At 36.8% G+C, this 51053-nt stretch carries 41 protein-coding genes (1 of these 41 only partly in view); 31 read left to right on the top strand and 10 right to left on the bottom strand.

Going from position 1 to position 51053, the window contains the following annotated elements; genetic code table 11:
- Nucleotides 1–408: 408 nt before the first annotated feature.
- Nucleotides 409–753 carry a MerR family transcriptional regulator gene (locus BW946_RS16035; protein WP_076597126.1) on the bottom strand — a complete coding sequence of 115 codons (345 nt, stop codon included), beginning with the start codon at nt 751–753 and terminating at the stop codon, nt 409–411.
- A gap of 209 nt (nt 754–962) precedes the next feature.
- Between BW946_RS16035 and BW946_RS16030 the strand changes: the two genes are divergently transcribed.
- Nucleotides 963–1844 carry an AraC family transcriptional regulator gene (locus BW946_RS16030; protein ID WP_076597125.1) on the top strand — a complete coding sequence of 294 codons (882 nt, stop codon included), beginning with the start codon at nt 963–965 and terminating at the stop codon, nt 1842–1844.
- A gap of 166 nt (nt 1845–2010) precedes the next feature.
- Here the strand turns inward: BW946_RS16030 and ccoG are convergent, their stop codons facing one another.
- Nucleotides 2011–3453, bottom strand: a complete 1443-nt coding sequence (ccoG, locus tag BW946_RS16025; RefSeq protein ID WP_076597124.1) for a cytochrome c oxidase accessory protein CcoG — start codon at nt 3451–3453, stop codon at nt 2011–2013.
- Between the two features lie 252 nt (nt 3454–3705).
- On the opposite strand from ccoG, the gene BW946_RS16020 reads away from it, so the two are divergent.
- On the top strand, nt 3706–4599 hold the full coding sequence (locus BW946_RS16020) for an SMP-30/gluconolactonase/LRE family protein (protein ID WP_076597123.1): 894 nt from the start codon (nt 3706–3708) through the stop codon (nt 4597–4599).
- A gap of 85 nt (nt 4600–4684) precedes the next feature.
- Here BW946_RS16020 and BW946_RS16015 read toward each other — a convergent pair whose 3' ends face one another.
- Complete coding sequence (locus BW946_RS16015) at nt 4685–5992, bottom strand: DEAD/DEAH box helicase (protein WP_076597122.1); 1308 nt, start codon at nt 5990–5992, stop codon at nt 4685–4687.
- A gap of 504 nt (nt 5993–6496) precedes the next feature.
- Here BW946_RS16015 and rpsA point away from each other — a divergent pair.
- The 4 genes from rpsA (at nt 6497) to BW946_RS15995 (ending at nt 13619) form a co-directional block, all read left to right on the top strand.
- A complete protein-coding gene (gene rpsA, locus BW946_RS16010) occupies nt 6497–8287 on the top strand; it encodes a 30S ribosomal protein S1 (protein ID WP_076597121.1) in 1791 nt (596 codons plus the stop codon).
- A gap of 516 nt (nt 8288–8803) precedes the next feature.
- The gene (locus BW946_RS16005) at nt 8804–11434 is read left to right on the top strand and encodes a T9SS-dependent M36 family metallopeptidase (RefSeq protein WP_228402618.1); all 2631 of its coding nucleotides are present in this window, start codon (nt 8804–8806) and stop codon (nt 11432–11434) included.
- Between the two features lie 125 nt (nt 11435–11559).
- Nucleotides 11560–12537 carry an EamA family transporter gene (locus BW946_RS16000; RefSeq protein WP_076597119.1) on the top strand — a complete coding sequence of 326 codons (978 nt, stop codon included), beginning with the start codon at nt 11560–11562 and terminating at the stop codon, nt 12535–12537.
- 110 nt (nt 12538–12647) lie between these two features.
- Nucleotides 12648–13619, top strand: a complete 972-nt coding sequence (locus BW946_RS15995) for an alpha/beta fold hydrolase (protein WP_410493463.1) — start codon at nt 12648–12650, stop codon at nt 13617–13619.
- 48 nt (nt 13620–13667) lie between these two features.
- Here BW946_RS15995 and BW946_RS15990 read toward each other — a convergent pair whose 3' ends face one another.
- Nucleotides 13668–14810: an MFS transporter gene (locus BW946_RS15990; RefSeq protein ID WP_076597129.1), complete on the bottom strand. Its 1143-nt coding sequence runs from the start codon at nt 14808–14810 to the stop codon at nt 13668–13670.
- Nucleotides 14811–14886: 76 nt separating this feature from the next.
- Between BW946_RS15990 and BW946_RS15985 the strand changes: the two genes are divergently transcribed.
- Nucleotides 14887–15669: an AraC family transcriptional regulator gene (locus tag BW946_RS15985; protein ID WP_076597117.1), complete on the top strand. Its 783-nt coding sequence runs from the start codon at nt 14887–14889 to the stop codon at nt 15667–15669.
- A gap of 148 nt (nt 15670–15817) precedes the next feature.
- A complete protein-coding gene (locus BW946_RS15980; RefSeq protein WP_076597116.1) occupies nt 15818–16285 on the top strand; it encodes an SRPBCC family protein in 468 nt (155 codons plus the stop codon).
- A 69-nt stretch (nt 16286–16354) separates the two neighbouring features.
- Here the strand turns inward: BW946_RS15980 and rplS are convergent, their stop codons facing one another.
- Nucleotides 16355–16711 carry a 50S ribosomal protein L19 gene (gene rplS / locus BW946_RS15975; protein ID WP_002980648.1) on the bottom strand — a complete coding sequence of 119 codons (357 nt, stop codon included), beginning with the start codon at nt 16709–16711 and terminating at the stop codon, nt 16355–16357.
- 294 nt (nt 16712–17005) lie between these two features.
- On the opposite strand from rplS, the gene BW946_RS15970 reads away from it, so the two are divergent.
- Complete coding sequence (locus tag BW946_RS15970; protein ID WP_076597115.1) at nt 17006–19744, top strand: fibronectin type III domain-containing protein; 2739 nt, start codon at nt 17006–17008, stop codon at nt 19742–19744.
- A 210-nt stretch (nt 19745–19954) separates the two neighbouring features.
- Nucleotides 19955–20656, top strand: a complete 702-nt coding sequence (locus BW946_RS15965; RefSeq protein WP_047376945.1) for a CoA transferase subunit A — start codon at nt 19955–19957, stop codon at nt 20654–20656.
- A gap of 48 nt (nt 20657–20704) precedes the next feature.
- On the opposite strand, the gene BW946_RS15960 is transcribed toward BW946_RS15965, so the two are convergent.
- A complete protein-coding gene (locus BW946_RS15960; RefSeq protein ID WP_076597114.1) occupies nt 20705–22507 on the bottom strand; it encodes an ABC transporter ATP-binding protein in 1803 nt (600 codons plus the stop codon).
- A gap of 124 nt (nt 22508–22631) precedes the next feature.
- On the opposite strand from BW946_RS15960, the gene BW946_RS15955 reads away from it, so the two are divergent.
- The gene (locus tag BW946_RS15955) at nt 22632–23285 is read left to right on the top strand and encodes a CoA transferase subunit B (RefSeq protein WP_076597113.1); all 654 of its coding nucleotides are present in this window, start codon (nt 22632–22634) and stop codon (nt 23283–23285) included.
- A 358-nt stretch (nt 23286–23643) separates the two neighbouring features.
- Here the strand turns inward: BW946_RS15955 and BW946_RS15950 are convergent, their stop codons facing one another.
- Nucleotides 23644–24459, bottom strand: coding sequence for a DUF4197 domain-containing protein (locus BW946_RS15950; protein ID WP_076597112.1), 816 nt, complete (start codon nt 24457–24459; stop codon nt 23644–23646).
- A gap of 231 nt (nt 24460–24690) precedes the next feature.
- On the opposite strand from BW946_RS15950, the gene BW946_RS15945 reads away from it, so the two are divergent.
- From BW946_RS15945 to gldG, 18 genes are all read left to right on the top strand, one after another.
- Nucleotides 24691–26955, top strand: coding sequence for a glycoside hydrolase family 20 protein (locus BW946_RS15945; protein WP_076597111.1), 2265 nt, complete (start codon nt 24691–24693; stop codon nt 26953–26955).
- Between the two features lie 9 nt (nt 26956–26964).
- Nucleotides 26965–27606 (top strand): Crp/Fnr family transcriptional regulator, encoded by a 642-nt coding sequence (locus BW946_RS15940; RefSeq protein ID WP_076597110.1) that lies wholly within the window; start codon nt 26965–26967, stop codon nt 27604–27606.
- Between the two features lie 191 nt (nt 27607–27797).
- Nucleotides 27798–28592 (top strand): sulfite exporter TauE/SafE family protein, encoded by a 795-nt coding sequence (locus tag BW946_RS15935; RefSeq protein ID WP_076597109.1) that lies wholly within the window; start codon nt 27798–27800, stop codon nt 28590–28592.
- Between the two features lie 91 nt (nt 28593–28683).
- On the top strand, nt 28684–30105 hold the full coding sequence (locus tag BW946_RS15930) for an MBL fold metallo-hydrolase (protein ID WP_076597108.1): 1422 nt from the start codon (nt 28684–28686) through the stop codon (nt 30103–30105).
- A gap of 4 nt (nt 30106–30109) precedes the next feature.
- On the top strand, nt 30110–30673 hold the full coding sequence (locus BW946_RS15925) for a YeeE/YedE family protein (RefSeq protein WP_076597107.1): 564 nt from the start codon (nt 30110–30112) through the stop codon (nt 30671–30673).
- Nucleotides 30674–30699: 26 nt separating this feature from the next.
- Nucleotides 30700–31188 (top strand): DUF6691 family protein, encoded by a 489-nt coding sequence (locus tag BW946_RS15920; RefSeq protein ID WP_076597106.1) that lies wholly within the window; start codon nt 30700–30702, stop codon nt 31186–31188.
- 194 nt (nt 31189–31382) lie between these two features.
- Entirely contained in the window at nt 31383–32378 is a 996-nt protein-coding gene (locus BW946_RS15915) for an isoaspartyl peptidase/L-asparaginase family protein (protein ID WP_076597105.1), read from the top strand.
- Between the two features lie 84 nt (nt 32379–32462).
- A complete protein-coding gene (locus BW946_RS15910) occupies nt 32463–33017 on the top strand; it encodes a hypothetical protein (RefSeq protein ID WP_076597104.1) in 555 nt (184 codons plus the stop codon).
- Nucleotides 33018–33035: 18 nt separating this feature from the next.
- Nucleotides 33036–33698 (top strand): copper homeostasis protein CutC, encoded by a 663-nt coding sequence (locus BW946_RS15905; RefSeq protein WP_076597103.1) that lies wholly within the window; start codon nt 33036–33038, stop codon nt 33696–33698.
- Nucleotides 33699–33821: 123 nt separating this feature from the next.
- Nucleotides 33822–36290: a beta-mannosidase gene (locus BW946_RS15900; protein WP_076597102.1), complete on the top strand. Its 2469-nt coding sequence runs from the start codon at nt 33822–33824 to the stop codon at nt 36288–36290.
- A 192-nt stretch (nt 36291–36482) separates the two neighbouring features.
- Complete coding sequence (locus BW946_RS15895) at nt 36483–37391, top strand: AEC family transporter (protein ID WP_076597101.1); 909 nt, start codon at nt 36483–36485, stop codon at nt 37389–37391.
- A 274-nt stretch (nt 37392–37665) separates the two neighbouring features.
- Nucleotides 37666–40113, top strand: a complete 2448-nt coding sequence (priA, locus tag BW946_RS15890) for a replication restart helicase PriA (protein WP_076597100.1) — start codon at nt 37666–37668, stop codon at nt 40111–40113.
- A gap of 161 nt (nt 40114–40274) precedes the next feature.
- Nucleotides 40275–41744 carry a D-alanyl-D-alanine carboxypeptidase/D-alanyl-D-alanine endopeptidase gene (gene dacB, locus BW946_RS15885; RefSeq protein WP_076597099.1) on the top strand — a complete coding sequence of 490 codons (1470 nt, stop codon included), beginning with the start codon at nt 40275–40277 and terminating at the stop codon, nt 41742–41744.
- 83 nt (nt 41745–41827) lie between these two features.
- Entirely contained in the window at nt 41828–43759 is a 1932-nt protein-coding gene (locus tag BW946_RS15880) for a M1 family metallopeptidase (protein ID WP_076597098.1), read from the top strand.
- A gap of 151 nt (nt 43760–43910) precedes the next feature.
- Nucleotides 43911–45107 (top strand): glycine C-acetyltransferase, encoded by a 1197-nt coding sequence (gene kbl, locus BW946_RS15875; protein WP_076597097.1) that lies wholly within the window; start codon nt 43911–43913, stop codon nt 45105–45107.
- A gap of 172 nt (nt 45108–45279) precedes the next feature.
- Nucleotides 45280–45831: a CopD family protein gene (locus tag BW946_RS15870; RefSeq protein WP_076597096.1), complete on the top strand. Its 552-nt coding sequence runs from the start codon at nt 45280–45282 to the stop codon at nt 45829–45831.
- 56 nt (nt 45832–45887) lie between these two features.
- Nucleotides 45888–46616 (top strand): ABC transporter permease, encoded by a 729-nt coding sequence (locus BW946_RS15865; RefSeq protein WP_076597095.1) that lies wholly within the window; start codon nt 45888–45890, stop codon nt 46614–46616.
- Nucleotides 46617–46620: 4 nt separating this feature from the next.
- A complete protein-coding gene (gene gldG / locus BW946_RS15860; RefSeq protein WP_076597094.1) occupies nt 46621–48291 on the top strand; it encodes a gliding motility-associated ABC transporter substrate-binding protein GldG in 1671 nt (556 codons plus the stop codon).
- Between the two features lie 65 nt (nt 48292–48356).
- Here gldG and BW946_RS15855 read toward each other — a convergent pair whose 3' ends face one another.
- The 3 genes from BW946_RS15855 to BW946_RS15845 all read right to left on the bottom strand — a co-directional run bounded on the left by BW946_RS15855 (nt 48357) and on the right by BW946_RS15845 (nt 50147).
- The gene (locus BW946_RS15855; protein ID WP_076597093.1) at nt 48357–48725 is read right to left on the bottom strand and encodes a helix-turn-helix domain-containing protein; all 369 of its coding nucleotides are present in this window, start codon (nt 48723–48725) and stop codon (nt 48357–48359) included.
- A gap of 245 nt (nt 48726–48970) precedes the next feature.
- A complete protein-coding gene (locus BW946_RS15850) occupies nt 48971–49609 on the bottom strand; it encodes a hypothetical protein (RefSeq protein WP_076597092.1) in 639 nt (212 codons plus the stop codon).
- A 109-nt stretch (nt 49610–49718) separates the two neighbouring features.
- Nucleotides 49719–50147: a DUF4268 domain-containing protein gene (locus tag BW946_RS15845; protein WP_076597091.1), complete on the bottom strand. Its 429-nt coding sequence runs from the start codon at nt 50145–50147 to the stop codon at nt 49719–49721.
- 152 nt (nt 50148–50299) lie between these two features.
- On the opposite strand from BW946_RS15845, the gene BW946_RS15840 reads away from it, so the two are divergent.
- Complete coding sequence (locus BW946_RS15840; protein ID WP_076597090.1) at nt 50300–50707, top strand: RrF2 family transcriptional regulator; 408 nt, start codon at nt 50300–50302, stop codon at nt 50705–50707.
- 221 nt (nt 50708–50928) lie between these two features.
- A protein-coding gene (locus tag BW946_RS15830) for a sulfite exporter TauE/SafE family protein (RefSeq protein WP_228402616.1) crosses the window boundary here: on the top strand, nt 50929–51053 show its beginning. The gene runs 823 nt beyond the window's last position; 125 of the gene's 948 nt are visible here — the first part of the coding sequence; it begins with the start codon at nt 50929–50931; its stop codon lies beyond the right edge, outside the window.

Raw genomic sequence — 51053 nt, 5'->3', positions numbered from 1 at the left:
CCTGTTATACCTGTTAAAGTGTCTGGAACTGGTGTATCAACTGTCTTCAGCAGCTTCGGAAGTGCTTTTGGCCACTATAGAAAGTGTCTGCAGCTGCTCATTAATTGGTTATAGCCATTTCGTAAACTGCCTGAAGCCATTTAAGAAATGCCTTCACACACTTTGGTAAGTATCTCCGGGCACTTTATCAAATAGGTATAACTATTTTACAACCGCCTCAAACGTTTTCATAACTTCCTACAGCCTTTTACTCAAGCAGCTGGAGACCGTTATGGAACGCCCTTCAGTCCCTTATATAACCGGGTATAGCCCCTTATCCAAGGGGGTAGAAGGAGTTGATGAAGGGGGATCGTATCTTATGAAAGTGGCTGATGATTGTATTTTCTGATAGATTTTACATAAAACCATTTATTCTTCCTCTCTTTCTCCTAGAGATTCTTTCAGCTTTATCAATTCAGCTTTTACAAACTCCAGGCGGTCAATCAGAGTGATGGTTTCTGAAATTTTACTGTTGGTGGTCAGAGCGATGCGGGCACCGTCCAGCGTGTATCCTTTTTCTTTTACCAGATGGTAGATCATCTGAAGATTTTTGATGTCTTCAGGAGTGAAATACCGGTTTCCTTTTCTGTTTTTTTTAGGCTTGATAATCGGGAATTCCTGTTCCCAGTAACGTATTAATGAAGTGTTTACATCGAATGCTTTCGCAACTTCTCCTATAGAATAATACAGTTTATCAGGTAAATTTATTTTCATTTTACAACTCCTAAACTTCAAAGATAAAAATTTTTTAAAGTTTAATCCAAAATATATTGTAAAAAGTGCGGTCATACTTTGTTTCAAAGGTATTTATGGGGTTAAATTTATCATTCAGAAACAATGTTTGTTGTCGCAGATATAAAGGATCATGATAAACTGGTTCTTTTTTGTCTAAATTTGTGAATGCTTACGATATATACATATAAATGAATCCGATTTCTGTTCTTCATATTGACCTTTTTCAGGCGGGTAAAAATACTTCAGATTTTTATTTTAACACAATGAAGAATCATTTGGTGGTGGGACATCGTCATATAGAAAAGCCTCACAGACATGATTTCTATGCTGCGGTTCTTTTTACCAAAGGAACAGGGGGGCATGAAATAGATTTTCAAAGGTATGAAGTTTCGGAAGGCAGCCTTTTCTTTCTGTCGCCGGGACAGATTCACAGCTGGGAGCTTTCGGAGGATATTGATGGGTATATTTTCTTTTGTTCCCAGGAGTTTTATGAAATGCATTATGTAAATCAGAAACTCAGAAATTTTCCCTTTTTCGGGTCTGTATCTTTTCCGAGAAAACTGCAGTTGGATGCTGGTGAGCTTAAGAAAAATATTAGCTTATTTCAGGAATTGGGGGAAGAACATCAGACTAAAAGTATCATGAAAGAAGGTCTGATTTTATCATTGATGTCTCAGATTTTCATCAATGCTGCCAGGTTGTTTTCAAGGGACTTTGATACAATGGATTCTGCTGCAGGACTTTCTTATTTTAAACATTATCAGGATTTTGAAAATCTGATTGAACAAAACTTCACAAAACATAAATCCATTACCTATTATGCTTCTTTATTAGGTATCTCATCCAAACATCTGAACAGGATTGTGCAAACTGTTGTTCAGAAAACGGCTACTGATATAATTACAGAAAGAGTAGTACTGGAAGCCAAAAGAATGCTCATGTATCTGGATGAAAGCCTCGTAGAAATTGCTTTTCGTTTAGGATATGAAGAATATTCCTACTTTGTAAGAGTATTCCGGAAAAGTTCCGGAATGACTCCTACGCAGTTTATGAGGAAATATAAGGCTTAATGAGTGTAAAATTTAAAGTGTAAGGTTTAAAGTTTGGGAGAGAGACTGTTGAAAACCACCCCGTCAAAAATTCTTTGAATTTTCGCCACCCCTCCAGCGGAGGGGAATTAGGGAAATATCAACTACCTTTTCTAATCCCTGCAACCTATCACCTATCACCTGCAGCCTAAAGAGCCAACTTAAACGGTCCTTCAAAAGTAGTTTCAAACGAATCTACCAGCTGTCCTTTTTCATCAAATACTCCGATAACCATGTTTTGTTTTGAGAATTTAATTTCGTCTTCAGGAAAGGAAATGTTGATGTTTCCTTTCAGGATCTGATCCCCTTTCAATATGATTTTTTCAGAACCGAAGTAGGTTATTTCTGCATTCGTGGGCGTGATCACTTTAATGGTAAGGGTCTTTTTCTCGTTGGATTTATTCAGAAGGGTATAAATAAAAGTGTTGGTGATTTTACCGTTTTTAACAAAGAATGTAGAACCTGCCGGTTTGATGAATTTGGCTTCCATAGAACCACGGTCGTACATTAAAAATCCCAGGAATCCAATTAACAACGCAAGGATAACGGTTGTTGCTTTCATTCTTGGCGTAAAGCGGAATTTATCCTGGTTTTCAATCTCAGCTTCTGTGGCATAACGTACCAGCCCTTTAGGTAAACCAACTTTCTCCATGATTTCATCACAGGCATCGATGCAGGCTGTACAGTTCACACATTCCAGCTGCTGTCCGTTTCTGATATCAATCCCTGTAGGGCATACCACAACGCATTGGTTACAGTCTATACAATCTCCTTTTCCTGCCGCTTTTCTGTCTTCGTTATTTCTCCATTTTGCGCGGCCTTCACCTCTTTTAAAATCATAATATACATTGATGGTCTGCTTATCAATCAATACTCCTTGCAGTCTTCCGTAAGGACAAACCAGCGTACAAACCTGCTCACGAAGCCATGCGAAAACAAAATAAAACGCCAGCGTAAAGAAGATCATAACTATAAACTTCAGTGAGTTGCCTTCAGGTCCTTCACTCATAATGCGGAAAACCTCTTCGTATCCTACAATATACATGAACATAAAGTGGGAAATAACCAATGAAATTAAAAGGAAAACAGACCATTTCGTCAGTCTTTTTCGTATTTTCTCTGCATCCCATTCCTGTCTGTCCAGCTTCATCTGCTTATTTCGGTCACCTTCAATCCAGTATTCGATTTTGCGGAAAACCATTTCCATAAAAAGAGTCTGAGGACACAGCCAGCCACAGAATATTCTTCCGAAAACGACCGTAAACAACATCACAAAAATAACAGAAGTTACAGCGCCTAAAGCTAGGATAAAAAAATCCTGCAGATAAAAGGGCTGTCCAAGGATAAAAAACTTTCTGTCGATCACGTTAATGAGAAGAAAAGGATTATTATTGATCTTTACAAAAGGCAGCCCAAAGAAAATAGCAAGAAGAAGATAGCTGGTGTAATTCCTGTAGTTGGTATACTTTCCTTTTGGTTTTCTTGGGAAAATCCATTTTCTTTTCCCGGTTTCATCCATGGTTCCTACGGAATTTCTGAAATCTTCATTTTCAATTTCCAAAGACTTGATATTGTTGGACTCTGCGCTCATTGTTTATGCTATAAAGTATTTTGGTACAATTTTCATCCTGACCGGTCTTATTTTCAGATTGATGTTTCTATGAAAAAATGATCGATTCTGTTATTGCAAAGCTCCGGATTATATCTTTTTATTACTAATATGATCTACTTCCAAAATAGGATAATTAGGACATTTTGTCTCTGTTGTTTTTATTGTATCAATATGGGAAAATATTTTGATACTTTTGGCCCATATCGTAAATTGCAGCATTAAAAATGAAGTATGAAGAATATCTTTAAAATAAATATGATTGGTTTGGTTTTCGCATTGGTAAACTGTCAATCAGTAAATTATAGTAAAATGTTTTATGAAGGAGTACAGCCGGAAAGGGTTTCCGACAAGTTCAGTTTCACAGAAGGACCATCAGCAGATAAAGAAGGGAATGTTTATTTCACCGATCAGCCTAATGATAAGATTTATTATTGGGATTGGAAAAGCAATAAGGTGATAGAGTTTTTAAATAAAACAGGAAGGGCCAACGGAACTCACTTTGATAAAGATGGATATTTGATTACCTGTTCAGACGATCAGGGAGAGATCTGGAAGATATCCAAAGATAAAAAAGTAGAAATTCTGCTAAAAGGTTTTGAAGGGAAAAGACTGAACGGTCCCAATGATGTATGGAATGATGAATTTGGAGGAATGTATTTTACAGACCCTTTGTATGAAAGAGACTACTGGATAGGCTTTAAACAGGAAATCCAGCATAAAAGCCTTTATTACAGGGATAGGACAGGAAAAGTCACCAAACTGGATACATTCACACAGCCCAATGGAATTGTAGGAAGTGAGAAATTAAAGAAATTATATATTTCTGATATTGACGCCGGACAAACCTATGTATATGATATACTGGGAGAAGGAAAATTGTCTGAGAAAAAACTGTTCTGTAAAATGGGTTCAGACGGAATGGAGCTGGATAAGCATGGAAATCTTTATCTGACAGGAGACGGTGTACATGTTTTCAGCCGTTTGGGAAAGAAAATCTATCATATTTCTATCCCTGAGAAATGGACATCCAACGTGGCTTTTGGAGGAAAAAACAATGATATTCTGTTCATTACTGCCTCAAAATCTGTATATACTTTCCCTACAAGGGTGAGGGGGATTAAATAGTTTTATGCCATAGCGACGAAGCAACCTCTTTTTATTACAGATGAGATTGCTTCACTTCGTTCGCAATGACAATTTAGGGGAAAGTCTAATAAGCAATCTCCATTTTCACTTTCTTACCTTTCAGTTTTTCATTCTGAAGTTTTCTTAAAAGAGCATTTACTTTATTTCTGGCAACGGCAACATAGGATGTAGTGTCCTTTACTTCAATAATTCCTACATCTTCTTTCTGAAGCTCTCCCTTCTTTAGCAAATATCCTACAATGTCTACTTTATTCACTTTGTCTTTTTTTCCTGCACTGATGTAAACAGTCTGGAAAGGTGTTTTTTGCGGAACTCTGGTAAATCCGGCAACACTTTCTTCAGGAGTATCATTTTTAATGAACGGGAAATTTTCCTCTTCAGTCATGATCAGGTAAACAAAACCTTTGGCGTTCATTCTTGCGGTACGCCCGTTTCTGTGGATGAAGGCATCTTCTTTTGGAGGAAGCTGGTAATGAACAATAGATTCTACCTCAGGAATATCAAGTCCGCGGGCCGCGAGATCTGTAGTAATAAGGATTCTCGCAGAATCATTACGGAATTTCAGCAATGCACGCTCTCTTTCATCCTGTTCCATCCCGCCATGGAAAGTTTCTCTGTCGATTCCCATCTGGTGAAGAAGTTCAGAAATACGGTCTACAGCATCACGGTGGTTGCAGAAGATCAAAGTTCTTTTATTTCCGATTTTACAAACCAGATTGAAAAGCGTATCCAGTTTCTCCTCAGGAATAGTCATCACTTTTCTCAGCTGCAGGTCTGGTTTTATATCATTTTCTTTAAGGAAGCTGATTACTTTTTCATCTTTTAAGCCTGTAAAAGCCGGAATTTCATCCATAGCTGTGGCAGATGTTAAAATTCTTTGAGAAAGTCCCTTTAGAGAATTGGAAATGAATTCCATATCATCATGAAAACCCAGTTCCAGAGCTTTGTCGAATTCATCAAGAACCAACGTTTTAATCGTTTTCGGATCAAAATTGTTATTTCTTAAGTGGTAAACAACTCTTCCCGGAGTTCCAATCAATACAGCAGGAGCTTCAATCAGATTATTAACCTCAATTTTTTTGTCATGCCCTCCATAGCAGACAGAAACTTTAAAATCTGTCCCCATGGATTTAAAAACCTGCTCAATCTGTAAGGCAAGTTCCCGGGCCGGAACCAATATCAATGCCTGAACACCCTGAACATTTTTTTTCAGATTCCTGAGAACAGGAAATAAAAAGGCTAGCGTTTTTCCGGATCCCGTAGGAGAGAGTAAAACAATGTCTGTATTGTTTTCAGAGGCTTTATAAGTAGATTTCTGCATTTGATTCATATCCTGAATCTGCAGTTTTTGATAGATCGGCTGTAATTCCATGCTGCAAAGGTAGTGAATTTTGGAGTTTGAGGGTTTGAGAGTGGTAGGGGTTTAGGGTAAGAGAGTTTGAGAGGGAGAGGAAAGTGTTGCTCTTCTTTAATTGTATGTCGCCGTCATTCTGAATGAAGCGAAGCGAAATGAAGAATCTCATTTTGTCTTTTACTTATTATATATACTCATGAACTACGTTCGTAAACTTTCAGTGTATGCTCAGCGTGACAGCGGATATTGCTTCATTCTGAATTTAAGACAGTTAATATTAGAATGTCATGCTGAGCTCATCCAAAGCGTTCTTTTAATCAAGATGTTGATTTTTAAATATATAAGTTAGATGTCAGCGTGCTGGAATCTATTGTTTATTTTAAATAAAATTCATATCTTTGCACCCACTTTTGTGGCGAAAAGGTTTGAAGGGTAAATTACTTACAATTAATTACTTCCGTATTTTTTAATCTGCATTTATTCAAACCGTTAAAAAAGAAGGAATACAAATTTTATTAGAAAATGTCAAAAGAGACAAATTCAGCAGAGGTTTTATTAAACCAAAACGTAGCACCAGAACAATTTGATTGGGATTCATTCGAATCAGGTCTTGATGCAGATGCGAGAAAAGAAAAAAGCGATTTAGAAGAAATCTACAACGGATCATTAAACAACCTGGACGATAATGACGTTTTAGTTGGTAAAGTTGTAAGATTAACTGATAAAGAAGCTATCGTAGACATCAACTTCAAATCTGAAGGTGTTATCTCTCTTAATGAATTCCGTTACAACCAAGGCCTTAAAGTAGGTGACGAGGTAGAAGTAATGGTTGACAAGAGAGAAGACAAAACCGGACAATTACAGTTATCTCACAGAAAAGCTAGAACGCTTAAAGCTTGGGATAAAGTAAACGAGCTTCACGAAACTGGAGAAATCGTTAACGGTTTTGTTAAATCAAGAACTAAAGGTGGTATGATCGTTGACGTTCATGGAATCGAAGCATTCTTACCTGGTTCTCAAATTGACGTTAAGCCAATTAAAGATTACGATCAGTTCGTAGGAAAAACTATGGAGTTCAAAGTTGTGAAAATCAACCCTGAGTTCAAAAACGTAGTAGTTTCTCACAAAGCATTGATCGAAGCAGATATCGAAGGTCAGAAAAAAGAAATCATCGCTCAGCTTGAAAAAGGTCAGGTTCTTGAAGGAACTGTTAAGAACATTACTTCTTACGGTGTATTCATTGACTTAGGAGGTGTAGATGGATTGATCCACATTACAGACCTTTCTTGGTCTAGAGTGAACCACCCATCTGAAATCCTAGAAGACGGACAAACTGTAAAAGTGGTTATCCTTGATTTCGATGATGAGAAAACAAGAATCCAGTTAGGTATGAAGCAATTAGAAGCTCATCCTTGGGATGCTCTTTCTGCTGACATGAAAGTAGGAGACAAAGTAAAAGGAAAAGTAGTAGTTCTTGCTGACTATGGTGCATTCGTAGAAATTGCTCCAGGTGTTGAAGGATTAATCCACGTTTCTGAAATGTCTTGGTCTACTCACTTAAGATCTGCCGGAGATTTCGTAAAAGTAGGTGATGAAGTAGAAGCTGAAGTATTAACTTTAGATAGAGAAGAAAGAAAAATTTCTCTTGGTATCAAGCAATTGTCTAAAGATCCATGGGAAAACATCGAAGCTAAGTATCCTGTAGGATCTCAGCATGTAGGAACTGTAAGAAACTTCACTAACTTTGGTGTATTCGTAGAGTTAGAAGAAGGTATCGACGGATTAATCTACATCTCTGATCTTTCTTGGACTAAGAAAATCAAGCACCCATCTGAGTTCTGCGCAGTAGGTGATAAATTAGACGTTGTAGTTCTTGAATTAGATATCCAGGCTAGAAGATTATCTCTAGGTCACAAGCAATTGACTGAAAACCCATGGGATAAATTCGAAACTAAATATGCTGAAGGAACTATCCACGCTGGTAAAGCTGTAGAAGTTCACGATAAAGGAGCTTCTGTTCAATTCGAAGATGCTGAAGTAGAAGCATTCTGCCCTTCAAGATTATTAGAGAAAGAAGATGGATCTAAAATCAAAAAAGGTGAAGATGCTCAATTCAAAGTAATCGAATTCAACAAAGAATTCAAGAGAGTAGTCGTATCTCACACAGGTATCTTCAGAGACGAAGAAAAGAAAAACGTTAAAGAATCTTCTTCTAGAAACGTAAGTTCTTCTTCTAACAACGAAGAAAGATCTACTCTTGGAGACATCGATGCATTAGCAGAGTTGAAAAGAAAAATGGAAGAAGGTAAATAATCTTTGAACCATTGATAAATAAGGAGCCGCTCAAATGAGCGGCTTTTTTTATGCGCATAGGGCAGGAGTGTAAAATGTAATATGACCTTCAAAAACAAAAACTATAAGGTAAAATAGAAAAAACTGATTTCTGTTGGTGTCGAAAATTTATAGAGGTTGTTTAAACTTTTATAATCATTATTTTAACTATAAAAGGCACAAAAGTTTTCTGCGGTATCATATTAAACTTACTTAAGTGAACTCAAGTGTTTTAAAATGAAACCTTTTGTGACTATTGTGGTTTTGTATTATTTGTTAAACTAACTTATAGAGAGTAAATGTTTGTATAAAAAATAAATAATATGGCAAGCATAAGGTGGCAGGCATAAATATAATTCAAAGCTATCGTAATTAAGAAATATGTAAATTAATTTTATAGTTGTATTTTTTATTTTATAGATTTATTTTTTAATTTTTACTATAAAAATTATTAAAGTAATGTGAATTATTTGTAGATTAGCGGCTTTAATAATGGATATGAAAAATAAAGCTCTACCTATTTTATTTGCGGTATTTTCTGTATTTCCGGCAATATTGTTCGGGCAGGATAATGAAAAACTGATTAAAGATTATATTTCTCAAAATAAGATAAGGGAATATAAAAAATCTGATCTGAATAATATTATTGTTGATAATGTAGATCCTTCAAAATCATTGAATGGTAATGTTGTTAAATTTTTACAGACTTATAACGGTTTGCCGGTATACAGTTCTGTAGGAACAGCATTGATTCAGGACAATAAAATTGTTTACTACACAGATAATTTTGTAAAAGATTATACTGCATCTACATCAGGTACAGCTGCTATCAGTAAAAGTACAGCACTTCAAAAGATTGCTGAAGATCTGAAGAATCCTGATATTGCGAATTTCACTATTCTTGAGTATCTTGAAAAAACTCAGAAAAAAGCTACTTCAGCGAATCAAAGACTGGTATATGCAACTGATGAGAACGGAAACCTGCGTTTGGCATATGAATATACCTTAATGGAGCCAAAATCGCCTAATTACTGGAATATTGTAGTAGATGCGAATAATGGAAATATTCTGTTGAAAAATAATCTTACATTATCTTGTAATTTTCATCACGATGCTTATTCATCCGATGCAGAATATACCCACGCCGATCATTTTGAAAATACCTTGGCGGGGCCTCAGAATAATATAGCTCAGAATAATAATATTCCGTTGCTTTTACCTGATAATGCTTCATATAATGTGTTTCCATTGCCTATTGAGGCACCCACTTTTGGTTCAAGATCAATTATTACCAACCCTTGGATACTGAGTGCTTCTCCTGAAGGATGGCATTCTGACGGAACCAATCATTACACTATTACAAGAGGAAATAATGTTTTTGCCTATGAAGATTCGGCTGGAACAGCTTTAACAGCACCTGATTATCTTACAGGAACTCCGGCAGACGGAGGGGCAACAAGAAATTTTGATTTCCCTTTTAACATCAATGAAACTCCGTTAAACAACAGGAACGCTGCCATTACAAATTTATTTTATCTGAATAACAGAATTCATGACATTTTCTATAAATTTGGATTTACAGAATCTGCCAGAAATTTCCAGCAGAACAATTTTGGTAACGGACCTGTTGGAGGAGATGATGATTCTGTATATGCAGAGGCGCAGGATGGAAGCGGATTAAATAATGCGAACTTCTCTTCAGGGCAGGATGGTTATAATGGAAGAATGCAGATGTATCTTTGGTCTCCGGTTGGAAGAGTCTTTTTCTATAATGCACCAAGTGCGGCTGTAACTCGTACACCGGGAGCCGGAACTGCACAGTTCGGTAATCCATTACCTATGAACGGATTAACAGGAGATGTAGCACTTTCATCAGTTTTAGATGGATGTACGGCTTTACCTGCAAGTTCATTGACTAATAAAATAGGACTGGTTGAAAGAGGAACATGTTCCTTTGCTATTAAAGTAAAAAATCTTCAGGATGCAGGAGCTAAAGCGGCTATTGTATATAATAACGTTGCAAATGGTGCTACTATAGGAAATATGGCCGGTAATGATCCGACAATTACGATTCCTTCGGTACTTATTAACAATGCAGAAGGAGAATATATCAAAACTCAGCTTGCGGCAAGTACCACAGTAAATGTTACCTTAAAAGGAAATATGACTCCTGACGGAAGCTTTGATAACGGAATCGTAACCCATGAATATGGTCATGGAATATCCAACAGAATGACAGGTACCGGATACAACTGTCTGAATTCAGGAGTAAGTAAAGAGCAGATGGGAGAAGGATGGTCTGACTTCTTTGCTTTAATGCTGACTAACAAAGCTGGAGACGATGCAACAGTAGCGAGAGGTACTGGTACTTATGCAATAGGACAGCCTATTACAGGTGGCGGTATCAGACCTGCAAAATATTCTACAAATTTAACGGTTAACGGATTTACATACGGAAATACCAACGGAATGGAATACAATAACGGATCAGCAATTGTTCCGGATGTACACTCAATCGGTTTTGTCTGGGCAACAATGTTATGGGATCTTCACTGGAAATATGTTGAAAAATATGGTTATGCTTCAGATGTATTATCTGCGACACCAAACGGAAGCACAAAAGTATTACAGTTAGTAACAGATGCTCTTAAACTTCAGGGCTGTAATCCTAGCTTTATTGATGGAAGAAATGCAATATTGGCAGCTGAGATGGCAACTACTCAGGGACAGGATAAATGTATGATCTGGGGAGTTTTTGCAAGAAGAGGTTTAGGAGTGAATGCATCAGCAGGCGCTAAAAATAATATCAATGACCAGGTTCAGGACTTTAACGTTCCGGAAGCATGTTTATTGGCTACCAATGATGTAAAGGCAGATAAGAACAATAACATTTCTATCTATCCAAACCCTGCCAAGGATGAATTCTATATTAAATTCCCAAGCAATACTTTAGGGAAAATAAGCGTAGAACTGTATGATATGTCTGGAAAGCTGGTTTCTTCTGAAGATAAAATTTCACCGGATGCTAAGAAAGCAATTTCTACAAGTGATCTTGTCAACGGAACTTATATGGTTAAAATCAAAGGACTTGGTTTTGAAGCTTCTTCAAAAGTAATGGTTAAAAAATAATTTACTTTTATAAACAATCTCAAAATCGCCACAAGCTTGCTTGTGGCGATTTTATTTATCTATCACCATAACACTTCAGATAGGTTTAATTTATATGTTGTACCTTTGCAGGCTGTTAAAAAATTATGAAGAAGAAAAATATACTAAAAGGTGTTTTATTTGTAGGAATTGGAGCTAGTATATACGGTATGTTGGCCACTTTTGTAAAAATGGCTTATCACGATGGTTTTACAACCTCAGAAGTAACTACTTCCCAATTCGTATTAGGTTTGACAGGACTTTTGATCCTCAACTTTATTCAGACCCTAACCTCAAAGCAGAAATTATCGCTGCCAAGTTCTAAAGAAGTAAGATTGCTCTTGCTTGCAGGAACTTCCTTGGGGGGAACAAGTTTATTCTACTATATTGCGGTACAATATATCAATGTTTCTATTGCTATTGTATTACTGATGCAGTCGGTATGGTTCAGTGTAGTGGTAGAAAGTATCCTTACTAAAAAATTACCCAACGCAAGAAAAGTGGTTTCTGTGGTTATCGTTTTGTTGGGAACAGTTCTGGCAACCAATCTTATTAATATGGAAATAGAACTAGACTGGCACGGAGTATTCTGGGGGCTTATGGCAGCCGCTTCATATACTTTGACGATGTTCACCTCTAATACGCTGGCTACTCATCTTCCGGTTTTCAGGAAGAGTATTATTATGCTGGCAGGAGGCTCAGTAGTGGTATTTGCATTTTTATTCTTTGCTCAGATAGGACCCATGTATTTTGATGGTTTAAAATCCTTATACCTGAATTTTACAGATAATACAGAACATATTCATCCCTTTAATTATTCAATATTCCTTACATATGGCTTTGTATTAGCCCTTTTTGGAACGATTATTCCACCCATCTTATTCAATGTTGGATTTCCCAATGCAGGATTGGGACTTGGAAGTATTGTTTCATCACTGGAACTTCCTGTTTCCGTTACCATGGCTTTTGTTTTGCTGGGAGAGAAAGTATTTTTCATCCAGTGGGTAGGAATTGTCCTGATTCTTTTTGCAATTGTTTTGATGAATTTACCTTCAAAAAAAGAAAAAGATGTTTCAATGGCATAATTATATAAAAAATATTTAACTAAAAATAACAGTTGAAACCGCTCCAAAAGGAACGGTTTTTTTAATTTTAATCCCTAAAATAAAGTCTCATGAAACATATCAGAAATATAATGACCGCATTTGCTTTGTCGGTCTCTGGTTTTATATTTTCACAGATAAAGCCTCTGGATGCAATGCTTTCTGATTATCAATATCCTTATGAAGTACATTTTCTTAGTTTCAGGTCTCAGGGTGAAAATTTGAAAATGGCCTATATGGATATACAGCCACAAAAATCCAATGGAAGAACTATTATGCTTCTCCACGGCAAAAACTTTAACGGAGCTTATTGGGAAAGAACGGCTAAAGATCTTTCTGCTAAAGGATTCAGAGTAGTGATTCCTGATCAGATAGGATTTGGAAAATCTTCAAAACCTCATGCGTACCAGTTTTCATTTTCGCAGCTGGCAGAAAATACAAAAGCAGTTCTGGATGAGCTGAAAATAGATAAAGCCATAGTACTGGGACATTCAATGGGAGGAATGATAGCGACCAGATTTACATTATTATACCCTGAAAAAGTACAGAAACTGATTCTGGAAAACCCGATCGGATTGGAAGACTATAAGACTTTTGCAGCCTACCAGACCATAGATCAGGCCTATCAGTCTGAACTTAAAAATACAGCGGAAACCTATAAAAATTATCAGCTGAAATTCTATTACGACAACAAATGGAAGGAAGAATACCAACCCTGGCTTGACTTAATTGCCGGATGGACACTTCATAAAGAGTATCCTCAGGTAGCCTGGGATGCAGCACTTACCTCAGATATGATTTACAATCAGCCGGTATGTTATGAATTTAAAAATATTAAAGTTCCCACATTGCTTATTATCGGAACAAGAGACAGGACAGCAATAGGAAAGGACCGGGCACCTAAAGAACTTCAGCCGAAAATGGGTCAATATCAGGAATTGGGAAAGAAAACCCAACGTGAAATTGCAGGTTCAAAGCTGGTAGAGATTGATAATGTAGGTCATCTTCCTCATATAGAAGTATACCCGAAATTTTTTGAAGCACTGTACAGTTTTATACAGTAAAAGAATAAAAATATTTGAAACATTAAGTTTAATAAAAAATAGTTAAACTTAATGTTTCTTATTTTCAAAGAAGAATAAAGTACAAACTCCAATTCCTGAAAACAGCACACAGGAAATTCCCAGATTCTGTATAAATCCGATACTTACCAATCCTAAGCCTATCAGAACATAATAAATTAATCCTAATAAAGCACCGGCACTCCCTGTTTCGTTCTTATAATGAATCAATGCAGTACTTAAAATATTGGGAATCGCAATGCTGAATGCCGTAATAATGAAGAAATAGGGAATAATAAAATAAATTCCTTTACCTGCCAGAATCCAGATAAAAACAGAAGCAGCTAATGTGGAAAATGTACTCATTTTAATTAAATATTCAGGATGTATATTCTTCAGTAACAGAAATCTATTTAGCTTTGCTCCTGCAAAGGTGCCACAAGCCAGTATTATACTGCTGTATCCAAAAACATAAGAGGAATAATGATTTTCTTTAAAGATAAATGGAGCGAGTGAATAGTATGAAAATAACAGAACATTAAAGCTCATGATCAGCAGGCAGCACCTGATGATTTCCTGGTCCCGAAACATTCGCATAAGTAAGCTCACCAAAACCTTCAGGTTAATTTCCTTTGTGAAATGATGAGTTTCTAAAATTTTTTTTCTGGAAAGTATTAAAAAAAGTATACTTATGATAAACAATGTAATAAATACACCTTGATGTCCGCCGGAGGAAGCCAGTATTGAACCTGTAATCATTCCTATTACTGGACTTATGGATAACCCGATTCCGATCCAGGAAAATACTTTATTGAGATTATCTTTGTCAAAAGTGTCTCTTAAAATGGTCTGCGTCACAATGGAACCTACAGAAATTCCAAATGCAGAAATAATTCTCGCTCCAAGAAGGATTATAAAATCAGGAGAAAAAACAGCAGTCAAAGTTCCGATTCCATAGGTGATGAGGCCGTATTCCAATGATTTTTTCCTTCCGATCCTGTCACATTGCACTCCCCAGAATGCCACACCCAGTGCAAATGCTATAAAATATAAACTGATTGTTAAGGTAACTGCTTCTTCATGTACTCGAAACTGTTCCTGTACCATGGGCAAAACAGGGCTGTAGATGGTTTCCACAAACTGCGGAAGCATCACAAGAACCGTCAGCAGCCAGATAGGATTTGTCTTTTTCATTTTTTTTCCTGCAAAGTTTCCAAAAAATACTGTATATTTATAATGATATAAAAACAAAAAATATCAGAAATAGGACATGGCTGTGCTGAAACAAAATCAATACTTTGATGCAGATTCAATACCGGAAAAAGTAATTGGAATAGCTTCTGACATGGTGATGCATGACTCTGGTTTTCATTTTCATACAACAAAAGCCCAATTGTTATATGCGCCATCCGGCTGTATGACGGTTACAACTTCTGACAGACAGCTGGTTCTTCCTCCGTTCAGGATGCTTTGGATTCCTGCCCGTGAAGTTCATCGAGTGAATTTCAGAAATATTGTGCCCTACAGATCCATTTATTTTGATGAAGATTATTCCAAAAAGTATATAAAACCGGATCTGAAAGTTCTTCATGTCAATACCTTGTTAAAAGAAATTATAGAAAGGATTTGTTGTTGGGAATGGTCAGCTCTCAAAAATGATCAAACCAATCTTTTAAAAGTATTCTGGGATGAAATGCAAAGGGCTCCGGAAGAAAAACTGACACTTACAATGCCACAGGACAGACGTTTTAAAAAAACAGTTGAAGAATGGACACAACGTTATTCCATGCCTCCAATGCTGAAAGATCTTGCAGCAAAAACCGGAGCAGTGGAGAAAACAATCAGTCGTATTTTTAAAAAAGAAACCGGACTGTCTTACCAGGATTGGAGACAGCAATGGCGGTTACAAAGGTCTATTGAGCTTTTGGTGGAAGAAAATTCAATAGGAGAGGTGTCGCATATCCTGGACTTTTCATCAGACAGTGCTTTTATTGAGTTTTTCAAAAAACAGACAGGCTCAACCCCTTTGCAGTATCTTATGAAGAATGAATAGTCTTTGTGCAGCTTATAAAAAGTACGATTGTGAACCGTGTCAACGTTTACAACCTTGACACGGTTGGTGTCATACAATATTTCTTGTCCTATGAAAAGCATGATTCATAGTAAATTTCATAAAATTGTACTACCAATACAATAATTTTATGAAAACGATTAATACAAATAGTGTTGAGAATTACGTGCATATACTTGAGGTCAACACTACTGCAGATAAAGTACATTATGCTTTGACTTATGAAATTCCTCTTTGGTGGACTGAATTGTTTGAAGGTTCCTTTTCCGAGGTGGGAAATCTTTTCACTATAAGATTTGGAGATCAGATTCACAAAACAATGCGGGTAGAGGAATTAACTCACAATGCAAAAATTGTGTGGCTGGTTGAAGACTCATTAATTGCTCTTCCCGAATTAAACAACCAGACAGAATGGATCGGGACAACAATTGTCTGGGAAATAAAGGAAAAGAAAGAAATTATTCAGATAAAACTTACTCATATCGGCCTGAATCCGGATATTGAGTGCTATGAGATCTGCTCGGGTGGCTGGCTGCAATTTCTTGGCAGTCTGAAAAAGTTTCTGGAAACCGGAAAAGGAACTCCCTATAAAAAGTAAAAAAATTGAAACAAAAAAAGAGACTGTTTATAAGTAAACAGCCTCTTTTTGTATGTATTGTTGTCTGAATTATTTCTTCTTGTAAGCAGCGTCTTTGATTCTTGCTTTCTTACCTCTAAGATCTCTGAAGTAGTAAATTCTAGCTCTTCTAACTCTACCTCTTCTATCAACTTCGATTTTTTGAAGTGCAGGCATGTTAATAGGGAATACTCTTTCTACACCTACATCACCACTCATTTTTCTGATAGTGAAAGTTTTTGTAGAACCAGTACCTCTTAATTGGATAACTGTTCCTTTGAAGAACTGAGTTCTGGTTTTTTGTCCTTCCTTAATTTCGTAATACACAGTAATTGTATCACCTGCTTTGAATTCAGGGAATTCTTTTTTCGCAATGTACTTGTCTTGTACGTACTTTAATAAATCCATTATTAATAAAATAAAATGTTAAAGCTAAGCAACTTACACGTTCTTCGTCAGAGGTTGAATAACAGGTTGCAAATGTACAAAATAGTTTTTGAATATTCCAAATATTTAATGTACTAAAAACTATAATTTTTTCATTCCGGTTTCGCTAAAAAATTAACGGTTTCTTTAAAGTACCATCAGACAGAGTTTATATGGGAATTCTACTTTTGCCCGAAGTAAAAAATCCGGATAACAGTTTTTTAAATTCCTGATTCACAACTTAAAACTATATGTTATTTTAAAATTAAAGCTATTATGAAACATTATTTTTTCTTTTTTTGTTTCGCGGTCCAGATGGCTTTCGGGCAGGCTTTGTATCCTTATTTACAAAACCCGACTTCGAATTCTATGATCGTCAATTGGAAAACAGCTTCCAATAATGAAACAACCGTAATCTACGGAGATTCTCCGGCAAATCTGAACGTGACAGTAACCGGAACTACCAATGTCTTCTCGGATACCGGATACAACAACAATTATTATTATCACACCGCAAAGATTACCAACCTTCAGCCGAATACCAAATATTATTATAAGATCAAAACCGGAACCAGTGAGTCGGCCGTTTATAATTTCAGAACACTTCCTTTACCAGGACAGGCTGTAACTGCCAATGGAAAGATCCGTTTCCTTATTATGGGAGACAACCAGATCAAAGCAGAACCGAGGTATGATACACTTACTTTGAATGCCTATAAAAAACTAAAGGAAAAATTCGGGGCTACATCAGATCCTTCCGATAATATTGCGCTTACTTTTATGGTAGGTGACCAGGTAGACGTAGGTACATTGGACCACTATGAAAATGTTCACTTTAAAAAGAATATCAAATTATCACCTTATCTGCCTATTCAGACAACGGTAGGAAACCATGAAACCTACGGAACGATGGGAATGAATTCTTACTATGCCCATTTTTATATTGATGAAATCAGTTATAAAGGGATAAGTTCTGGAAATGAGAATTATTATGCCCAGCAGGCAGGAAATGTATTGTTTGTAAGTTTAAGTTCCGAACATACCGGATCAGCACAGCAGACATGGCTTCAGCAGATCTTAACGGCAGCCAACAATGATTCTACAGTAGACTGGATTATTTCTTTGAGCCACAGACCATATCAGGCTGAGCAGTATGTAGGCGATATTTCTACTTGGGTAAGAGAAAATGCTGTACCGCTTCTGGTAACTTCTGACAAATATCTAATGCATGTAGGAGCACATCACCATCTGTATCATAGAGGACAGCTTAAAAATACACCAAATTATCAGATTATTTCCGGAGGAACAGCCTGGGATCAATACTGGGGAATGTCTAATGAACAGGATTTTGATGATGTTCAGAAAACTTTGACAGACTGGACCTATCAGATAGTGGAAGTAGATGTCCCAACCGGAAAAGTAGATGTTGAATGTTATTCAATAGGCGGAGTTTACAACAAGAAAAACAATGTATTGGTAGATTCTTTTCACAGGTATAAAAATCAGCCTAAACCGGCAAAACCCTCCATTACAAATACATTCTCAGGTCCAATTACATTACCTTTAACATTGAATGGAAGTGCGTTTTCATCTTCTAACGGAGAACTTTTAAATACAACACAGTTCCAGATCAGTAAAGCCTCAAATTTTTCTGTGATTGAAAAAGAATTTTACCGCGATTTTGAAAACTGGTTCGGAAAAGACGGAAACGGAACTCCGGATAAAACCAAAAACCTGAATGATGGAGTAGACATCACAAAAGCAACACTGGCTGCGAATTCTATTCCCAACGGAATCTATTACGTAAAAACACGCTACAGAGACAGAAACCTGGAATGGAGTGACTGGAGTGATGTGAAGCAGTTTGAAATTACAGGAAGTGTGGTTTCAAATCCTACATTTACTTTAAACAAAACAGAATATGCCCAAAATGAAGCAATTACCGCTACATTTACAGGCGGTCCGGGAAATCAGCAGGATTGGGTAGGAATCTATAAAAAGGGACAAACACCGGCATCTGCCACTTCACAAGGATATATTTATACAAATGGACAGACTGCAGGAACAGTAACGTTCAATAATGGTCTGGCTAATAAAGGTCAGTATTTTGCAGGATTCTTTGCCAATGGAGGATATACGGAAATCACCCCTAGGAAAAACTTTTATGTAGGACCCAAAGTACAGTTACAGACTACCGCTGATACGTATCCCGTAGGAGGAACGGTTGTCATCAATTTTACAGATGGTCCCAATTTACAAAAAGACTGGATCGGAATTTATAAAATGGGACAGACTCCGGGAACGACTGCCTCTATCAAATGGAGTTATGTAACAACTGCAGCCGGAACATTGAATTTTACAGGACTTCCAAAAGGATATTATTACGCTCAGTACTTATTGGAAGACGGATATAACGGAATCGGAGAGAAGGTATTCTTCAAAGTAGGAGATATTGTTACAGATCTTTGGATCAACAAACCGGTATATACTTTGGGTGAAAATATTACAGCTTCATGGACGGATTCTCCGGGAATCATCAAAGACTGGCTGGGAATCTATCCTCAAAGTGTTCAGATACCCGATGATAATTTTGTTTCTTATACCTATTTTGATGGGGTAACTCAGGGAACAAAAACCATTCAGGGAACAGCGGTACCAGCAACACCAGGAAATTACTACATGGTAATGTTTACCAATGATTCCTATACAGAAGTTTCAAACAGAGTACAGTTCCAAGTGGCTTCACCTACTTTGGGAACTGAAGAAACAAGAAGTACAGAGAAAAATGTAGTGTTGTATCCAAACCCAACCAAACCGGGACAACCTACTTTTATTAAAAGTGATTACCCGATTGAAAAAATTGAGTTGGTTTCAGCTTCGGGAGAATTATTGTATGTATCAAAAAATATCAATAACCAACGTTTCTCTTTGGTGAATGAAAATCTTCCGGCAGGCGTTTATTATGTAAAAGTACACGGAAGAAAACTGTTTACTTTAAAGCTGATTATTCAGTAAAGGAACACTTAATACAATTGTAATAGAGAGACTATCAGAAATGATGGTCTCTTTTTTATTTGTTGTGTTTTGAATGTAGTTTCATGATTGTTAGATGTTTAAATACATGAGGGTGGTGTTTTGAAAAAAAGTAAAATTCACTACTATTTCCGTTCACCGGATATCCCGGAAAATTTATTAAATTTAGCCAACAGAAAAATCTAATATTTCATGATAGATAAAAGAGTAAAAAATGCAAAGGAAGCCATCGAAGGAATTAATGATGGAATGACACTGATGCTTGGAGGATTCGGACTTTGCGGAATTCCTGAAAACTCAATCAATGCTTTGGTAGAAAGTGATGTGAAAGATCTTACCTGTATTTCAAATAATGCAGGAGTGGATGATTTCGGATTAGGATTACTGCTTCACAAAAGACAGATCAAGAAAATGATCTCTTCATATGTAGGAGAAAATGCTGAGTTTGAAAGACAGATGCTTTCAGGGGAACTGGATGTAGAACTTACTCCGCAGGGAACTTTAGCTGAAAAATGCAGAGCTGCCCAGGCCGGAATTCCGGCATTTTACACACCGGCAGGTTACGGAACTGAAGTAGCGGAAGGTAAAGAGGTAAAAGAATTCAAAGGAAAACCTCATATTCTGGAGCATGCTTACGATGCAGACTTTTCTATCGTAAAAGCCTGGAAAGGTGATCATGCAGGAAATCTTATCTTCAAGGGATCTGCAAGAAACTTCAACCATCCAATGGCGGGTGCTGCAAAGATTACCATTGCTGAAGTAGAAGAATTGGTAGAACCGGGACAATTAGATCCAAACGAAATTCATATTCCGGGAATTATGATTCAGAGAATCTTCCAGGGAGAAAAATTTGAAAAAAGAATTGAGCAGAGAACCGTAAGAACTAAAGAATAAGCTCAAACAATAAAAATAAAAGCGCTGAATATTTCATCAGCGCTTTTTTTATGCTTGAGGAGTAAGTGTTTTTCTTTCTCCGATCTGTTGCCTCCACATGGCGTAATAAAGTCCTTTTTCGTCAATAAGACTGGCGTGAGAACCGGTTTCTACAACCTGCCCGCGTTCAAGAACATAGATTTTATCCGCATGCATAATCGTACTCAAACGATGCGCAATAAGGACAGTGATCTGCTCCTTTTCTTTTGAAATATCCTTAATGGTTGTGGTAATTTCTTCTTCTGTAATACTGTCCAGAGCAGAAGTAGCTTCATCAAAAATTAACAGATGAGGTTTTCTTAAAAGAGCTCTGGCAATGGCAATTCTTTGTTTTTCACCGCCGCTCAGTTTCAGACCACCTTCACCGATAACGGTTTCAATTCCTTTTTCGGCTCTTTCCAGCAATGCGGTACAGCTTGATTTTTGAAGAGCAATTGCCAGTTCCTCCTCAGTAGCTGAAGGATTAACGAAAAGCAGGTTTTCTTTAATAGTTCCCGCAAATAGCTGGGTATCCTGCGTTACAAAACCAATCTGGTTTCTCAGTTCATCAAAATCAAATTCCTTTCCATTGATTCCATTATAAAAAATATTCCCTTCCTGGGGTCTGTACAATCCCACCAGCAATTTCACCAGGGTACTTTTTCCGGAACCGCTCGGTCCTACAAAAGCAATGGTCTCACCGTTTTTAAGGTCAAAAGAAATGTTATTTAAAGCTTTGTACTGAGCAGACTGATGCTTGAAAGAAACATGTTTGAATTCCAGTTCCTCAATAGCTCCGATTTGTTTCGGATGAATAGGTTTTTCTTCTACTTCTTTTTTCATCAAACGGTCAAAATTCTGAAGAGAAGCTTCTGCCTCACGATAAGAAATAATAATATTTCCAATTTCCTGCATAGGCCCGAAAATAAAGAAACCGTAAAACATCAGAGATAAATACTGACCTGGCGTGACAATATTTTTAAAAATTAAAAATAAAAGGGTCAGTGTAATCAACTGCTGAAGAAAATTGACCATGGTTCCCTGAATAAAACTCAGAGAACGGATGCTTTTCACCTTTCTCAGTTCAAGGCCAAGAATCTTATACGTATTGTTATTTAAACGGATCACTTCCTGATTGGTTAATCCTAAACTTTTAACAATCTCAATGTTTCGTAGGCTTTCAGTAGTGCTTCCGGCTAAAGCTGTGGTTTCAGTCACAATATTTTTCTGAATCACTTTTATTCTCTTGCTCAATAAATTGGTGACAATGGCAATAAAGAAAATACCACAGATATAAACCGGCATAATAGACCAGTGTAAGCGGATCGCATACACGGAAACGAAAATAATACTTACCAGAATTCCAAAGAATATATTGATGAAATTTGTGATGAATTTGACCGTATCTTCTCTTACCTTCGTCAAAATAGATAAGGTTTCACCACTTCTCTGATCTTCAAATTCCTGATATGGCAGCGCCATAGAGTGCTTTAAACCGTCTGTAAATATTTTCGCTCCAAACTTTTGAGTGATCACACTTACTACATAATCCTGAAAGGCTTTGGCAATTCTGCTCACCATTGCTGTTCCGATAAGCAGTCCCAAAAAATAAAAAGCTCCGTGATATACAGAACTTCCGTATAAATATTCATTCAGATTTCGGGGCAATAGCTTTTCTTTATCAAAAAAGTTGGGATGAGTAACCAGCTGATCAAGGATATTTCCTGTGATCGCCGGAGCAAATAAAGAAAAAACCTGGTTGATAGTAGCCAAAAATAAAGAGATGATTATCAGCCACTGATAGGGTTTAAGATATCTAAAAAGTATTTTCATTCTGTTAAAAAATAATGAAACAAATTTACAGATATTATTTTAACTAACAGTGTTAATTGTTGAATACAACAAACCCCTTTTGTATTCAAGTGAAAATAATTAAATTGCAGTCTAAGTTTTTATTATGCTTACAAAAGAACAAATTGCCAAAAGAATTTCAAAAGAACTGAAAGATCGTTATTATGTAAACCTGGGAATTGGGATTCCTACTTTGGTTGCCAACTATGTTCCGGAAGGTATTTCCGTAGAATTCCAGAGTGAGAATGGAGTTTTGGGGATGGGACCTTTCCCTTTCGAAGGAGAAGAAGATGCTGATATTATCAATGCCGGAAAACAGACTATTACTATTCTGGAAGGAGGTTCATTCTTTGATTCAGCCTTCAGTTTCGGGATGATCCGTAGTCAGAAAGTAGACCTTACCATTCTTGGTGCCATGGAAGTTTCAGAAAACGGAGATATTGCCAACTGGAAGATTCCCGGGAAAATGGTAAAAGGAATGGGTGGCGCTATGGACCTTGTAGCTTCTGCTGAGAATATTATCGTTGCCATGATGCACGTAAATAAAGCAGGCGAAAGCAAAATCCTTAAAAAATGTACACTTCCCTTAACTGGCGTAAACTGTGTGAAAAAAGTAGTTACTGAATTAGCTGTTCTGGATGTAACTCCGGAAGGATTCAAGCTGGTAGAAAGAGCACCGGGTGTTTCAGTAGAAGATATTATTAAAGCAACAGAAGCTGATTTGATTATCGAAGGAGAAATTCCTGAAATGCAATTTTAATCTGATACAATATAAAAGTTCCGGCCTCACTTTGTGAGGCCGGAACTTTTATATAAGTGACATCGGAACTCGCCGCGTTAAAAAACTAATTCCTGTGAACGGTAAGAAAATTCTTTTGTCCGAAGCGCGAGGCAAAATCAGAACCGATAAAGAAATAATGATTCGCGAAAGTTGAGAATTTTTAGAGAACAGGACTTATTTTTAGCGAAGAGATCCAGGTCTTGAACTTTTTTTTTCTTTTGTTTGACTACGTCGAATCTTCGATTTCAAGACAAAAGAAATTAGAGTAAAAAAAGCTGTTTCATCATTGAAACAGCTTTTATATCTAAATGGTTGGTATGCAAATCTAACATCTCATTTATTTCCCATCCTGAGCACCAAATACCTTCTGCAAAATACTTGTAGTTCTCATGGCAGGTGTATTTCTGATTCCGCTCTCTTTGTCTGCCACCATTTTAAAAACTCCGTTTATGGTTTCTGTAGTAACATATTCATTAAGGTCTGTTGTTACAGCCTGCCCTGTAAAAGTATTATATTTTGAAATCAGATTTTTCCAAAGTGTATCAGCACCTACTTTACCTAAAGAAGCTTTTACTTTAGGTTGAAAGGCATTGAATAGTTGAGTCTGGGTTTTTCCCTGGAGATAGTTGGTTGCTGCATTATTACTTCCTAATAAAATGTTTTTAGCATCTGTAATAGTCATAGAAGTAATAGCGTTTGTAAAAATAGGTGCAGCTTCTGTTACGGCATCTTCAGCCGCTCTGTTTAATAATTTTATTCCTTCATCAGCAAGGCTTCCCATTCCGATTGAACGTAGAGTTGTATCAATTTTTCTTAATTTTTCAGGCATTAAAATCTTTACCGCTTCATTTTTGAAAAAACCATCTGTTACGGCCAGTTTTTTTACTCCATCCGTTACACCCATGCTTAAAGCCTCTTTTAATCCTGAAGAAATCTGACCGGAAGTAAGGTTTCCAAGGTTGGAAGATGAAGGGTTGGAACCAGAAGTTGTAGTGGTAGTTTTAGCAGGAACTGCTGTGGCATTATTTTTTACCGGAACATTCAGATCTACACCGGTTTTATCTTTAACAGCAGATTTTATGATATCAAAAATTTGTGCCTGAGCTGAGAAAGAAAATAATAAAGCGGTTGCCAGAAAAATGTTTTTTTTCATCCTGTTTTTTTACAAATTTAACCCTTTAATTTTTTTAAGGCGACTAAATTGATCAAAAAACACACCATAATACACTGTATTGAATAGAATAATTTCTAGACAGAATGGTGAACAACTGTAAATTATTCATTTTATATGAATCTAAACAATTGAAAGTATTTAATTTGTTTTTAAAAAGGTTCAAAGAGTTTTTAAAAATAATTATCTTAGCTCAAACCTTAACCACATCAAATGATACGGACTTTTTTAGTGTTTTTTGTATTGATTTCAAACGTGATTTTTGCTCAAAATAAATTAAATGTAATTCCTTACCCTCAAAAAGTTCAACTTTTACAGGGAGAATTTTTAATTCCCAAATCCTTCGTATTAAATGGGAATCTTCCGAAAGAAGAAACGGATTATTTCAAAAAAAGAATAGGCTCAAAGTTAAAATTTCAATATGCTCAGAAGGGTGATGATATTCATTTAACGAATTCTATAATTCCTCCTGTTTCGGGAGGAGAAGCTGAACAGAAGAAAGAATACTATTCGATAGAAATTTCTCCAAAACAAATTCATATTAAGTCTTATACTAAACAAGGGTATTTTCTGGCGCTACAGACATTGGCTCAGATTTTCGAACAATATAAAGAGGTAGGGAAAATTCCTGCTATGAAGATCGAGGACCAGCCTAAATTTGCATGGAGAGGAATGCATCTGGATGTCTCCCGTCACTTTTTCACAGTAGACGAAGTGAAACAATATATTGACTATCTGGCAATGTACAAGCTTAATACCTTTCACTGGCATTTAACGGATGATCAGGGATGGAGAATTGAAATCAAAAAATATCCAAAGCTTACTCAGATCGGCTCAAAACGTAAAGAATCCATGATTGGAGCTTATGTAGATAATACTTTTGACGGAAAACCTTACGGACCTTATTTTTATACACAGGAACAAATAAAAGATGTAGTAAAATACGCTCAGGACAGACACATTACTGTTGTTCCGGAAATTGAAATGCCGGGACATGCATTGGCAGCTTTATCAGCATATCCTGAACTGGCATGTACCAAAGGACCTTTTGAACCTGCTACGAAATGGGGCGTTTTTGATGATGTTTTCTGCCCTAAAGATGAAACCTTTGCCTTTCTTGAAAATGTTTTGGATGAGGTCATCAAATTATTCCCTTCACGATATATTCATATTGGCGGTGATGAATGCCCGAAAACAAGATGGAAGGAATGTGCACACTGCCAGGAACTGATTAAGAAAAATAATTTAAAAGATGAACATGGTTTGCAAAGCTATTTCATTCATCGGATTGAAAAATATGTTAACAGCAAAGGCCGAAAAATCATTGGCTGGGACGAAATTTTAGAAGGTGGATTAGCTCCTAATGCAGCAGTAATGAGCTGGACAGGTGTGAATGGAGGTATTGAAGCTGCAAAATCAAAACACTTTGCCGTAATGACTCCTGGTGCCTACTGTTATTTTGATCACTATCAGGGAGATCCGCAGTCTGAGCCTAATGCTTTTGGAGGATTTACTCCTTTGGAAAAAGTCTATTCCTACAATCCTGTCCCTTCCGAACTGAATGCAGAACAGGCACAATATATTATGGGAGTTCAGGCTAATCTGTGGACGGAATATATTTTAGATTTTAAACAGGTACAGTATATGATTTTCCCAAGATTAATGGCGCTTTCTGAAGTGGGATGGGGAACATCGGATCCTAAAAATTATAAAGAATTTGAAAACAGAGTGATCAGCCGGTTTAAAGTTCTGGATGATATGAAGGTAAATTATGCGAGAAGCATTTATAATATTACAGGAAAAGTAATTCCTTCCAATAACGGAATTGCTTATGAGCTTTCAACTTCGCAAAATCCGAACGGTATCCGATATACGCTGGACGGAACAAACCCTTCTATCCATTCTGAGAAGTATCAGAACGCAGTTCAGATTCCTAATTCTTTAACAGTTAAATCAGCCTATTTTCAAGACGGACAATTAAAGAGTGCTGTTTCTTCGCAGCAATTTATAATTTCAAAAACCACAGGAAAAAACATAACCCTAGAGCAGCAACCGAGTGAAAACTATTCTTTTGGAGGAGCTTTCACCTTAGTAGACGGAATTATAGGAAATGTAAAACAGCTGGGTAAAACATGGCTGGGCTTTCAGGGGAAAGATGTGGTGGCAACCATAGATTTCGGCCAGAAAACAGCTTTTTCAGAAGTGTATTTCAATACCCTTGAGAATAAAGGAAGCTGGATTCATCTGGCTAAATCTGCTAAAATTTTTGTTTCTGACGATAATAAGAATTTTAAACTGATCAAAGAAATCGAAACCTCTGAAATTCAGAAAGCCAATGGAAAAATTAAAGTGAATGTAGGAACGCAAAATGCGAAATACCTGAAAGTAACTATTGAAAATGCTGGTATTATTCCGGCAGGAAATCCCGGAGCAGATTCCAAAGCATGGTTGTTTGTTGATGAAATTGGTGTAAATTAGAATAAAAAAATGCAGGACGACACTATACTTTCTTCCGAATTCTCATCGTCGCCAGACCTGGTAGAAAAGCTGTATCAGTATGGTACAACCAAAAATTACCATGAAGGAGACATTATTTTAGATGAAAATGCTTCCATTCGTTCCATTCCTATCGTGATGAAAGGAATGCTGAAAGTGATCAGAACAGAAGAAGACGGACGTGAAATTTTATTGTACTATATCAAAGCCGGAGAAAGCTGCATCATGTCTTTTCTGGGGGGCATGCACAATGAAAAAAGTATCGTAAAAGCGGAAATTGAAGAAGACGCGGAAATACTGTTCTTACCTATAGATAAAGTATCTTTATTCATCAGGGAACATCCGGAATGGCTGGACTACATTTTCAGATTGTACCATAAAAGATTTGAAGAACTACTGGATATTATCAATGCCATTGCTTTCAAAAAAGTAGACGAAAGACTTCTCAATCTGCTGCAGAAAAAATCTGGACTTACAGGTTCTGAAACCATTAATACCACTCATGAGCAGCTGGCTAACGAGCTGGGAACGGCAAGGGTAGTGGTTTCCAGACTTCTCAAACAGCTGGAAGAAGACGGAAAACTAAAATTGGGCAGAAATAAAATCACTCTTTTGAAAACCCTCAACTCATAATATTCCCCTCAATCACATAAAAGAAACACATATTCTCCTCCTCCGGATAGTTGGCAATAATTCAAAAAAAAATGATGAGCTGGCCAACCTGTCATTGCGAACCAAAGGTGAAGCAATCTCCTTATGTAACAAAAGTAGCTGTAGGCTTCATCCCACATTCCCATTTTTGCATCAGAATTATTTGAATAGAAATGGAAATTATAGGATATACAGCCGCAATTTTAATTGGAATTTCTCTAGGTTTAATAGGAGGTGGAGGAAGTATTCTCACTGTTCCCGTCCTTGTTTATCTCTTTGGTGTCGATGCTTTTCTGGCAACAGAATATTCACTCTTTGTAGTGGGAATTAGCAGTTTGGTAGGCTCTATGTCATACTTTAAAAAAGGATTGGTCAACTTTAAGATGGCGTTGATATTTGGAATTCCATCTGTTATTTCCATCTTTCTGACCAGAACATATCTTCTTCCTTTGATTCCTCAGGAAGTATTTAGAATACAGGGTTTTAGTGTTACCAGGAATATTTTTTTATTATTGGTTTTTGCAGGCTTGATGATTCTGGCTTCCTATAAAATGATAAAAAAAGATTCCTCAAAAGAACCTTTAGAAAGTATTCCGAATAATAATAACGCTTTTCTGGCAGCCGGACAGGGTTCTGTAGTCGGTGTTCTGACCGGATTGGTAGGAGCAGGAGGCGGCTTTATGATTATTCCGGCATTAGTCAATCTTTTAAAGATTCCCATGAAGATTGCAATAGGAACTTCATTGGTTATTATTTCTCTCAATTCTCTGATCGGCTTTTTTTCTTCTGTAAACCACATGAAAATAGAATGGAAACTTCTGATTTCTATTACAGCCATTGCCATAGCAGGAATTATAATAGGCTCACAATTATCCAGAAAGATTGACGGTAAAAAGCTTAAACCTGCATTCGGGTGGTTTATCCTGATCATGGGCATTTATATTATTACGAAAGAAATCTTCCTTTAATGTTCTTATGTAACAAAAGTAGCTGTACAGGAAAAAGGAAAGCAGGAAATTTGTATCAGATAACAGAATAAAAAATAAAAAATAAAATATAATGAAAATAGAACAGATTTATACAGGATGCCTTGCTCAGGGGGCTTACTATATTACCTCAGCAGGAGAAGCCGCAATTATTGATCCTTTAAGAGAAACCCAGCCCTATATTAACAGACTGAAAGAAGATGGAGTAGAATTGAAATACATCTTTGAAACTCATTTTCATGCAGATTTCGTAAGCGGACACCTGGATTTAAGTGATAAAACCGGAGCACCAATTGTTTATGGTCCGACAGCCCATCCAGAGTTTGATGCCATTATTGCAGAAGATCAGCAAATATTTACCATAGGAAATAGTAAAATTAAAGTTCTTCATACACCTGGACACACCCTTGAAAGCTCATGCTATCTGCTGATTGATGAGAATGGTGATGAAAAGGCTCTTTTTAGTGGTGATACCTTATTCCTTGGGGATGTTGGCCGTCCAGACCTCGCGCAGAAAGCAGCAAATATGACCCAGGAAGAACTGGCAGGACTTTTATATGATAGTTTGTATAATAAGATTTTGCCTTTAGATGATGATATTACGGTGTATCCAGCTCATGGAGCCGGTTCAGCATGCGGTAAAAACATGCAGAAAGAAACGGTAGATACATTGGGAAATCAAAAAAGAACCAATTATGCCCTGAATCAAAAGGACAAACAGAGTTTTATAAAAGAAGTGACAGATGGACTTTTACCTCCGCCAGCTTATTTCGGAATGAATGTGATGATGAATAAGAAAGGATACAGTAGTTTTGATGAAGTTCTTTCAAAAGGGTTGCACGCTCTTTCTCCAGAACAATTTGAGGAAATTGCTGAAGCTTCAGGTGCTTTGATATTAGATGTAAGAAATAACCGTGATTTTGCCAAAAGTTTTATCCCGCAGTCCATTAATATAGGATTGGACGGTGATTTTGCCCCTTGGGTAGGAGCCTTAATTGCTGATGTCAACCAGCCTATTCTGCTCGTTACTGAAAAAGGATCTGAAGAAGAAGCGGTAACGAGGTTAAGCAGAGTAGGATTTGATCATATTTTAGGTTTCCTGGATGGAGGTTTTGAAAGCTGGAAAAAGAGCGGAAAGGAAACAGACCTTGTCAACCGTATCTCAGCAGAACAGTTTGAAACTGAAATCAAAGAAAAAGAAGCAAAAATCATTGATATAAGAAGAGAAAGTGAATACAATGCAGAACATATTCATGACGCATACAGCAAACCTCTGGCCTATATCAATGAATGGATTCATACGATAGAGCCAACAGAACATTTCTATATGCATTGTGGAAGCGGCTACAGAAGTACAATGGCAGCAAGTATCCTGCAGGCAAGAGGATACAGAAATTTTTCAGAAATTGAAGGTGGATTTAATGCAATTGCCTCTACAAATGTTCCTAAAAGTGATTTTGTGTGTCAGACTAAAATTTTAAATACATTAGATTAAAAAAATGCTGGAGATTATAAAAGAACCCTGGCCGTGGTATATTGCAGGTCCGTTGATTGGGCTTACTGTGCCTGCCTTATTAATTATGGGAAACAAATCATTTGGAATCAGTTCCTCATTGAGGCATATCTGTGCCGCCTGTGTCCCTGCCAATGTGAATTTTTTTAAATACGACTGGAAAAAAGAAGCCTGGAATCTGTTTTTTGTTCTGGGAATTTTCTTCGGAGGAATGATTACTGCTCATTTTTTGGTAAACCCGAATGAAATAACAGTGAATCCCGATCTGAAAGCTGAACTGGCAGGCTACGGAATTACAGATTACAGCAATCTGGTTCCGTTACAGCTGATGAATTTCGAAAACCTGTTGACCCTTAGAGGATTTATCTTGATGGTTGTGGGAGGATTTTTGGTTGGTTTCGGAACAAGATATGCGGGCGGATGCACCAGCGGCCATGCCATTATGGGACTTTCCAACTTACAGTGGCCGTCTTTGGTGGCGACAGTCTGTTTCATGACCGGTGGATTTTTAATGGCAAACTTTATACTGCCTGTCATACTTTCGCTATAAGTATAATTTAAAATGAGAATTACATTATGATCAAAGAAAAAGAACACGATATACGCCACCAGGATGCTGTTTGTGTAAACGAAAGTACCCTTACTCACAAATGGTATCACAACCTGAAATATCTTGCTGCAGGAATTATTTTCGGAATTATTTTCGTGAAAGCAGAGGTGATCAGCTGGTTCAGAATACAGGAAATGTTCCGTCTGCAGTCTTTCCATATGTACGGAATCATTGGAAGTGCTGTATTGGTAGGAATGATTTCAGTAGGACTGATTAAAAAATTCAATATAAAAACAATTTATGGAGAACCTATTACACTTACCCCTAAAAAGTTTAATAAAGGTCAGATTTATGGTGGATTGATTTTTGGCTTTGGCTGGGCGATTACAGGAGCCTGTCCGGGGCCTCTTTTTGCTCAGATCGGAACAGGAGCTTTTGCAGTATCTGTTACCCTGCTGAGCGCTGTGGCCGGAACATGGGTATATGGATATTTCAGAGATAAACTGCCTCATTGATATCTTATCTTATAAAAAAGACTGCAGAAAATAATCTGCAGTCTTTCTTTCTAAAGGTTTTAAACATACATATTAATTAAAATAACCATTATAAAAATAGTAAAAAACAGCAAAGGAAAATAGTGAGAAATCGATACAATTTTCAATGGATTTTTTTAAGATATTTGCTTTGTATTAAATAATTCTTACATACAATGAACAATAACCGAAGAAGTTTTATCAAAAAACTGGGAATTGCAACTGCAGCACTTACCATTAACCCTTTAGAGCTAATGGCCGGAGAACTGCCTGAAAATAAAAAAAACATCAATAAACCTATCGTACTTTCCACCTGGAACTTTGGGTTAAAAGCCAATGAAGAAGCATGGACTATCCTTGGAAAAGGAGGACGGGCTTTGGATGCCGTAGAAAAAGGAGTACGTCTTGTAGAATTAGATCCGAAAGAAAGAAGTGTAGGATATGGAGGCCGTCCGGACAGAGACGGAAGAGTGACGCTGGATGCCTGTATCATGGATGAAAATTATAATATCGGTTCCGTAGCATGCCTGGAACATGTTAAAAACCCGATTTCGGTTGCAAGAGCCGTAATGGAAAAAACACCCCACGTGATGCTGGTAGGTGACGGTGCATTGCAGTTTGCCCTTTCACAGGGGTTTAAAAAAGAAAATCTTCTTACTTCTGAATCAGAAAAAGAATGGAAAGAATGGTTAAAGACCAGCCAATACAAGCCTGTTGCTAATATAGAAAACCATGATACCATAGGAATGATTGCTTTGGATGCACAGGGAAATCTTTCGGGAGCCTGTACTACCAGTGGAATGGCTTTTAAGATGCACGGCAGAGTAGGAGATTCTCCAATTATCGGAGCAGGTCTGTTTGTTGATAACGAAGTAGGAGCAGCTACGGCAACAGGTCATGGTGAAGAGGTTATAAGAACGGTAGGAACACATCTTGTGGTAGAGCTGATGAGACAGGGCAGAAATCCTCAGGAAGCCTGTAAGGAAGCCGTGGAGAGAATTGTTAAAATTAATCAGCGAAGAAACAAAAATCTAAAAGATATTCAGGTAGGGTTTATTGCCATCAATAAACAGGGAGAATATGGTTCTTACTGTATTCAGGATGGATTCAGCTTTGCCGTGTATGATCAGAAAGGAAATCGTCTTGAGAAACCTGAATTTGCTTTGAAATAATTAAAAAATTCAGTAGGAATGGGCTTTAGCCCATTTGAACACATCAAAGATAATTATTGGCTTTAGCCAAAACATAAAATAAATATGAAAAGAACGATGATCGCTTCCTTATTTCTGATTATTGCATGTAAGGAAGAAAAAAAGGAAGTTAAAACAGATATCACACAACCAAAGACAGAAGAAAAAATAGTTTTGCATAATGAATCCAATGACGCTGAAGCTGCCCAAAAATGGTTGGAAAAAAGCATCGTCGATTATTTTAAAGCAGACATCGGAAATGAAGAAAAGAATATGCAGAAGATCACCACAAAAGACTATTTCGAATATAAAACTGATGCAACAAATGTAGATATGGATGTGGATGGAAGTCTTACAGAAAAAGAATTTCAGAATAAATGGAAGTCCAGGTTTGATACTGATAAAGCTGGAGTCGGTATAGGATTTCTCATTTCCGCACAGGATTGGGATACAATAGAAATCGGCAGTTGTGATTTAAAACTCTCCTCAAAAAATGAATATATATTCAATGTAGTATTGACTGATAATAGTTTTAAAGCCAAATATCCGTCAGTAGTAAAAGTAGTAAAAGAAAACGGTTCTTTTCTGATTGCAGATGTACTGCAGGACGAACCAAAATAAAATTTAATAGATAATACAATGTCAAAAATAGAGATAGCCTGCTTTAATCCTGAATCAGCAGTAATAGCTTTTGAAAATGGGGCAGACAGAATAGAATTATGTGACGGTCTCAGCGAAGGAGGAACTACTCCGGATTTCGAAACCATGAAGAAACTCCGTGAAAAAATCAATATCCCGATTTTTGTGATGATCCGCCCAAGAGGTGGTGATTTTACGTATTCAGATTCAGAATTTGAGCAGATGAAAAATGATTTGGTCCAATTAAAATCCTTACATGCAGATGGTTTTGTATTCGGTATTCTGGATGAAAATGATGAGGTTAATATAGAACAGAATAAAGCTTTGGTAAAATTGGCAGCGCCACTTCCATGTACTTTTCATCGTGCTTTTGACCGCGCTGTAAGTTTGGAAGAATCTTTGGAAAAAGTAATTGAATGTGGTTTTTCAACCATTCTTACTTCCGGCCAGAAAACGAATGTATCTGAAGGAAAAGAAAACCTTAAGAAACTGGTTGCACTCTCCGGTGGAAGAATAGAAATCCTTGTTGGAGGCGGACTTCGCGCATCCAATATTGAAGAAATAAGAGCCGTTACCCATGCTTCTTACTTCCATTCTTCAGCCATTACGGATGGTGGAGCTTTCGCTAATGCAGATGAAGTGGCTGCTCTGAAGGGCAGGTAGTATGATATGCACTTAGTTTGTCATTCCAGGCGCAGCGGGAATCTAAACCACTAAAATAGAGATTCCTTCGTGCCTCGGAATGGCAAAATCACTGGTATTGTAACAATACAAACAAATTTATTGATGAATAGAACGATCCTTTTTGCTTTCATTTTCACACAGAATCTACTTTTTGCACAGTTTTCACAAAGAAGCTTGTCTTCAGAGAACTGGCAGTTTAAAAATTCAAAAGATCAAAAATGGCTTTCTGCGAAAGTACCTGGAACTGTTCATCTGGATTTATTGGATAATAAGATCATTCCTGATCCTTTTAAGGATGAAAATGAAAAGAAAGTACAGTGGATTGAAAATGAAGACTGGGATTATCAGGCAGCATTTACAGTCTCTTCCCAGGAATTAAAGAACGATAATATTGATCTTGTTTTTAACGGATTAGATACATTTTCCGAAATCTATCTTAATGGTCAGCTGCTGAAGAAAACAGACAATATGTTCAGAAAATGGACAATTTCTGTAAAGCCATATTTGAAATCGGGTAATAATACATTGCAGATTAAATTTAAATCTGCCGTGAATACCGGAAAGGAATTAGCAAAAAAAGTTCCGTTTACAATGCCGGAATCACCCAGAAGCTTTGTAAGAAAAGCACAATACCAGTTCGGATGGGATTGGGGACCAAGACTGGTTACTGCAGGAATATGGAAAGACATTCAGCTGGAATTTTGGAATAATGCTAAAATTATTACCGTCAAAGATATTCAGAAGAGAGTTTCTGACACTTCTAATGATTTGCGCTTTGACATAGAAATTTATGCTCAAAATGCCGGAGATTATACCTTGGATCTTAATACAACTCACCAAAAAATATCTTTAAAAAAAGGAAACAATACAATATCAGTTCCTTATGAAACAAGCGGGATGAAGCTCTGGCAGCCAAACGGACGTGGTGAAGCTCATCTCTGTGATTTTGAAGTAAAGCTGTCAAAAGATCAGAAAAATATTGATGCTAAAAATATCAGGATAGGATTAAGAACAGTTGAATTAGTACAGGAAAAAGACGAAAAAGGAAAATCTTTCTATTTTAAAGTGAATGGCCAGCCGTTATATATCAAAGGAACGAACTGGATTCCGGGAGACAGCTTTTCTCCGAGAATGACCAAAGAAAAATATCAGAAACTGATCAAAGACACCAAGGATGCCAATATGAATATGATCCGTATCTGGGGCGGAGGTATTTACGAAGATGATGAATTTTACAAAGCCTGCGATGAAAACGGTATTTTAGTCTGGCAGGATTTCATGTTTGCAGGAAGCTTTTATCCGGCAGATGAAGCCTTTTTAAACAACGTAAAAGAAGAAGTAAAAGATCAGGTCAACAGGCTGCAGAATCATCCATCCATTGCTTTGTGGTGTGGGAATAATGAAATTGATGAAGCCATTGTCAACTGGGGATATCAGAAACAGTTCAACTATTCAAAAAATGATTCATTACAGGTCTGGAAAGATTATAAAAAACTCTTCCATGAGGTAATTCCCAATGCATTGGCTGAAAACCTGAAGTCTGATAAAAATATATACTGGCCAAGCTCTCCCTCCATTGGCTGGGGACATAAAGAAAGCCTTACAGAAGGAGATTCCCATTATTGGGGCGTTTGGTGGGGCGAACAGCCATTCGAAATTTACAACGAAAAAGTAGGCCGTTTCATGTCTGAATACGGTTTTCAGGGCACGCCAAGCCTTGAAACCACAAAATCAATGTTTTCCGGAATTCCGGATTTAAACCTTCAGAATCCAACCATAAAAGCCCATGAAAAGCACACCCGTGGCTGGGATATTATTAATGAATACCTGAAGCGTGATTACAAAATTCCAACGGACTTTGTACAATACAACTATGTTTCACAGCTTTTGCAGGCAAGAGGAATGCAGATCGCTATTGAAGCCCATCGCCGTGCAAAACCTTATAATATGGGAACGCTGTATTGGCAGCTTAACGATTGCTGGCCGGTGGTTTCATGGTCTTCTATTGATTACCTTGGAAATTGGAAAGCCTTCCATTATCAGGCGAAAAGAAGTTTTGAGCCTGTGTTGGTGTCCATTGCTGAAACCGATAAAAGTTATGATATTTATCTGATCAGTGATCTTGTGAAAGAATTTAATGCAGATATCAAATTTGAACTCATTGATTTTAAAGGAAAAATACTTTGGAAAAGCAATCAGTCAGATAATATAAAAACTGATGTAAGTAAGAAAATACGCAGTGTCAGTAAATTGGAATTGTCTCAGTTTGATTTGTCGGGAGCTTTTTTAAAGATCAGTTCTGAAAAAGATATAACATTTGAAAAGGTGTTCTTCTTTAGTAAACCAAAAGATCTGAAACTCTTACAACCTGAGATTAAAATCAGAAAAATATCACCCACTGAAATTGAAATTTCAACAGATATGCTGGCGAAGGACATTTATTTGATTGGTGATACCCATTTCAGCGATAATTTCTTTGACCTGCTTCCTGGAACTTCAAAAAGAATTACCCTTTCAAAACCTCTGGAAAATATAGAGGTGATGAGTCTTTGGGAGGTGATAAAGAAGTAAAATATATTCTGAAAAAATTATTTCAAGCAGTTATAAATTTTCGGCAGGTAGATCTCCAAACCTTATAGGTTTTCAAAACCTATAAGGTTTAGTACTGAAAAGTTTCATTAGAATTTCTACCGAAAAAAATATAAATTATACCCTTCCAACTCAAAAATCAGCCGTAAATTTGCCCCATATTTTATTACAGTTATGGTAAATTTTGTCCTGATTGCAGTGTGTATCATTGCAGGAATGGTATTCAAAGCAACAAAATCTATCCACCCCGATGCTCATAAAGGTATCAATACCTGGATTCTTTATCTTGCTCTTCCGGCAGTTTCGTTTAAATATCTGCCTAAAGTAAAATGGACAACAGAGATGCTGTTCCCCATTGCAGCTACATTTTTAATTTCTGTGTTCTGCTTTTTCTTTATGATGTTTTACAGTAAGAGCAGGGGATATTCAAGGCGGTCCAGAAGTACTTTGGAATTGGCAAGCGGATACAGTAATACTTCATTCATAGGATTTCCCTTAATCAGTGCCTTTTATGGTGAAGGGCTTCTGAGTATTGCGATTATCTGTGACCAGACAATGTTCTTTGCCCTTTCAACCCTCGGAATTATTGCTGCAGTAAAAGGAGGAAGTAAATCCGGAAAAGTAAGTGCAATATTCATTGTAAAAAGGTTGGTTACGTTTCCTCCGTTAATTGGATGTATTTCCGCTTTGGTGTTGTCGCAGTTTATTGACTTTACTGTTGCAGAGCCTTTCTTTGATAAACTAGCTGCTACGGTAAGCCCGTTAGCCTTATTTTCGGTTGGATTACAGTTGAAATTCAATGGATGGAAAAAACTGATTCCCCAGATGTCGATGTCGATGCTTTATAAATTGATTCTGGCACCTGCAATTGTTTTGGGAATGGCTTTATTATTGGGAATAAAAGGAAATGTGGCAAAAATTACAGTATTTGAAGCAGCAATGCCTACACTCGTTACCTCAAGTATCATCGCAGAACAGTTCAGGCTGAACACAAAATTAACCAACCTTATCATCGGAGTCAGTATTATTGTAGGATTTATTACCTCTGCATTCTGGTATGAGATTACAGAACTTCTTTTTTAGTCATTCATGAATCCTTTCTTCGATCCTTTCTGAATTTGTGTTGTTCTTTTATCCGCACACTTTGTCATTCCGTAGGAATCCAATCTGTGGTGTTTGATAATATAGTTTTTTTGATAATAAGGTTTTGCAAACTGAAATGTTGAGATTCCTACGGAATGACATAATGAAAACGGAGAATGTAGCGTTTAAATGTCTGTTAAAGGAGTACAAAAGAATCTCCACAAAGTTGCAGTTCTCTCAGGAAAAATTTAATTTTACACTTTAAATATTTCCCTTGCAATACGCTCAAATTGTTTTACCCCTGAATTTAAAAGGATCTTTCACGTATAAAGTTCCCGAAGAAATGATATCTGAAATCCAGCCCGGAATGCGTGTTCTGGTGCCGTTTGGCGGAAAGAAAATCTATACAGGAATCGTTTTTGAGCTTCATGATAATATACCAGAAAACTTTGTCGCCAAGGAAATTATCAGCATGCTGGATGATCAACCGATTCTTCCTCAGGGACAAATTGATTTCTGGAACTGGCTTTCGGAGTATTATCTGTGCAGTCTGGGGGAAATTTACAGGTTTGCATTTCCTTCTTCTTTAAAATTGGAAAGTGAGACCTATTTAAAATTAAAACCAGGAGCTATCATAGATTTTGAAAACCTGGATGTTAATGAAATGTATCTTATTCAGGCTCTGGAAGTACGGCAGCTGATCAATCTGACAGATATAGAAGCGTTTATTCCTAAAAAAGATATCATAAAAACCATCAATTCTCTTATTGATCTTCAGTACATTGAAATTGATGAGAAAATTGCTGAAAAGTATAAAGCCAAAGAAGTGGCTTACGTAAGAATCAATGATGAGGTTTTGGCCAATCAGAATCTTACAGACATTCTTTTAAAGCTTAACAGGGCAAAGAAACAGAAAGATCTTTTCCTTCTTATTCTGGAAAAACAGACGGAAAATCCTGATGTTCCCATTAAAAAATCTGAACTGTTTGAAGATGGTTATTTCGGAAGTTCCCACTTCAAGCCTCTGGCAGACAAAGGTCTTGTGGAGGAATACTTTATGCAGAAAGACAGGATTCAAAGCTATGAAGGAGAAATCGAGGAGCTTGAAGAGCTTTCCGAACAGCAGAAAACAGCAAAAGCTGAAATTGATGAGGCTTTTGAAGAAGAGAAGAATGTCCTGCTTCACGGCGTTACTTCATCAGGGAAAACCCATATCTATTTAGAGAAAATTGATGAATGCGTCCGCGACGGAAAGAATGTTTTGTTTTTGCTTCCGGAAATTTCGCTTACCAAACAGATCACCCAAAGATTAGAGAAAAAATATGGCAGACAGCTTGGTTTTTATCATCAAAAACTGACTGATTTTGAAAGAGTGGAAGTATGGAGAAGAATTAAACAGAACGACATCCGTATTCTGATCGGAACCCGTAATGCATTATTTTTACCTTACCAGAATCTCGGGCTTATTATAGTAGATGAGGAACACGATTCTGCGTACAGACCAAGGGAAGTTTCACCCTATTTTAATGCTAAAGACGCTTCTCTGGTTTTAGGCAGGCTGTATAAGGCAGGAGTTATTCTGGGATCAGCAACGCCTTCTGTCGAAAGCTACTACAGTGCCAGAAAAGATAAAATGAAATACATCTTTCTGAATGAAAGATTCGGGAATGTTAATTTACCGGAATACGAACTGATCAATTTCAAGGAAGCTCAGGAATCTAAAAAGGTGTCCGGAAATTTCTCTCTGAAACTTATTGAGGAGATAAAGAAAACGGTGGATGAAAAGAATCAGGCAATCGTTTTACACAATCGTCGTGGCTATTCCAATGTCATAGAATGTGAAAGCTGTGGCTATGTGAACTACTGTTCTAATTGTGATGTGGTAATGACGTATCACAAAGCGGCAAATGAAATGAAATGCCACTATTGCGGACAAAGAGCTTCAAAACCGAAAACCTGCCCGAAATGCAGTTCTGAAAACCTGAACGAAAGAGGAGTTGGAGTAGAGCAGATTCACGAAGAAGTTTCCAGACTGTTTCCTGAAAATGAAGTAGACAGAATGGATGTCGATTCCATGCGTAAGAAATTTGCCTACGAAAAATTGTACGAGAAGATTGAAGACCGGGAAACAGACATTATTGTAGGAACACAGATGATTTCAAAGGGATTGGATTTTGATCATATTGAGCTGGTTACGATTCCAAAAGCGGATTCCTTATTATATGTACAGGATTTCAGAGCGGAAGAAAGAGCGTATCAACTGATCACGCAGGTTTCTGGAAGAGCCGGAAGGGTTTCCGGAAAAGGTAAGATTCTTATTCAGACCTTTAATCCTGATCATTCTGTATTTCAGCTGATCAAGATGAACAATCCTGCCAAGATCTATAAATATATTCTTACAGAACGTCAGAAATTCCATTATCCGCCTTTCACCAAGCTGATCATGATTGAATTGAAACACAGAAGAGAGGATAAAGCAGACCGGGCATCACAGTTTCTGGGTTCTATCCTCAGAAAGTATCTTCCTGAAGAATGTGTTTTAGGTCCGGAAAGAGCACCGATTGCAAAACTGAATAACTTCTATCAGTTCCAGATTATGCTGAAGCTTCCCCGTGGGAAAAATTATGAAAAATTCAAAAGCATGGTTTTGATAAGTTTGAAAGAATTTGATGAAATCACTGCATATCAAAGCATTAAAAAAGATGTTTTTGTTGATTTTTAACAATTTTTAACAAACTTTACACTCTTTTATAATGGAGCTGTGGTCCTTTATATAACAATAATTTCTACTTTTGGACGTTGATTAAGTGTTTGGCTCTTTTAATGAATGATTTAACCTTTCGTTTTTTACAGAGTCAAAACTATAGAACAAAAAGAAGATAGATGGTAAATTTCAGAAAATATATTTCAAGTGCGGCGGTGTTGGCTTCTGGTCTTTTCCTGGCTCAATCTACCGTTTCTACCGTTCTTTATTCTCAGAATTATGACAATCAGAAAAGCAGTTTAAACCTGCCTTCACCCGTTACTACAATGGTGGAGAAGACTGTTTTGTCAGCAAAAGAATTGGTAGACATTAATGTAAACACAATGATGGCGGATCCTGTGCTGAAAAATGCAACCTGGGGATTCGTAGTGTACGACCCGAAAACGAAGAAGATCATCTCTTCGTACAACGAAAATACTCCCTTAGTTCCTGCTTCTACAACCAAATTACTGACAACGGAAACCGCATTAAATATGCTGGGTGAAAACTACCGCTGGATGACTCAGCTGGAGTATTCAGGAACGATAGATGAAAACGGAGTTTTGAATGGAAATCTTTATGTGATAGGAAGCGGAGACCCTTCTTTGGGAACAAACAAAGCAGGTGCAGCATCTTATAGAGATATTATTTCAGATTTCGTAGGCGGCGTTTCAAGAGAGGGAATCAAAAAGGTAAATGGTGATATTATCATTCAGACAGCGCTTTTCAAAGGCAATATTTCAATGCTTCCGGAAAATGTTGTATGGTTGGAAAACAATAACTATTATTTACCGGCAGGAAGTACCCGAGATATCAACCCGGCGAACGAAAAACTGATTGTCAAAAAAGGAGGTTTCTCCACAGAAAAGAAGTTTTTCTATGTTTCCCCTTACAATCATCAGATGGTATATGCTGATAAATACGAAGGAAACGGAGCTTTAACAACCAAAATTCCTGATGCACCGGCTTACCTTGCCAACTCTTTCAGAACAACATTAGTAAAAAGCGGAATCCCTGTTACCGGGAAAGTTACTCCCAAAATGACAGATGCATCACCGGAAAACAGAAAAATGCTTTCAGCGTATAAATCACCAACTTTAAACGATATTATTTATTATACCAATCAGCACAGTGATAATTCATTGGCAGAAGCTTTGCTGAGAACAGTAGGATATCAGAAAATGGGTGACCAGACTTCAGAATCCGGAAGAATAGTAGTGACTAATCACCTTAAAGATGCTGGTTTTGATATGACCGGACTCAACTATATTGATGGGAGCGGACTTTCAAGAAGTAATAATGTAACTCCTATTTCTCAGGTGAAGTTTCTTACTTCTCTGATGGATCAGAAATACTACAGATCTTATCTGACCTCTTTACCCATCGGAGGACAATCCGGAACACTCAAAAGAATGTTTAATGTAGGAGGGAACGGACAGGTTTTTGCTAAAACAGGAACTTTGAACAAAGTGAAAACATTAGCCGGTTATCTGAAAACCAATTCAGGAAAGACACTGGTTTTTTCTTTGATGGTAAATAACTATTCCGGATCAGTAGATATGGTGAAGAAAAGAATGGAAAAAATTCTTGAACCTGCACTGGATCTTTAAAAAAATTTTATTTTATATATTATAACAGCCTTTTAATCATGAATTAAAAGGTTTTTTTTATATTTGATTAAATTTTTCAAAACATGACAAAGTTGTACCTTTTGGTGTTGGGATTTTTATTGTCTCAACAATTTTATGCCCAGAAGCAAAGGCAAAATACGGATATGAAAGGATTAATCGAGAAAGAGAAAAAATCCTTCACCCAAAAGATGAATATCGGGAATATCAATCCCAATACCCTGAATTACGATTTGCAGTATCAGAGAATGGATGTGAGTCTGGATCCTGCGGTATATAATATCTCCGGATCAGTGACTTCTCACTTTAAGCCTAACCAAAATATAGGAAGCATTTATTTTGATCTTTCCAATTCATTAACGGTTTCCCAGGTGAAATATCATGGAACCAATATTACAAGCTTTCAGCAGCTCCCTTCAAAAGAACTGAAGATTGATTTTCCTGCTTCTATTCCGGCCAATACATTAGACTCTCTCACTATTTACTATGCAGGAGCACCATCCACCAGTAATGATGCTTTCAGAACTGCCCTCCAGAGCGGAACTCCGGTACTTTCCACTTTGAATGAGCCTTATGGCGCTCAGGATTGGTTTCCTACCAAGCAAAGTTTAAATGATAAAATTGAAAGATTTGATTTTAAGATTACAACTCCCTCCAATTACAGCGTGGCAGCCAATGGAAAACTGATGTCTGAAACCTTTCCTACAGGAAACACTAAACTTACTTTCTGGAGAACAATGTATCCTACACCGGCTTACCTCATTGCGCTCTCCATTACCAACTTTGTTAAGCTTACTGATACCATCGGAAATCCTCCTTTTCCTTTTGTGAACTATATCTATCCTTCCACAAATTCAAATGCCACCAGCATAGCCAATATTAACTGGACCAAGCAGGTGATGAATACTTTTGAAACTTATTTTGGCTCTTATCCTTTCCGTAATGAAAAATACGGACATATGGAATTTATGTTTGGTGGCGGAATGGAACATCAAACCATGTCTTCTATGGGAGGTTGGGGCAGACAGCTTATCGCCCATGAACTTGCTCATCAGTGGTTTGGGGATAAAGTAACCTGTGGTGCATGGAATGATATCTGGCTGAATGAAGGTTTTGCAACTTTTGGAGAACATCTTGCCAATGAAAAACTATTGATGACCAATACAGAATTTTTGAATTACTTACAAGGTCAGTCCAATTATATTACCGCAAGTACAACAGGAAGTGTATATGTTCCGGATTCTGGACTTTCCAGCATCAATAGAATATTTGACAGCAGATTGTCTTACGCCAAAGGAGGATATGTACTGAGAATGCTGAAATGGATCTTAGGTGATGCCGCATTTTACCAGGCGCTTAAAGATTATCATGCAAGACCGAATCTGGCGTACAGCTACGCACGTACAGCTGATTTTAATGCGTCTTTGCTTCAGTCTACCGGGACGGATTTTACAGAATTTTTCAATGACTGGGTTTATGGAGAAGGATATCCTACCTACACCATCAAGTGGATGCAGGGTGGAAATCAGGCTTTATTTAAAGTTTCTCAGACACAAAGCAGTGCTACCGTTGGCTTTTTTGAAATGCCTTTACCTATTAAAGTGACGGGAACTTCAGGGCAGACAGCTTACTTTGTTCTTAATAATACATCCAATAACCAAAGCTTTTTACAATCGGTAACATTCCCGATCGCAAGTGTTCAGTTTAATTATGAATACCAGATTATTGAGAAAAACTCTACAGTTGTTCAGGATAATACCTTAAGTATTTCTTCTGTGGAGAAAGAAGATTTTGGTTTGTATCCGAACCCTGCAAAAAACGAAATTAATCTGAAAGGAATTAACAGAGCTATAGATTTTACAATTCATGCTATAGACGGAAAGCTGGTTGGAAAAGGAACGTATCAGCCAGGTAAAGCGATTGGAATTGCAGAATTGATTCCTGGAGCTTATTTCATTACAATTGATGAAAAGAATATTAAATTTATCAAACATTAAAATTTTAAATAAATATAGATATTGTCCTACTGTATTTATAGACTAATAGTGTTGAAAAGTGAAACCTTATCAATTTTTTAGATTTAAACTTATAAAAGGTTTTATTTTACTGCCTTTTTAGTAAATTAGCACATCTAAAAAATTACTAAAAATGATCTCTGAAAAATACCTTCAACATTTACAGAACGAACTTCAGAATATTGAGAATGACGGACTTTACAAAAGAGAAAGAATCATCACTTCCCAACAGAGCGCAGAAATAGAAGCTAATGGAAAAAAGCTATTGAACTTCTGTGCCAATAATTATCTGGGATTATCCAACCATCCGGAAGTAATGAAAGCGTCTCAGGAGATGATTCAGTCTCATGGTTATGGAATGTCTTCTGTTCGTTTCATTTGTGGAACACAGGATATTCACAAAGAATTGGAGAAGAAAATCGCTGATTTCTTAGGTCTTGAAGATACTATTCTCTATGCTGCTGCATTTGATGCGAATGGTGGAGTTTTTGAACCCCTTTTTACAGAAGAAGATGCTATTATTTCAGATGAACTGAACCACGCATCAATCATTGATGGTGTTCGTCTTTGTAAAGCAGCCAGATACAGATATAAAAACAATAATATGGAGGATCTGGAAGCGCAGCTGATTGCAGCTTCTGAAAAGAACCACCGTTTTAAAATTATTGTTACAGACGGAGTGTTTTCTATGGACGGTATTGTTGCAGATCTGAAAGGAGTTTGTGATCTTGCCGATAAATATGATGCTTTGGTGATGGTAGATGATTCTCACGCAACAGGATTCATCGGAAAAACAGGCCGTGGAACTCATGAAGCTAATGAAGTGATGGGTAGAGTAGATATCATCACTTCTACCTTAGGAAAAGCTTTAGGAGGTGCTTTAGGAGGATTTACTTCCGGTAAAAAAGAAATCATTGATATGCTGAGACAGCGTTCAAGACCTTATCTGTTCTCCAACTCTTTAGCGCCTGGTATCGTAGGAGCTGCATTAAGAGTACTGGATATGATTTCAGATGATACTTCACTTCGTGATCAAGTAATGGAAAATGCAGAATACTTCAGAACGGAAATGAAAGCGAAAGGATTCGATATTCCTGAAGGTGATGCTGCTATTGTTCCGGTAATGCTTTACGATGCACCGCTTTCTCAGAAAATGGCCGAAAAGCTAATGGATGAAGGAATCTACGTAATCGGATTCTTCTATCCTGTAGTACCGAAAGGAAAAGCAAGAATCAGAGTACAGTTATCTGCTGCCCATACCAGAGAGCATCTTGATAAAGCGATTGCAGCTTTTGAAAAGGTTGGAAAAGAATTAGGAGTGATCTCTTAATTATTGAATTGATTACAACAATGAAAATATAATGTTCGGCTCGGGCAGCTTCGCTGCCCCGAGCCGAACTATTTTTTATATAAATCTGTTTTTGATTAGGTTTTCCTGATCAAAAGAAATTTATTTTTAACAATTATATAATAAGCTTATCTTTGCTTTTAATTTTTTCTGAATGCTTTATACAATAATCAAAGCGCTGCACATTATTTTTATGGTAAGCTACTTTGCGGGAATTTTTTATCTCGTAAGGATTTTCGTCTACTATAAAGATACCGATGAATTTCCGGAAGAAAAAAAGAAAATTCTGAGAGAGCAGTATACTTTTATGGCCAGAAGGCTTTGGAACATTATCACAGTTCCTGCGGGAGTCATTATGGCCGTTTGCGGACTGGTGATGATCTTTTTAAATCCGGGATTAATGAAGATGGGATGGTTTCATTTAAAACTGACATTCCTTATCGGACTTGCCCTTTACCATTACTGGTGCTGGAAAAAAGTGCTTCACTTAAAAGTTCTGAATGGAAGTACACTGCCCATTGCCAATATCAAACTGAGACAGGCTAATGAAATTGCAACATTCATTCTGTTTCTGGTCGTATTTACCGTTATTTTAAAATCGATGGTAATTGAATACTGGTGGCAATTAATCGCAGGATTTTTCGTTCTTGTATTTCTGATTATGATGACAGTGAAACTGGTTAATAAAAATAAAAAAAACAAATAATTGTGGAGTAGATGTATTTCAAATACATTCATCCTTTCTACATCTTATAAAAAACTATGATTGCAATTTTAAAGAAAGAACTTTGGAGTTACTTTGGAAACTGGAGCGCATGGGTGATCATTGCCGCCTTTAGTTTGATAGCGACTCTTTTCCTGTTCTTTTTCGACAACGATTCTAATATTTTTGAGATCGGAATGGCCTCACTGCAGAGCTATTTCGTATTGGTTCCATGGCTGTTGATGTTTATCATTCCGGCACTTTCCATGAAAACTTTTGCGGAAGAGCAGCAAACCGGAACATTAAACTGGCTTTTCTCACAGCCGTTGAAAGTTTCAGAACTGGTGACAGGTAAGTTCCTTTCCGTATGGATTGTTGGGATTTTATGCCTTATTCCATCTTTAATTTACCTTTATACGGTGTATGTTTTGGGAGTTCCTGCAGGAAATATTGACCTTGGAATGACCTTTGGAAGCTATATTGGACTGATTATCTTAATCGCTGCATTTTCAGCAGTGGGAATTCTGGCTTCTTCACTATCTCAGAATCAGATTATGGCTTATCTGCTGGGTGTTTTCATGTGCTTTATCATGTATTTTGGAATCGAACAGCTGGCAAGTTATAAGTTATTGGGAGGTGCGGATTTTATCCTTCAGAATATTGGCTTCTATCAGCATTTCTTAGGCTTTACAAGAGGGCTTATTGATTTTAAAGATGTAGCTTATTTTGTACTTGTTATCGGTGCTTCATTAGTATTGTCTAATCATTTTATTAACAAAAAGAAGTAGAATCATGAAGAAGTTCAATGCTAAATCTCCATTAGGAATTTTCTTAATTGCAATTATTCCTTTGGTTATTATCCTGACCTATTCGGGAATCAGATTAGACTTAACAAAAGAAAAAAGATATACCCTTTCTGATAACACCATCAAAGTATTGGAGTCTGTTAAAAAGCCTCTGACGGTTGAAGTGTATCTGGAAGGAGACTTTCCGGCAAGTTTCAAACAGCTGCAAAGCGAAACGAAATTCATGCTGGAAGAATTCAGAAAAATTAATCCGAAGATCGATTTTAAATTTATCGATCCGATTAAAACAAAAATGTCTCAGGATACTTTGATGGCCATGGGAATGCAGCCGTCTATTCTTCCGGATGTAAAAGATGGAAAGATCTCACAGATCACTCTTTTCCCTTATGCGGTGATTAAACATGGAAATGACGGAGTTTCCATCCCGTTGGTGGTTCAGCAGGCAGGAATTGATGCCGATCAGCAGTTGACGAGATCCATTGAAGGATTGGAATACAACCTTATCTCCAATATCAAAAATATTGCAGCTGCTAAGAGAAAGAAAATCGGGATTCTGGTCAACCATGATGAGCTGAACCCGGATGAATTCCAGGGATTTGTACAGCTGGCCATGGAAAACTATGATGCAGGACCTATTATTCCTAAAAATCAGACAGAGCTTTCATTAGAAGATGTTCCGTTATTAAAGCAGATGAGTGCTTTGGTGATTGCAAAACCGAGAAAAGCTTTTACCGACAATGAAAAAGTAATTTTGGACCAGTACATCATGAATGGAGGAAAAACCCTTTGGATGATTGATGCAGTAAATGCTGAAATGGATACTTTAACACGATCAAAAAAAGTAATGCCTTTCCCGGTTGATATCAATATGACCGACTTCTTTTTCAATTACGGACTGAGAATCAATCCTGCTTTGGTAAAAGATGTTAAAAAGTTTGCCCTTTTAAGACTGGTTACAGGAGAAGTGAGTGGAAATCCTCAGTACACAAGCTTACCCTGGCCTTATTATCCGCTTGGAATTGCCGAAAATAATAATCCGGTTACCAAAAATATCAACCCTGTAAAATTTGAATTTCCGACTTCCATCGATACATTAGGAGGAAGAAAGAATATCAAAACAAAAGTTCTTTTCGAATCCAGTGAAAGAACATTACTGAAACAGGTTCCGAACTATGTGGATCTGAAAGAAATTGCAAGTGTAGACAGCCTTGGACAAATGGAAAAGCCAAGTACACCGAAGATTTTCGCTGTAGCATTGGAAGGTAAGTTTAATTCTGCCTATGCATCCAGAATTGAAAGAAAATCTTACCCTGGGTTCAAAACATCCAGCCCGGAGAATAAAATGATCGTTATTGCAGACGGAGATGTAGGAAGAAACAAAGTGATCAAAGGAAAACCGCTTCCATTAGGTGTAGATTTGTTGACAAATGAACAGTTTGGAAACGAACAGTTCCTTAGAAATGCTTTGGATTATCTGTTAGACGACAGCAATCTGATGGAACTGAGAAACAGAAACATTGAGGAAAGGCTTCTCGACAGACAAAGAATCACCGAAGAAAAATCCACCTGGCAGTGGCTGAATTTACTGCTTCCATTGGCCATTATCGGTCTTATCGGAGGATTGTTCTTCTGGTTAAGGAAAAAGAAATTTGGATAAAATATAAAACTCCCGAAAGAGAAATCTTCCGGGAGTTTTGTTAACATTGAAGTAATAATAAAAATCTATCTGGACTTCAATTTTTTATTCTCTTCTTTTAAAGCGTCCACCTGTTCTTCCAAAACTTTAATATAGCTCTGCAAATTTTCTACAATGGAATCCGGAATACTGTGGAAGTTGTTGAAATAGCTGCCTGCATTATCGTTAAAAGTAGTATTGTCATGATTATTATGGACAATAGCTGTTTTTCTTTCTTCTTTGATATCTTCTACAGGAACATCAAGCGCTTTAGCAAGCTTTTCCCATTCATCATCATATATTCGTACTTCATCATTCTCTTTTCGGGAATAATTGGAGACATCTGTGGATATTATTTTAGACATATATTCTTGTGTGTAGCCTCTTTGCTTTCTTAGATTCTTTAGCTTTTCCATAACGACTTTTATATTTGTGTCTTTGTACAAATATAATAAAATGGAACAAGGTTTTAAACCTATTTTGGAAATGATTCTGATCACTGGTTTTGTTACAGAAAAGAGAAAGACTGTTTCCAGCACCGGAAACAGTCTTTATTATTTTTTTTGATCTTTATTCAGAACTCAATTATTGCCATTTGCAAAAATTAAGCTCTTCCCTTTCATAATTTTGATATGAGTGTTGTATAAAACATGTAAATAAATTACTGCTGGTAAGCTTCCTTCGGGAGTAAGGCCGCAGTTTTGTAATAACTGATGTCAGTGGAAATCTGTGCCTGAAGATCCTGGAAAGTATCATAATCATAATGAATCCAGTTTTCTTCATGATCAGGATCAGGGGTTTTGTCTACCGCCAGTTCCAGTTTTCCGTCTTCCTGATAGCTGCATTCTATAGCGGCATATTTTTCCCCGTTTTCGTCGTTGGTATACCAGCATTTTATGGTTCTTTCAAGCTGTGGCTGATGGGTTTCGTTATCAATTACCTGTGAACAGATGAAGTTTTCAGGATCGTCTGTTTTGAAAACGGTTTTAGAAATGAGGGGCAGATCATCTACAGATAAAGAATATAATTTATTGGTAGAAATAATAAAGCCATCGGCAGTTTCTTTTTTTTCGATATCAAAAAAGTCAGATTTTTCTTTAAGATAATCCACTACCTTTGCCTCGTCTTCCCGGTCACTTAGAAAATAATTGATGTTGTAAACACTGTCTTCGTTGATAAATTCAATTTCTTTCAGGAAATCAGAACCTTCCTCATAATAATACAGATGATATTCGCTCAGCTTCACAGCTTTACTTTTGGAAATAATCTCTCCAAAAATGTTTTTGTACACTTTTCTCATTTTTAATCATGTTAGTTTATTTCATCTATTAGCTTAAGTGGTGTGGCAAAGATAAGTTTTCTTTTTATCTTAACTTGAAGTATGAAGTAGTATTTATTTCGTAAGTATTCTATATGTCCTTTATAAAATCCTCGTATTCGTAATAAAACCTTTCGAAACCGTCCATTTTGTCCACAAAAAATTCAAAAATTTCTTGCCATGTATTTTTATTAAAAATGGAGATATTATGTTTTTCAACCCATATTCTGCTGATTATCTTGCCGTTTTCAAGAGTAAAATATTCTTCTTTTTGAAAATCTCCGATAAAATCTTTTAAAATGTCTTCCAGAGACCAGATCTTTTCGTAGTAGGCATTTCGGAAGATTTCATCTTTCATTTCGATATCCAGAGAAACTTCTGCTTTTTTGTTGTCGGCAGAAAATTTAAATGCCATGTCCTTGATTTTGGTATCGTAAAGAATCCATTTCCTCGGAAACGATCTTCCAAAAGCTGTCCAAAATTCCTTTTTTAGTTGCTGTGCTTCTTGTTTGCTGAACATATCGCAAACATAATGATTTAATAGGAGAAAGGCAATATTGTGGTATCTAAAACCGTAAAATTACGGATAAACAAACATACCTTTTTACCCTTTTATGATTTAGATTTCCTGTCCTTTTTCAAATATTAAACAATTTTCGTATTTTTGCTTTAATGCTTTCAAAAAAATCTCAATATGCGTTTAAGGCGCTTTCATATCTTGTAGAAAAAAGAAATGAAGGTCCGATTCTTATTTCTGAAATTGCGGAACATAAAAAGATTCCTTTAAAGTTTTTGGAAAACATCCTTCTTGAATTGAAAAAAGCGGACATCCTCGACAGTAAAAAAGGAAAGGGTGGAGGATACTTTTTCAAAGAAAATCCGGAAAATGTGAAACTGGCGAAGATCATTCGTCTTGTCAATGGTCCTATTGCCATGCTTCCCTGTGTAAGTTTGAATTTCTATGAAAAATGTGATGACTGCAATGAAGATCATTGCGGGCTTCATGATGTGCTGATAGAGGTTCGCGATGCTTCCCTGAATATTCTGGAGAAAAAAACTTTAATGGATCTGGTAGATTAACCCGGTCCTTTTTTTTGAATTAATAGTCTACTTGTTTTGTAGGATAAATATTTTATCAGATATTTGCACTACTTCAAATGAATAAACTATGATTTCAAAAGAAGAGGTAAAACCATTACAAAAGCTTACGCTCTCTAGTACTGAAGTGCATTCAGTGGTTGAATGTATTATATCCGGAAAAATTTCCTCGCAAAGAACTACAGAAAACAGATTGTCATTACATGTCTTTGTTGTCAATCATGCTGATGATGAGACAATATGGATTAAAACGGTTTTGTGATATGGTGATTTCAAGAAAAATTCAGGTAAGGTTGAATGTCCTTTTTGTGACGGCTGCTATTCTGTC

It is taken from the genome of Chryseobacterium sp. RU33C, from assembly GCF_900156015.1.
Classification (GTDB): Bacteria; Bacteroidota; Bacteroidia; order Flavobacteriales; family Weeksellaceae; genus Chryseobacterium; species Chryseobacterium candidae.
The sequence above is the reverse complement of the archived record's forward strand: the minus strand, read 5'-3'. Positions and strand labels throughout refer to the sequence as shown.

Bases quoted from the DNA above. Each gene is read 5' to 3' on its own strand.
- BW946_RS15950 (WP_076597112.1), bottom strand. From the start codon at position 24,459: ATGAAAAAAAACATTTTTCTGGCAACCGCTTTATTATTTTCTTTCTCA.
- BW946_RS15840 (WP_076597090.1), top strand. From the start codon at position 50,300: ATGCTTTCAAAAAAATCTCAATATGCGTTTAAGGCGCTTTCATATCTT.
- BW946_RS15915 (WP_076597105.1), top strand. From the start codon at position 31,383: ATGAACAATAACCGAAGAAGTTTTATCAAAAAACTGGGAATTGCAACT.
- BW946_RS15960 (WP_076597114.1), bottom strand. From the start codon at position 22,507: ATGAAAATACTTTTTAGATATCTTAAACCCTATCAGTGGCTGATAATC.
- BW946_RS15965 (WP_047376945.1), top strand. From the start codon at position 19,955: ATGATAGATAAAAGAGTAAAAAATGCAAAGGAAGCCATCGAAGGAATT.
- BW946_RS16000 (WP_076597119.1), top strand. From the start codon at position 11,560: ATGAAGAAGAAAAATATACTAAAAGGTGTTTTATTTGTAGGAATTGGA.
- BW946_RS15945 (WP_076597111.1), top strand. From the start codon at position 24,691: ATGATACGGACTTTTTTAGTGTTTTTTGTATTGATTTCAAACGTGATT.
- BW946_RS15920 (WP_076597106.1), top strand. From the start codon at position 30,700: ATGATCAAAGAAAAAGAACACGATATACGCCACCAGGATGCTGTTTGT.
- BW946_RS15990 (WP_076597129.1), bottom strand. From the start codon at position 14,810: ATGAAAAAGACAAATCCTATCTGGCTGCTGACGGTTCTTGTGATGCTT.
- rpsA (WP_076597121.1), top strand. From the start codon at position 6,497: ATGTCAAAAGAGACAAATTCAGCAGAGGTTTTATTAAACCAAAACGTA.
- BW946_RS16035 (WP_076597126.1), bottom strand. From the start codon at position 753: ATGAAAATAAATTTACCTGATAAACTGTATTATTCTATAGGAGAAGTT.
- BW946_RS15925 (WP_076597107.1), top strand. From the start codon at position 30,110: ATGCTGGAGATTATAAAAGAACCCTGGCCGTGGTATATTGCAGGTCCG.
- BW946_RS15905 (WP_076597103.1), top strand. From the start codon at position 33,036: ATGTCAAAAATAGAGATAGCCTGCTTTAATCCTGAATCAGCAGTAATA.
- BW946_RS15855 (WP_076597093.1), bottom strand. From the start codon at position 48,725: ATGGAAAAGCTAAAGAATCTAAGAAAGCAAAGAGGCTACACACAAGAA.
- BW946_RS15935 (WP_076597109.1), top strand. From the start codon at position 27,798: ATGGAAATTATAGGATATACAGCCGCAATTTTAATTGGAATTTCTCTA.
- BW946_RS15845 (WP_076597091.1), bottom strand. From the start codon at position 50,147: ATGTTCAGCAAACAAGAAGCACAGCAACTAAAAAAGGAATTTTGGACA.
- BW946_RS15850 (WP_076597092.1), bottom strand. From the start codon at position 49,609: ATGAGAAAAGTGTACAAAAACATTTTTGGAGAGATTATTTCCAAAAGT.
- BW946_RS16015 (WP_076597122.1), bottom strand. From the start codon at position 5,992: ATGGAATTACAGCCGATCTATCAAAAACTGCAGATTCAGGATATGAAT.
- BW946_RS15955 (WP_076597113.1), top strand. From the start codon at position 22,632: ATGCTTACAAAAGAACAAATTGCCAAAAGAATTTCAAAAGAACTGAAA.
- BW946_RS16005 (WP_228402618.1), top strand. From the start codon at position 8,804: ATGAAAAATAAAGCTCTACCTATTTTATTTGCGGTATTTTCTGTATTT.
- BW946_RS15940 (WP_076597110.1), top strand. From the start codon at position 26,965: ATGCAGGACGACACTATACTTTCTTCCGAATTCTCATCGTCGCCAGAC.
- BW946_RS15930 (WP_076597108.1), top strand. From the start codon at position 28,684: ATGAAAATAGAACAGATTTATACAGGATGCCTTGCTCAGGGGGCTTAC.
- dacB (WP_076597099.1), top strand. From the start codon at position 40,275: ATGGTAAATTTCAGAAAATATATTTCAAGTGCGGCGGTGTTGGCTTCT.
- rplS (WP_002980648.1), bottom strand. From the start codon at position 16,711: ATGGATTTATTAAAGTACGTACAAGACAAGTACATTGCGAAAAAAGAA.
- BW946_RS15870 (WP_076597096.1), top strand. From the start codon at position 45,280: ATGCTTTATACAATAATCAAAGCGCTGCACATTATTTTTATGGTAAGC.
- BW946_RS16030 (WP_076597125.1), top strand. From the start codon at position 963: ATGAATCCGATTTCTGTTCTTCATATTGACCTTTTTCAGGCGGGTAAA.
- gldG (WP_076597094.1), top strand. From the start codon at position 46,621: ATGAAGAAGTTCAATGCTAAATCTCCATTAGGAATTTTCTTAATTGCA.
- BW946_RS15880 (WP_076597098.1), top strand. From the start codon at position 41,828: ATGACAAAGTTGTACCTTTTGGTGTTGGGATTTTTATTGTCTCAACAA.
- BW946_RS16020 (WP_076597123.1), top strand. From the start codon at position 3,706: ATGAAGAATATCTTTAAAATAAATATGATTGGTTTGGTTTTCGCATTG.
- BW946_RS15980 (WP_076597116.1), top strand. From the start codon at position 15,818: ATGAAAACGATTAATACAAATAGTGTTGAGAATTACGTGCATATACTT.
- BW946_RS15995 (WP_410493463.1), top strand. From the start codon at position 12,648: ATGACCGCATTTGCTTTGTCGGTCTCTGGTTTTATATTTTCACAGATA.
- BW946_RS15900 (WP_076597102.1), top strand. From the start codon at position 33,822: ATGAATAGAACGATCCTTTTTGCTTTCATTTTCACACAGAATCTACTT.
- BW946_RS15985 (WP_076597117.1), top strand. From the start codon at position 14,887: ATGGCTGTGCTGAAACAAAATCAATACTTTGATGCAGATTCAATACCG.
- BW946_RS15895 (WP_076597101.1), top strand. From the start codon at position 36,483: ATGGTAAATTTTGTCCTGATTGCAGTGTGTATCATTGCAGGAATGGTA.
- BW946_RS15865 (WP_076597095.1), top strand. From the start codon at position 45,888: ATGATTGCAATTTTAAAGAAAGAACTTTGGAGTTACTTTGGAAACTGG.
- ccoG (WP_076597124.1), bottom strand. From the start codon at position 3,453: ATGAGCGCAGAGTCCAACAATATCAAGTCTTTGGAAATTGAAAATGAA.
- kbl (WP_076597097.1), top strand. From the start codon at position 43,911: ATGATCTCTGAAAAATACCTTCAACATTTACAGAACGAACTTCAGAAT.
- BW946_RS15910 (WP_076597104.1), top strand. From the start codon at position 32,463: ATGAAAAGAACGATGATCGCTTCCTTATTTCTGATTATTGCATGTAAG.
- BW946_RS15970 (WP_076597115.1), top strand. From the start codon at position 17,006: ATGAAACATTATTTTTTCTTTTTTTGTTTCGCGGTCCAGATGGCTTTC.